50 protein-coding genes and 1 pseudogene (1 of these 51 only partly in view) are annotated in these 56,104 nt (G+C 70.7%); 32 read left to right on the top strand and 19 right to left on the bottom strand.

Translation table 11 applies throughout. The annotated features are described in order from the left end of the window. The 8 genes from ABZ904_RS05405 to ABZ904_RS05370 all read left to right on the top strand — a co-directional run. Positions 1–435, top strand: partial view of an alkaline phosphatase family protein gene (locus tag ABZ904_RS05405; RefSeq protein WP_361821263.1) — the final stretch only. The gene continues 456 nt to the left of window position 1, outside the view; the window shows 435 of its 891 coding nt (coding positions 457–891); its start codon lies beyond the left edge, outside the window; the stop codon is at positions 433–435. A gap of 1 nt (position 436) precedes the next feature. Further along, positions 437–1,726: an MFS transporter gene (locus ABZ904_RS05400; protein WP_360988972.1), complete on the top strand. Its 1,290-nt coding sequence runs from the start codon at positions 437–439 to the stop codon at positions 1,724–1,726. Next, positions 1,723–2,742 carry a TolB-like translocation protein gene (locus ABZ904_RS05395; protein WP_361821260.1) on the top strand — a complete coding sequence of 340 codons (1,020 nt, stop codon included), beginning with the start codon at positions 1,723–1,725 and terminating at the stop codon, positions 2,740–2,742. The genes ABZ904_RS05400 and ABZ904_RS05395 overlap by 4 nt, the downstream gene beginning before the upstream one ends. Positions 2,743–3,114: 372 nt before the next feature. Next, positions 3,115–3,321: a hypothetical protein gene (locus tag ABZ904_RS05390; RefSeq protein ID WP_359406487.1), complete on the top strand. Its 207-nt coding sequence runs from the start codon at positions 3,115–3,117 to the stop codon at positions 3,319–3,321. A 30-nt stretch (positions 3,322–3,351) separates the two neighbouring features. After that, positions 3,352–4,110, top strand: coding sequence for a DUF899 family protein (locus tag ABZ904_RS05385; RefSeq protein ID WP_361821257.1), 759 nt, complete (start codon positions 3,352–3,354; stop codon positions 4,108–4,110). A gap of 475 nt (positions 4,111–4,585) precedes the next feature. Beyond that, complete coding sequence (locus ABZ904_RS05380; RefSeq protein WP_359406492.1) at positions 4,586–5,089, top strand: DinB family protein; 504 nt, start codon at positions 4,586–4,588, stop codon at positions 5,087–5,089. Between the two features lie 727 nt (positions 5,090–5,816). After that, positions 5,817–6,194, top strand: coding sequence for a VOC family protein (locus ABZ904_RS05375; RefSeq protein ID WP_360988964.1), 378 nt, complete (start codon positions 5,817–5,819; stop codon positions 6,192–6,194). A gap of 202 nt (positions 6,195–6,396) precedes the next feature. After that, complete coding sequence (locus ABZ904_RS05370; protein ID WP_359393413.1) at positions 6,397–6,906, top strand: DinB family protein; 510 nt, start codon at positions 6,397–6,399, stop codon at positions 6,904–6,906. A gap of 339 nt (positions 6,907–7,245) precedes the next feature. On the opposite strand, the gene ABZ904_RS05365 is transcribed toward ABZ904_RS05370, so the two are convergent. Further along, positions 7,246–8,607, bottom strand: a complete 1,362-nt coding sequence (locus tag ABZ904_RS05365) for a glutamine synthetase family protein (protein ID WP_359393438.1) — start codon at positions 8,605–8,607, stop codon at positions 7,246–7,248. A 312-nt stretch (positions 8,608–8,919) separates the two neighbouring features. Between ABZ904_RS05365 and ABZ904_RS05360 the strand changes: the two genes are divergently transcribed. Continuing rightward, positions 8,920–10,101 (top strand): globin domain-containing protein, encoded by a 1,182-nt coding sequence (locus tag ABZ904_RS05360; RefSeq protein WP_361821253.1) that lies wholly within the window; start codon positions 8,920–8,922, stop codon positions 10,099–10,101. A gap of 28 nt (positions 10,102–10,129) precedes the next feature. On the opposite strand, the gene ABZ904_RS05355 is transcribed toward ABZ904_RS05360, so the two are convergent. After that, the gene (locus ABZ904_RS05355; RefSeq protein ID WP_361821250.1) at positions 10,130–10,570 is read right to left on the bottom strand and encodes an Rrf2 family transcriptional regulator; all 441 of its coding nucleotides are present in this window, start codon (positions 10,568–10,570) and stop codon (positions 10,130–10,132) included. A gap of 149 nt (positions 10,571–10,719) precedes the next feature. Between ABZ904_RS05355 and ABZ904_RS05350 the strand changes: the two genes are divergently transcribed. The 4 genes from ABZ904_RS05350 to ABZ904_RS05335 all read left to right on the top strand — a co-directional run bounded on the left by ABZ904_RS05350 (position 10,720) and on the right by ABZ904_RS05335 (position 16,230). Beyond that, positions 10,720–11,385 carry a DUF3105 domain-containing protein gene (locus ABZ904_RS05350; protein WP_359393407.1) on the top strand — a complete coding sequence of 222 codons (666 nt, stop codon included), beginning with the start codon at positions 10,720–10,722 and terminating at the stop codon, positions 11,383–11,385. Beyond that, complete coding sequence (locus tag ABZ904_RS05345; protein ID WP_359393405.1) at positions 11,382–12,005, top strand: DUF305 domain-containing protein; 624 nt, start codon at positions 11,382–11,384, stop codon at positions 12,003–12,005. The genes ABZ904_RS05350 and ABZ904_RS05345 overlap by 4 nt, the downstream gene beginning before the upstream one ends. Positions 12,006–12,326: 321 nt before the next feature. Further along, complete coding sequence (locus ABZ904_RS05340) at positions 12,327–14,228, top strand: S53 family peptidase (protein ID WP_359393403.1); 1,902 nt, start codon at positions 12,327–12,329, stop codon at positions 14,226–14,228. A 247-nt stretch (positions 14,229–14,475) separates the two neighbouring features. Next, positions 14,476–16,230, top strand: coding sequence for an NAD+ synthase (locus ABZ904_RS05335; protein ID WP_359393401.1), 1,755 nt, complete (start codon positions 14,476–14,478; stop codon positions 16,228–16,230). Between the two features lie 209 nt (positions 16,231–16,439). Here ABZ904_RS05335 and ABZ904_RS05330 read toward each other — a convergent pair whose 3' ends face one another. The 4 genes from ABZ904_RS05330 to ABZ904_RS05315 all read right to left on the bottom strand — a co-directional run bounded on the left by ABZ904_RS05330 (position 16,440) and on the right by ABZ904_RS05315 (position 21,261). Next, positions 16,440–17,660, bottom strand: coding sequence for an MFS transporter (locus ABZ904_RS05330; protein ID WP_361821245.1), 1,221 nt, complete (start codon positions 17,658–17,660; stop codon positions 16,440–16,442). A gap of 88 nt (positions 17,661–17,748) precedes the next feature. Beyond that, the gene (locus ABZ904_RS05325) at positions 17,749–18,771 is read right to left on the bottom strand and encodes an endonuclease/exonuclease/phosphatase family protein (protein ID WP_360988918.1); all 1,023 of its coding nucleotides are present in this window, start codon (positions 18,769–18,771) and stop codon (positions 17,749–17,751) included. 176 nt (positions 18,772–18,947) lie between these two features. Further along, positions 18,948–19,574 carry a TetR/AcrR family transcriptional regulator gene (locus tag ABZ904_RS05320; RefSeq protein ID WP_359393394.1) on the bottom strand — a complete coding sequence of 209 codons (627 nt, stop codon included), beginning with the start codon at positions 19,572–19,574 and terminating at the stop codon, positions 18,948–18,950. A gap of 94 nt (positions 19,575–19,668) precedes the next feature. Continuing rightward, positions 19,669–21,261 carry an MFS transporter gene (locus ABZ904_RS05315; protein WP_359393392.1) on the bottom strand — a complete coding sequence of 531 codons (1,593 nt, stop codon included), beginning with the start codon at positions 21,259–21,261 and terminating at the stop codon, positions 19,669–19,671. 220 nt (positions 21,262–21,481) lie between these two features. Between ABZ904_RS05315 and panB the strand changes: the two genes are divergently transcribed. The 3 genes from panB (at position 21,482) to ABZ904_RS05300 (ending at position 25,087) form a co-directional block, all read left to right on the top strand. Further along, positions 21,482–22,369, top strand: a complete 888-nt coding sequence (gene panB, locus ABZ904_RS05310) for a 3-methyl-2-oxobutanoate hydroxymethyltransferase (RefSeq protein WP_361821241.1) — start codon at positions 21,482–21,484, stop codon at positions 22,367–22,369. Positions 22,370–23,195: 826 nt separating this feature from the next. Beyond that, entirely contained in the window at positions 23,196–24,221 is a 1,026-nt protein-coding gene (locus ABZ904_RS05305; RefSeq protein WP_359393388.1) for an ATP-binding cassette domain-containing protein, read from the top strand. Next, on the top strand, positions 24,218–25,087 hold the full coding sequence (locus ABZ904_RS05300) for an ABC transporter permease (RefSeq protein ID WP_359393386.1): 870 nt from the start codon (positions 24,218–24,220) through the stop codon (positions 25,085–25,087). Before ABZ904_RS05305 ends, ABZ904_RS05300 begins: the two co-directional genes overlap by 4 nt. 32 nt (positions 25,088–25,119) lie before the next feature. Here the strand turns inward: ABZ904_RS05300 and ABZ904_RS05295 are convergent, their stop codons facing one another. Continuing rightward, positions 25,120–28,419 (bottom strand): BTAD domain-containing putative transcriptional regulator, encoded by a 3,300-nt coding sequence (locus tag ABZ904_RS05295; RefSeq protein ID WP_361821315.1) that lies wholly within the window; start codon positions 28,417–28,419, stop codon positions 25,120–25,122. Positions 28,420–28,716: 297 nt separating this feature from the next. On the opposite strand from ABZ904_RS05295, the gene ABZ904_RS05290 reads away from it, so the two are divergent. Then, positions 28,717–29,517 carry a site-2 protease family protein gene (locus ABZ904_RS05290; RefSeq protein WP_360988911.1) on the top strand — a complete coding sequence of 267 codons (801 nt, stop codon included), beginning with the start codon at positions 28,717–28,719 and terminating at the stop codon, positions 29,515–29,517. Here the strand turns inward: ABZ904_RS05290 and ABZ904_RS05285 are convergent. The 3 genes from ABZ904_RS05285 to ABZ904_RS05275 all read right to left on the bottom strand — a co-directional run bounded on the left by ABZ904_RS05285 (position 29,507) and on the right by ABZ904_RS05275 (position 31,574). Beyond that, positions 29,507–29,692 (bottom strand): hypothetical protein, encoded by a 186-nt coding sequence (locus ABZ904_RS05285; protein WP_359393382.1) that lies wholly within the window; start codon positions 29,690–29,692, stop codon positions 29,507–29,509. The genes ABZ904_RS05290 and ABZ904_RS05285 overlap by 11 nt on opposite strands. A gap of 66 nt (positions 29,693–29,758) precedes the next feature. Continuing rightward, positions 29,759–30,463 (bottom strand): NADPH-dependent F420 reductase, encoded by a 705-nt coding sequence (gene npdG, locus ABZ904_RS05280; RefSeq protein WP_359393380.1) that lies wholly within the window; start codon positions 30,461–30,463, stop codon positions 29,759–29,761. Positions 30,464–30,500: 37 nt separating this feature from the next. After that, on the bottom strand, positions 30,501–31,574 hold the full coding sequence (locus tag ABZ904_RS05275) for a sialidase family protein (protein WP_360988907.1): 1,074 nt from the start codon (positions 31,572–31,574) through the stop codon (positions 30,501–30,503). A gap of 134 nt (positions 31,575–31,708) precedes the next feature. Here ABZ904_RS05275 and ABZ904_RS05270 point away from each other — a divergent pair, with 134 nt between their 5' ends. After that, positions 31,709–32,311, top strand: a complete 603-nt coding sequence (locus tag ABZ904_RS05270; protein ID WP_359393375.1) for a hypothetical protein — start codon at positions 31,709–31,711, stop codon at positions 32,309–32,311. 164 nt (positions 32,312–32,475) lie between these two features. Beyond that, on the top strand, positions 32,476–33,741 hold the full coding sequence (locus tag ABZ904_RS05265) for an MFS transporter (RefSeq protein ID WP_361821312.1): 1,266 nt from the start codon (positions 32,476–32,478) through the stop codon (positions 33,739–33,741). Positions 33,742–33,792: 51 nt separating this feature from the next. Here the strand turns inward: ABZ904_RS05265 and ABZ904_RS05260 are convergent, their stop codons facing one another. After that, on the bottom strand, positions 33,793–34,023 hold the full coding sequence (locus tag ABZ904_RS05260; protein WP_359393373.1) for a hypothetical protein: 231 nt from the start codon (positions 34,021–34,023) through the stop codon (positions 33,793–33,795). 61 nt (positions 34,024–34,084) lie between these two features. On the opposite strand from ABZ904_RS05260, the gene map reads away from it, so the two are divergent. Both map and ABZ904_RS05250 read left to right on the top strand, forming a co-directional pair. Continuing rightward, a complete protein-coding gene (gene map / locus ABZ904_RS05255) occupies positions 34,085–34,942 on the top strand; it encodes a type I methionyl aminopeptidase (RefSeq protein ID WP_359393371.1) in 858 nt (285 codons plus the stop codon). 128 nt (positions 34,943–35,070) lie between these two features. Then, positions 35,071–35,739: a biliverdin-producing heme oxygenase gene (locus ABZ904_RS05250; RefSeq protein WP_359393369.1), complete on the top strand. Its 669-nt coding sequence runs from the start codon at positions 35,071–35,073 to the stop codon at positions 35,737–35,739. Positions 35,740–35,743: 4 nt separating this feature from the next. On the opposite strand, the gene ABZ904_RS05245 is transcribed toward ABZ904_RS05250, so the two are convergent. Next, positions 35,744–36,388, bottom strand: coding sequence for a PhzF family phenazine biosynthesis protein (locus ABZ904_RS05245; protein ID WP_360988902.1), 645 nt, complete (start codon positions 36,386–36,388; stop codon positions 35,744–35,746). A 127-nt stretch (positions 36,389–36,515) separates the two neighbouring features. Here ABZ904_RS05245 and efeO point away from each other — a divergent pair, with 127 nt between their 5' ends. From efeO to ABZ904_RS05225, 4 genes are all read left to right on the top strand, one after another. Beyond that, a complete protein-coding gene (gene efeO / locus ABZ904_RS05240) occupies positions 36,516–37,652 on the top strand; it encodes an iron uptake system protein EfeO (protein ID WP_361821232.1) in 1,137 nt (378 codons plus the stop codon). A gap of 12 nt (positions 37,653–37,664) precedes the next feature. Then, the gene (efeB, locus tag ABZ904_RS05235; RefSeq protein ID WP_359393362.1) at positions 37,665–38,942 is read left to right on the top strand and encodes an iron uptake transporter deferrochelatase/peroxidase subunit; all 1,278 of its coding nucleotides are present in this window, start codon (positions 37,665–37,667) and stop codon (positions 38,940–38,942) included. 3 nt (positions 38,943–38,945) lie between these two features. Then, positions 38,946–39,803, top strand: coding sequence for an iron uptake transporter permease EfeU (gene efeU, locus ABZ904_RS05230; protein WP_361821229.1), 858 nt, complete (start codon positions 38,946–38,948; stop codon positions 39,801–39,803). 109 nt (positions 39,804–39,912) lie between these two features. Continuing rightward, on the top strand, positions 39,913–40,914 hold the full coding sequence (locus ABZ904_RS05225) for a hypothetical protein (RefSeq protein ID WP_361821226.1): 1,002 nt from the start codon (positions 39,913–39,915) through the stop codon (positions 40,912–40,914). Between the two features lie 15 nt (positions 40,915–40,929). Here the strand turns inward: ABZ904_RS05225 and ABZ904_RS05220 are convergent, their stop codons facing one another. The 4 genes from ABZ904_RS05220 to ABZ904_RS05205 all read right to left on the bottom strand — a co-directional run bounded on the left by ABZ904_RS05220 (position 40,930) and on the right by ABZ904_RS05205 (position 45,421). Next, a complete protein-coding gene (locus ABZ904_RS05220) occupies positions 40,930–41,661 on the bottom strand; it encodes a bifunctional DNA primase/polymerase (RefSeq protein WP_359393355.1) in 732 nt (243 codons plus the stop codon). Positions 41,662–41,879: 218 nt separating this feature from the next. Next, positions 41,880–42,875 carry a small ribosomal subunit Rsm22 family protein gene (locus ABZ904_RS05215; protein WP_361821223.1) on the bottom strand — a complete coding sequence of 332 codons (996 nt, stop codon included), beginning with the start codon at positions 42,873–42,875 and terminating at the stop codon, positions 41,880–41,882. 12 nt (positions 42,876–42,887) lie between these two features. Then, entirely contained in the window at positions 42,888–44,069 is a 1,182-nt protein-coding gene (locus tag ABZ904_RS05210) for a serine hydrolase domain-containing protein (protein ID WP_360988887.1), read from the bottom strand. After that, complete coding sequence (locus ABZ904_RS05205; RefSeq protein WP_361821220.1) at positions 44,015–45,421, bottom strand: multidrug effflux MFS transporter; 1,407 nt, start codon at positions 45,419–45,421, stop codon at positions 44,015–44,017. Before ABZ904_RS05205 ends, ABZ904_RS05210 begins: the two co-directional genes overlap by 55 nt. 81 nt (positions 45,422–45,502) lie before the next feature. Between ABZ904_RS05205 and ABZ904_RS05200 the strand changes: the two genes are divergently transcribed. After that, positions 45,503–46,534 (top strand): Gfo/Idh/MocA family oxidoreductase, encoded by a 1,032-nt coding sequence (locus ABZ904_RS05200; protein ID WP_361821217.1) that lies wholly within the window; start codon positions 45,503–45,505, stop codon positions 46,532–46,534. A 98-nt stretch (positions 46,535–46,632) separates the two neighbouring features. Then, entirely contained in the window at positions 46,633–47,394 is a 762-nt protein-coding gene (locus ABZ904_RS05195) for an SDR family oxidoreductase (protein WP_360989447.1), read from the top strand. Between the two features lie 235 nt (positions 47,395–47,629). Here ABZ904_RS05195 and ABZ904_RS05190 read toward each other — a convergent pair whose 3' ends face one another. Then, the gene (locus ABZ904_RS05190; RefSeq protein WP_361821215.1) at positions 47,630–48,847 is read right to left on the bottom strand and encodes a D-alanyl-D-alanine carboxypeptidase; all 1,218 of its coding nucleotides are present in this window, start codon (positions 48,845–48,847) and stop codon (positions 47,630–47,632) included. 387 nt (positions 48,848–49,234) lie between these two features. Between ABZ904_RS05190 and ABZ904_RS05185 the strand changes: the two genes are divergently transcribed. Together ABZ904_RS05185 and ABZ904_RS05180 are read left to right on the top strand one after the other, a co-directional pair. After that, positions 49,235–50,680, top strand: coding sequence for an ABC transporter permease (locus ABZ904_RS05185; protein WP_360988878.1), 1,446 nt, complete (start codon positions 49,235–49,237; stop codon positions 50,678–50,680). A gap of 75 nt (positions 50,681–50,755) precedes the next feature. Next, positions 50,756–51,532 carry an ABC transporter ATP-binding protein gene (locus ABZ904_RS05180; protein ID WP_360988875.1) on the top strand — a complete coding sequence of 259 codons (777 nt, stop codon included), beginning with the start codon at positions 50,756–50,758 and terminating at the stop codon, positions 51,530–51,532. A gap of 31 nt (positions 51,533–51,563) precedes the next feature. On the opposite strand, the gene ABZ904_RS05175 is transcribed toward ABZ904_RS05180, so the two are convergent. Beyond that, the gene (locus ABZ904_RS05175) at positions 51,564–52,559 is read right to left on the bottom strand and encodes an aldo/keto reductase (RefSeq protein WP_360988872.1); all 996 of its coding nucleotides are present in this window, start codon (positions 52,557–52,559) and stop codon (positions 51,564–51,566) included. Between the two features lie 56 nt (positions 52,560–52,615). Further along, on the bottom strand, positions 52,616–52,942 hold the full coding sequence (locus ABZ904_RS05170) for a nuclear transport factor 2 family protein (protein ID WP_359393336.1): 327 nt from the start codon (positions 52,940–52,942) through the stop codon (positions 52,616–52,618). A 164-nt stretch (positions 52,943–53,106) separates the two neighbouring features. Between ABZ904_RS05170 and ABZ904_RS05165 the strand changes: the two genes are divergently transcribed. The 3 genes and pseudogenes from ABZ904_RS05165 to pknB form a co-directional block, all read left to right on the top strand. Beyond that, positions 53,107–53,649: a DoxX family protein gene (locus ABZ904_RS05165; RefSeq protein ID WP_359393334.1), complete on the top strand. Its 543-nt coding sequence runs from the start codon at positions 53,107–53,109 to the stop codon at positions 53,647–53,649. A gap of 23 nt (positions 53,650–53,672) precedes the next feature. Next, positions 53,673–53,999 (top strand): MazG-like family protein, encoded by a 327-nt coding sequence (locus tag ABZ904_RS05160; protein ID WP_359393331.1) that lies wholly within the window; start codon positions 53,673–53,675, stop codon positions 53,997–53,999. A gap of 589 nt (positions 54,000–54,588) precedes the next feature. Beyond that, a pseudogene (pknB, locus tag ABZ904_RS05155) lies at positions 54,589–55,830 on the top strand (Stk1 family PASTA domain-containing Ser/Thr kinase); the annotation flags it as partial. Positions 55,831–56,104: the final 274 nt, after the last annotated feature.

The raw sequence follows: 56,104 nt of genomic DNA, 5'->3' as shown, positions 1-56,104 counted from the left end.
TACGCGCGCAAGCACAACCCCTGGTTCGGATTCAGCAACGTGCCCACGTCGAGCGCGAAGACCTTCGCGCAGTTCCCCACCGACTACTCCACGCTGCCTCAGCTGTCCTTCGTGGTCCCCAACCTGTGCAGCGACATGCACGACTGCTCGGTGTCGACCGGTGACACCTGGCTGAAGAACAACCTGGGCGCATACGCCACGTGGGCCAAGACCCACAACAGCCTGCTCGTCGTCACCTTCGACGAGGACAACCGGCTCAGCGGCAACCGCATCCCGACCGTCCTGTACGGCCAGCAGGTGGCGGCCGGGTCCAGCAGCTCCACCACGTACAACCACTACGACCTGCTGCGCACCCTGGAGGACACGCAGGGCCTGACGACGCACGCGGGCAACGCGGCCTCCGCCAAGGACATCACCGGCATCTGGACGTCCTGAGATGTACGTCGCGGACAGCCGCGCCGGAAACCCGGCGCCGGTGTCCGCGGACGGCGCCGTCCGGTCCTCCACCGGGCGGCGCCTGTCCGCGGTCGCACCGACGGTGCTCGCGCTCGGCACGGTCAGCCTGATCACCGACGTCTCGTCCGAGATGGTCACGGCGGTGCTCCCGCTGTACCTCGTGACGGGCCTCGGCCTCTCCCCGCTGGGCTTCGGGCTCCTGGACGGGATCTACAACGGCTTCTCCGCACTCGTACGGCTGGCCGGAGGCCATCTCGCCGACCGGGGCAACGGCCGGCACAAGTGGGTGGCGGGGTTCGGCTACGGCATCTCGGCGCTGTGCAAACCGCTCCTGCTGCTGACGCACTCCCTGACCCCCATCGGCCTGGTCCTGGCCGCCGACCGCACCGGCAAGGGCCTGCGCACGGCGCCCCGGGACGCGCTGATCTCCCTGTCCAGCACGCCGGAGACCCGCGGCCGTGCCTTCGGAGTGCACCGCGCGATGGACACGGCGGGCGCGCTGCTCGGGCCGCTCGTGGCCTTCCTGATCCTGCGGGCCACGGTGGACGGGTACGACGCGGTGTTCACGGTGAGCTTCTGCGTCGCCGTCGTGGGCGTGCTGGCGCTGGTGCTGTTCGTACCGGGCGGCGGCCGCGACACGGAGCCCGGCGACGGAATCCGGCCGACCCTCCGCGCCGCCCTGGCCCTCCTGCGCCGCCGCGATCTGCGCCGGATCACGGTCTGCGCGCTGTTGCTGGGCCTCGCGACGGTCAGCGACTCCTTCGTCTACCTGCTGCTGCAACGGCGCCTCGGCGTGCCCGACCGCTGGTTCGCGCTGCTGCCGCTGGGCACGGCGGCGGCCTTCCTGCTGCTGGCGATGCCGCTGGGACGACTCGCCGACCGGGTCGGCCGCTGGCGGATCTTCCTCGCGGGCCACGGCGCGCTGCTCCTGGCGTACGCCCTGCTGCTCACCTCCTGGCACTCGACCGCGCTGCCGTATCTCGTGCTCGCCCTGCACGGAGGCTTCTACGCGGCGACCGACGGTGTGCTGATGGCGGCGGCGTCCGACAGCGTCCCGGAAGCCCTTCGCTCGTCCGGTCTCGCTCTTGTGCAGACGGGCCAGGCGCTGGCCCGCTTCTCCTGCTCGCTGGCGTTCGGAGCGGCCTGGACGCTGTGGGGCGACCGTACGGCACTCATGGCGTCGACGGCGGCGCTGGCCGTCTGCGCGGCGTTCGCTCTGTCCCTGCGCCCCCACGGCAGGGCTCCTGTGCGCACGGAAGGCACGGTATGACGGCACGCACCCGCATCCTGGTCCTGCTCACGGCTCTGGTGCTGCTGGCGGGGGTCGCCACGGCCTCGGTGCTGCACGCCTCGGCGCGGGCCGAGCGCAGAAACCAGCCCCAGGCGGGCGGCCCCCGGGTCGCCTCCGGCACGGTCACCCTGACGGAGCCCGGCCGCCTGGTGTTCCGCAACTTGGCGTGGGGCCCGCACCGCGACGAGCTCGCGTCGGTCCCGGCCACCGACCCCGCCGGCCCGCGCACGGCGTCGGGCGTCAAGTGCCTGCGCTTCTACGCCGCTTCGGGCACCGGAGTGTGCCTCCAGGCCGTCCACGGCGCGGTCTCGGACACCTACCGCGCGCTGATCCTCGACGCGGCCCTGCGCGAAAGGGCGCACTACGACGTCCCCGGCATCCCCTCCCGCGCCCGGGTCTCCCCCAGCGGCCATTACGCGGCCTGGACCGCCTTCGTGGGCGGGGACTCGTACGCCGGTACGAACTTCTCGACCCGCACGGCGATCGTGAACACCCGGACCGGAGCGCTGACCCCCTCCCTGGAGGCGTACCGCGTCATCAAGGACGGCAGGACCTACCGGGCGGCGGACGTGAACTTCTGGGGGGTGACCTTCGCGGCCGACGACCGCACGTTCTACGCGACGCTGGCGACGAAGGGCACGACCTACCTGGTCCGCGGCGACCTGCGGGCCCGCACCCTCACCACGCTCCACAGCAACGTGGAGTGCCCCTCCCTGTCCCCCGACGGCACCCGCATCGCCTTCAAGAAACGGGTGAAGGGCCTCCCCAAGGACGCGCCCTGGCACCTGTACGTCCTCGACCTGCGCACACTGCGCGAGACCCCGCTCGCGGAGCCGCGCAGCGTGGACGACCAGGCGGTCTGGCGGGACGGGCACACGATCGTGTACGCCCTGCCCGGCGACTACGGGGCGGACCTCTACGAGCTCCCGGCCGACGGCACGGGCAAGCCGCTGCGCATGGACAGCGCGGCTGTGTCGCCCGCGTACATCTCCTGACGGACGCTCAGGCCCCGCCTTCGAGACATGGGCACCGGGCCGGAGACGCCAGGCCGATCAGGGTGAGCTGGATCCATCCCCCGCACGCCCACATCTGCGCCGGCGGAGCGACGGTGAGAGCGGCGCCGAGTTGGCGAATTCCTCCTCGCATCGCGATGGCCCACCTGGATTCCCGGGAGTCCGTCGTTGTCGGACGGCATTTCGTGGAGTCCGCGTGTGCAAGCGCTGCTCCGTTCCACGCGGCGAACAACACGAACCGTACTGCAGCGTGCATACACGTTGCCGTCAACCGTTGCCGTCAGGCGGCGCTGCATGTGTTGGAGTGCGGGGTGACCAGTTCCACCGCCGGACTCGTACGGCAGGTCCCTCTGCATGGATCAGATATGGGTGGTGCTCATCGGCTCCGTAGCAGCCGGTATCGTCGCCCTCGGCTATGTCTGTATCGGGATTATCGGCGGCCGGCGTCAGACCGCAGGCCAAGCCGACGTTGCGCACGGCCAACGGGCCCTCTCCATCGCGAGGACCGTGTACTCCGGCGAGGTCGTGGTCAGCAGGGCCTGCCTCGGGCTCCACCGATGAGTTCTTGTGTGCGGTCGGGTCAGTACGGGCATGACTGCTGTGAACAAACCACCGGTCGCCTCCCGCCGGGAGTGGCTGACCGCCGTCGACACCGTGCGCGCCCGGGAGAAGGCGCACACCCGGGAGGGCGACGCGATCGCCGCCGCGCGGCGACGGCTGCCCATGACGGAGGTGGACCCATCAACTCCGCTCGTCGGAGGCAACGGAGAGGTCCCCCTGATCGATGTCTTCGAGGGCCGCACCCAACTGTTCGTCTCGTATCACATGTGGCACGACGGCCGCCCCGCAGCCGACCAGTGTGAGGGTTGCACCTTCTTCACCGGGCAGGTCCGCGAACTGTCCTATCTGCACCAGCGTGACGTCACCTTCGCCGTCTTCTGCCAGGGCCCGTTCGACGAGTCCGAACGCTACCGCCGCTTCATGGGCTGGGACATGCCCTGGTACTCCGTACCCGCCGAGTCACGCGAACCACTCCTCGCCGGCCGCCACTTCGGAATGAAAGCGAGCTACCTCAGCGACGGAGAACGCGTCTACGAGACGTACTGGACCACCGGCCGCGGCGTCGAACCCATGGCGCCCTCCTACGGCATCCTCGACATGACCGTCTACGGACGGCAGGAAACCTGGGAGGACTCCCCGCCAGGCTGGCCGCAGCCGTACGAAACCCTCGGTCAGCAGTTCCGCAAGGACGGACGGCCGACCGCGCAATGGGCACGGATCACCGCAGGCCACGACGACGACCTCCACAGCGGACCGCCCATCACGGACGGCTCAGGCTGCTGCTCCTGAACTGGAACCCGACGACGGTCCCGGCTGCACGGTCGAGGCCCCGTATTCCTGCGGACCGCCCCCACCCGGTTGCGGTGTGCGTGCTTCAACGGGCCACATCCCAGCAAGCCCGAAGAGGCCCCGTCTGGGCCAAAAGCGCGGGTGGTAGCCCTTTCGATGTGACGCACTGCCAGTTCTCCGGGCTTAAGAGGTCGTCGCATTTGGTGAAGCGGTGACACTGCGTCGACTGGAGAACGAACCGGCGGGCCCCCCGGGCCTGGCAACACCACAACCGCGGAGAGGAGGATGACCGCTGGGGGTAGTGAAGTCCCAGCTCAAAGCGTTTCCAACTCTGTACACAGGTGGCCCTTCGGGAGAGGAAGCAGCACATGAACTGCACGAGCGAGTACGCAGGCGCGGGTGGCATCACCGCGCTCGCTGCCGCCATCGAGTGCCTGGCAGCAATCAAGCAGTGTGGTATCCGGGAGGTGGCGAAGTGACCGTGGTGGTGGACGCTGAGATCACGGCGCTGCTGAGTGTCTTGCAGGTGCAGCGAGACCACGTGTTGGGGGCAGTGGAAGGGCTCAGCGAGGAGGCGCTGCGGCGCCCGGTGCTGCCCTCTGGGTGGAGTTGCCTGGGGATGGTGCAGCACCTCACGCTGTCGGTGGAGCGTTTGTACTTCCGTGCCGTTGTGGCTGGGGATCCGGTGGTCATCGACCTGGTGAGCAGCCAAGACAGCGCATGGCAGGTGGCTTCGGGGCTGCCGGCCGCCGATGTCCTTGACCGCTATCGCCATGAGGCGTCCCTGGCGGATGCCGTCATCGCCGCCTCATCTGCAGATGCCGACTTGGTCTGGTGGCCCTTTCCGGAGAGTGAGTGGCGCCTGCACAATCTTCGGGATGTCCTGCTCCATGTGATCACTGAGACCGCGTGCCACGCCGGCCACCTTGATGCGGTTCGCGAACTCATCGACGGGCGTCAGTGGCTGGTGAACACCTAGACCAACAGCAGCGCAACTGGGTCAAGGCCGATCCGTCCGAGGTGGATCAACCTTTTTACAACGCCTAACGCAACGGTCACGATGCTCGCGGAGGTCGGCGGAGTCTCAATGGGTGTGGCAAGCGCCGGTAACTGCGATCAGTAGCCGGTGTACTGAACAGTCGCCCGGCTGACCAGCGAGGCAGAACAGGCCCACGGCTCTGACCAGTTCAGGCGCCGTGGGCCTCTGTCATTGTTGGTCACCTTCGGCCGCCCTCGCACGGCCCAGAGACGGCCCAGAGGAGATCATGTCCTGCCCTTGGAGCGGCGGGAGCTTGCGACGAAGCGCGCTGCCACGTTGCTGCTACAAGGGCTCAAGGCAGTCCCCCTGCTACCGCCAAGGTCCCCATGCGTACGGCTCCGTTGCCGTCATCTTCTGCCGTCAGGGTCCGCCACCCCCTTAACGTCCCGGCCAGCAACGAGCCGAGACTTCCGCGACAGCCGCGATCTCATGTCTGACCAGCAAAAGGAGCACACGAGGTTCGGAAAGAGAACGACCTCTAAAGTCGTGGAGCCGACCGCCCCAGCCGCGACGTGTTCTGACCTCATGCTCCGTGTGCCTGCCTCTTGGGCGGGAGCGGAGCGACGACAGGTGCTTGATGAGGTAGAGAAACCTGTAACGCCCTGGGTGGTGTCTCTCTGATCTTTGCTGCTGAGAGTCGGCGGTGAGGTCCGCCTAGGATCGGCCCATGATCGCTGACATGCAGTGTGTGGTGCTGGACTGCCCCGAGCCGATGGAGTTGGCGGCGTTCTACCAGTCGATCCTTGGTGGCACCGTCAACCGGCCAGATCGGCGGTGGGCGTTGAGTGACGACTGGGCGACGTTGCACACGGTGTCCGGTGTCGTCCTGGCCTTCCAGCGGGCAGTGGGCTACCAGCCGCCGCTGTGGCCGGACCCAACCCGTCCACAGCAGTTTCACCTGGACTTGGGCGTTGCGGACCTGGACCAGGCTGAAGAGCAGGTACTGGCCCAGGGCGCGAGGGTGTTGGACGGTGGTGCGGGCGGGCGGAGTTGGCGTATCTATGCCGACCCAGCGGGGCATCCGTTCTGCTTGGTCCGCCGCTGAGGAACGGACCGGATCGAAGAGACACCGCCTATATGATCGATTCCAAGGGGTAGCTGCGGCTGCGGGTGACCGATGAGCCTTGCTGATTCCTGTGACCTGCGACTTCCGTGGTGACAGTCGGGTCCGGTGGCCCTCGTCTGGGGACAGTCGACGGGAGTAGATACTGACCCTGAAATGCATGCGCGGATGAGGGGTGCAGCCAGTGACCGTCGACAATCGCATAGGGCCGCCCAGTTTTGGAAGCGAACGTGACATGCTGCGGACTTTCCTCGACTACCACCGCGCGACCCTTGCCATGAAGTGCGAAGGGCTTACCGACGAGGAGCTGCGGCAGCAGTCGATGCCGCCGTCCACGCTCTCGCTGCTCGGTCTGGTCCGGCACATGGCGGAGGTGGAGCGTGCTTGGTTCCGTCGGGTGTTCGAGGACAACGATGTGCCCATGGTCTGGTCCGACAAGATCGACTTCCAGGCGGCGTACAACGCGAGCGCGTCGACCAGGAACGAGGCGTTCGGGGCCTGGGAGGCCGAGGTGGAGAACTCGCGCCGTATCGAGCGGGAGGCTGAGTCCCTGGACCGGGCCGGGTATCAGCCCAGATGGGGCGAGGAAGTATCGCTGCGGATGGTGATGGTGCACGTGCTCCTGGAGTACGGCCGCCACAACGGGCACGCGGACTTTCTGCGCGAGGGTGTCGACGGGACCGTGGGCGCCTGAGTCCGCAGTCACCAATCTCCAAGTGCTGGTCTGTTCCAGGGACTCGCTAACGCGCCTGGAAGGAGTGAGTCCAACATCGGCGTGTGAAGAAAGAGTTGGACTCCCTCGCCACCGCAAGTACCTCGGGCACACTGACCCAGGGTTCACGCTGAGGGTCTACACGCACCTCATGCCGAGCAGCGAGGGACGGACCCGGAAAGCCGTGGACGGCATGTACGACGCCGCCTCCGCGCCAGACGGCCCGTAGACGGCCCAGAGCCGGAAGAGAGCCCGTGGGGCCTACGACGACTGGTCGTAGGCCCCACGGCTTTTTGTTGGCCTATGGCCTTTGACCTGCGCTTACAGCACCGGCAGGTTCTTCCGCAGCTCGAAGGCCGTGACCTCGCTGCGGTACTCGTGCCACTCGTGCTGCTTGTTGCGCAGGAAGAAGTCGAAGACGTGTTCGCCGAGGGTCTCGGCGACCAGGTCGCTGCGTTGCATCAGGGCGAGCGCTTCGCCGAGGTTCTGCGGCAGCGGCTCGATGCCCATCGCGCGGCGCTCGGCGTCCGTCAGGGCCCACACGTCGTCCTCGGCGCCCGGCGGGAGTTCGTAGCCCTCCTCGATCCCCTTGAGGCCGGCGGCCAGCAGGACGGCATAGGCCAGGTAGGGGTTGGCGCCGGAGTCGAGCGAGCGGACCTCGACCCGCGCCGAACCGGTTTTGCCCGGCTTGTACATCGGGACGCGGACGAGGGCCGAGCGGTTGTTGTGACCCCAGCAGATGTACGACGGCGCCTCGCCGCCCGCGCCCGCGGTGCGCTCGGAGCCGCCCCAGATGCGCTTGTAGGAGTTCACCCACTGGTTGGTGACCGCCGAGGCCTCCGCCGCGTGCCGGAGCAGGCCCGCGATGAAGGAGCGGCCGACCTTGGAGAGCTGGTACTCGGCGCCCGACTCGTAGAACGCGTTGCGGTCGCCCTCGAACAGGGACAGGTGCGTGTGCATGCCGGAGCCCGGATGCTCCGAGAAGGGCTTCGGCATGAAGGTGGCCTGCACGCCCTGCTCCAGCGCCACCTGCTTCATGATCAGGCGGAAGGTCATGACGTTGTCGGCGGTGGACAGCGCGTCCGCATAGCGCAGGTCGATCTCCTGCTGGCCCGGCGCGCCCTCGTGGTGGGAGAACTCGACCGAGATGCCCATGGACTCCAACATGGTGATCGCCTGGCGGCGGAAGTCCATGCCCACGTTCTGCGGGGTGTGGTCGAAGTAACCGGAGTTGTCGGCCGGGGTCGGGCGGGTGCCGTCGAGGGGCCGGTCCTTCAGCAGGAAGAACTCGATCTCCGGGTGGGTGTAGAAGGTGAAGCCGAGGTCGGAGGCGCGGGCGAGGGCGCGCTTGAGCACGTACCTCGGGTCGGCGAAGGACGGGGATCCGTCGGGCATGAGGATGTCGCAGAACATCCGTGCGGTGCCCGGGGCCTCGGCGCGCCACGGCAGGACCTGGAAGGTCGACGGGTCCGGCTTGGCGATCATGTCGGACTCGTACACCCGGGCGAAGCCCTCGATGGCGGAACCGTCGAAGCCGATGCCCTCGTCGAAGGCCTGCTCGAGTTCGGCGGGCGCCACGGCCACGGACTTGAGGAAGCCCAGCACGTCCGTGAACCACAGGCGTACGAACCGGATGTCGCGCTCCTCCAGCGTACGGAGCACGAACTCCTGCTGCTTGTCCATCTTCAGCTTCCCCATCCTTGCTGGTCAGGCCGCCTGTCGCCGGTTCCGCAGGAGGCGGTCGGGCACCTGAGCATCCCACCACAACACCATTTCGTGCGCGTTGCGGACCTTGATCGACCGGCCGGCCTCGGGCTGAACGCCTCGCATGAGCGGATGCCTCGCTCTGCCGCCCATCTTGCCTGCTCGTCGGCCCCTGCGTAATGGCGTGCCTCGTGCGCTCAGCGTCGTTCTTAATTTGCATCTCAGATGCAACTTTTATTACCGTGCTGGAGAGGCCAAGGCGCCGCAACCACCCTTCGCAAAGGAGTCCCGATGCTGTCCGAGCAGTCCGCCGCCACCGTCCGTGCCACCCTCCCCGCGGTCGGCGCCGCACTCCCGGAGATCACCGAGCGCTTCTACGACGGGCTGTTCACCGCCCACCCGGATCTGCTGCGGAACCTCTTCAACCGCGGCAACCAGGCGGCCGGCACCCAGCGGCAGGCCCTGGCGGGCTCGATCGCCGCCTTCGCCGCCTACCTGGTGGACCACCCCGACGAGCGGCCCGACGTGATGCTGAGCCGCATCGCCCACAAGCACGCCTCACTGGGGGTGGCGCCCGAGCAGTACAAGGTCGTCCACCAGCACCTCTTCGCGGCCATCGTGGAGGTGCTCGGCGACGCGGTCACCCCCGAGGTGGCGGCCGCCTGGGACGAGGTCTACTGGCTGATGGCGAACGCACTGATCGCGATCGAGAAGCGGCTGTACGAGGCGAGCGGGCAGACCGGCTGGCGGACCTGGCGGGTCATGGGGCGCGTCGAGGAGACCGCGGACGTCGCCACCTTCCAGCTGCGCCCGGCCGATGACGGCCCCGTCCCGGACTTCCGCCCCGGCCAGTACGTCTCCGTCCGCGTCGAACTGCCGGACGGCGCCCGGCAGATCCGCCAGTACAGCCTCTCCTCCGCGCCCGGCTCACCGCTGCGGCAGATCAGCGTCAAGCGCGTGCAGGGCGACGCGGGCCCCGACGGGGAGGTCTCCAGCCACCTGCACGCACGCGTGGAGGAGGGCGACACCGTGGAGCTGTCCGCTCCGTACGGCGACCTCGTCCTGGACGCGGACGAGGCACCCCTGCTGTTCGCCTCCGCCGGCATCGGCGTGACCCCGATGATCGCCATGCTGGAGGAGCTGGCCCGCACCGGCCACGGCTCCCCGGTCACGGTCGTGCACGCGGACCGCTCCCCCGCCGTGCACGCCCTGCGCGCCGACCACGAAGGCTTCGCGGACAAGCTGGAGGACGCCGCCGTGCACTTCTGGTACGAGCAGGACGCGCCGCAGTCCGCGCAGACCGGCCGTGTCGACCTCTCCCGGGTTGCCGTCGCCTCGGGCACGCGCGCGTACCTGTGCGGTCCGCTGCCCTTCATGCGGGCCGTCCGGACCCAGCTTCTCGAGAAGGGCGTGGCACCCGCCGACATCCACTACGAGGTGTTCGGACCCGACCTCTGGCTGGCCCAGGGCTGACGGAACCTCCGGCCGGTCCGCGAACCGGTCAGGAGGAGGGCATCCGGGAGATGCCCAGCAGCAGCGGTCCCGTCGGTGCCGCGACCATGTCCTCTATCGTCAGCGGGTCCAGTGAGGCGAAGAACGCCTCCTGGGCCCGCCGGAGCGCGCCGCGCAGCCGGCACCCGGTGTGCAGCGGGCAGGGCGTGGCACCCTCGCACTCGACGACGTCGTCGTCCCCCTCGAAGGCGCGCACGATACCGCCGACCGATGCCTCGCGCCCGGCCTCGGTGAGCGTGAGCCCGCCGCCCCGGCCGCGCCGCGCCGCGAGCAGCCCCATGTGCTGGAGTTCGGCGACGACCTTCGCAGCGTGCGTGTAGGGCACGTCCATGGCCGCCGCGACCTCTCGGGTCGTGGGGTGGGCCTCGCCTGCGACGGCGAGCCTCATCAGGACGCGCAGCGCCAGGTCGGTGGAGCGCAACAGTCGCATGCCGCCAGCGTAAATAATGTGCATCCAAGATTCAAATTAATGGCAGGAAAATCACTTGTTCCGCCATTCCCGTGACCTCCCTACATGCGGGCGGCCCCGTTCCCACTACGATCAGCGGTCCCGCCCGTCTCTTTCCCAAAGGACTCGCCATGGGTTCCGCCAACAAGACCGGCTCCAACGAGCGCAAGGCGCGAATAGAGGAGATGCGTCGCGCCGAGCGCGCCCGTGAGCGTCGCAACCGGATCCTCACCATCGCCGCGAGCGTGGTCGTCGTCGCCGGTCTCGTCGTCGGCGGTGTCGTCCTCATCCAGTCGCAGTCCGGTGACAAGGCCTCCGCGGCCGACGACTCCAAGGGGTCGGGCCACTTCGTCGCCGGCGCCGACGGGGTGAACACCTGGAAGGGCACGCTGGGCCGCACCCACACCACCAAGACCGTGAACTACCCGATGGAGCCCCCGGTCGGCGGTGACCACAACCCGGTCTGGCAGAACTGCAACGGCGACGTCTACACCAAGCCCCTCAACAACATGAACGCCGTGCACTCGCTGGAGCACGGGGCGGTCTGGGTGACGTACAACTCCAAGGCGTCCAAGGCCGATGTCGACGCGCTCGCGGCCAAGGTGCACAAGACGCCGTACACGCTGATGAGCCCGGTCGAGGACCAGAAGGACCCGATCATGCTCAGCGCCTGGGCGCACCAGCGCACGGTGAAGAGCGCGAGCGACCCGGACGTCGACAAGTTCTTCGCCCAGTTCGTCCAGGGCTCCCAGACGCCCGAGCCGGGCGCCGCCTGCACCGGCGGGCTGGGCCAATGAGGCACATCGGCTGGATCGCGGGATCGGCCGCGGCGGTGCTCGTCGCGGCCGGAGCGGTCACCTACGCGGTCGCCGAGGACGCCGGGGCCACGGCCAAGGTGCCCACCGCCGAGTCGGCGGACGCGGGTTTCGCCCGGGACATGGCGGTCCACCACCAGCAGGCCGTCGAGATGTCGTACATCGTGCGCGACCGCACGCAGAACGAGGAAGTGCGCCGGCTCGCCTACGACATCGCACAGACGCAGGCCAACCAGCGCGGCATGCTGCTGGGCTGGCTCGACCTGTGGGGACTGCCGAAGGTGTCCGCCGATCCGCCGATGACATGGATGGGCATGGGTGACATGCCCCCCGGCCAGGACGGCGCGCTGATGCCGGGCATGGCGACCAACACCGACCTGAAGAAGCTGGACACGCTTCAGGGCAAGCAGGCCGAGATCCTCTATCTGCAGCTGATGACCGAACACCACAAGGGCGGCATCCACATGGCCGAGGGCTGTGTCGCCAAGTGCACGGTGGGCGTGGAGAAGAAGCTCGCGCAGGGCATGGTCGACGCGCAGCAGTCGGAGATCGAACTGATGGCGACCATGCTCAAGGAACGCGGCGCCGCGCCACAGGACTGACCCCTCGCACACCCAGGCGCCCTGTCGTGCGCTCCGGCCGCCGCAAGGATCTCCGGGTGATCGCAATCAATCCGCAACAGACGGGGTTCGCCGAAACCGTCTCAAATGACCCATACTCACGGTTACTTGAGTTCTTCTTGGCCATTTCATTCCCCTGGCATGAACTGTTCATCGAAAGAGTGGCCCCCATCGTGTGATCCATTCGCCGCGCTTCGGCGCGGCGGTTCTACGCGGATCGCCGACTAACCACCACATGCGACGAACCGCATTGCAGGGGGCTATATGAGATCGAACCGCGCCACGGCGCGCGCCGGAGTGAGCATGGCAGCGACACTGCCGCTGCTCGCCGGTGCACTGGCGCTCGGCATACCGGCGGCGCACGCCGCGAACAACCCCGGCCGGGATGCGCTCGCGGGCACCAAGCCCGCGTGGGCGACGGCCAAGGCGGACAAGGGCGCGACCTCGAACAGTGCCCAGGTCTCGGCCCGCGTCTACCTGGCCGGCCGCAACGCCGCCGGCCTGGCGGCCTACGCCAAGGCCGTCTCCGACCCGGCTTCGCCCTTGTACGGCAAGTACCTCAGCGCCAAGCAGACGCAGCAGCGCTTCGGTGCGACCAAGGCCCAGGTGGCCGCCGTGACGTCGTGGCTGAAGGCCGCGGGTCTGCAGGTCACCGCCGTCACGCAGCACTACGTCGCCGTCACCGGTGACGTGGCCGCCGCCGAGCGGGCGTTCGGGACCCAGCTGCACAACTACGCCAAGGGCTCGAAGACCTACCGCGCGCCGTCCAAGGCGGCCACCGCGCCGGAGAGCCTGAACGGTGCCGTCCTGACCGTGACCGGTCTGGACAACGCCCCGCACAAGTCGAGCCACAGCGACCAGCTGCCGCCGCCGGACGCCGTCTTCAAGAACTCCGGGCCGTTCTCCTCGTACTACGGCTCGGACATCGCGAACACGCTTCCGGACGCGTACGGAACGAAGATCCCGTACGCCGTGCAGGGCTACACCGGCAAGCAGCTGCGGGCCGCGTACGGCGCGGGCACCCGCACGGGCCGTGGCGTGCGCGTCGCCATCACCGACGCCTACGCCTCCCCGACCATCGCCTTCGACGCGGCCACCTACGCGAAGAAGCACGGCGATGCCGGGTACACCGGCGGTCAGCTGCGCCAGGTGCTGCCGAAGAACTACACGAAGACCGAGGAGTGCGGGGCCGCCGGCTGGTACGGCGAGGAGACGCTCGACGTCGAGGCCGTGCACGCGGTCGCCCCCAACGCGAGCATCACCTACGTGGGTGCCGCCTCCTGCTACGACGACGATCTGCTCGACTCGCTCAACAAGATCGTCGACGGGCACCTGGCCGACATCGTCTCCAACTCGTGGGGCGACATCGAGGCCAACGAGACGCCGGACATCGCGGCCGCGTACGACCAGGTCTTCCAGTTCGGCGCGGTCGAGGGCATCGGCTTCTACTTCTCCTCCGGCGACAACGGCGACGAGGTCGCCCACACCGGTACGAAGCAGGTCGACACCCCGGCCAACTCGGCGTGGGTGACCGCGGTCGGCGGCACCTCGCTGGCCGTCGGCAAGGGCGACAAGTACCAGTGGGAGACCGGCTGGGGCACCGAGAAGGCGAACCTGTCGGCCGACGGCAAGAGCTGGACGGGCTTCCCGGGCGCGTACACCTCGGGCGCGGGCGGCGGCACCAGCAAGACGGTGGCGGAGCCCTTCTACCAGAAGGGTGTCGTCCCGAACGCGCTGGCCACGGCCAACAGCGCGGCGGGCAACCGTGTCGTCCCGGACATCGCGGCGATCGCCGACCCGAACACCGGTTTCAAGGTCGGCCAGACGCAGACCTTCCCCGACGGGTCGCAGCAGTACAGCGAGTACCGCATCGGCGGCACCTCGCTGGCCGCGCCGGTCATCGCGGCCGTCCAGGCCCTGGCCCAGGAGGCCCGGGGTGGCAAGGCGATCGGCTTCGCCAACCCGACGATCTACGCCAAGTACGGCTCGAAGCTGTACCACGACGTGGTGGACAAGCCGACCGGCAAGGACCTCGCGGTCGCGCGTGTCGACTTCGTCAACGGGTTCGACGCGGCGGACGGTCTGGCCGTCTCCGTGCGCAGCCTCGGCAAGGACAGCTCGCTGTCGGCCGTGAAGGGCTACGACGACGTGACCGGTGTGGGCTCGCCCGCTCCCGGCTACGTCGAGTCCTACCGTCGCCACTGACACCACTCGGCGGTTCGACGACCGTGCGCCCGCTCCTCGTCCTGAAGGGGGGCGGGCGCACCCGTGTGCCGGGCCGGTCGCCGCGCCGGCACCTCGTCCGTGATGCCCCGGTGCCTCTCCGGCATCGCACGCTGATCGCAGGGCCCCCCGCCGCCGCGGCCCGCTGCCGCAGGGGGCACGCCGGGCGTGGGGCGTCCCACAGCCCCATTGTGTCGCTCTGACGATTACTGGCGTCTAGACTGGGGCCGTGCCTCAACTACGCCTCGCCCTGAATCAGATCGACTCGACCGTCGGTGATCTCGCCGGAAACGCCGAGGCGATCCTCCGCTGGACCCGTCACTCCGCCGAGCAGGGAGCGCACCTGGTGGCGTTCCCGGAGATGGTGCTGACCGGGTACCCCGTCGAGGACCTGGCCCTGCGGTCGTCCTTCGTCGAGGCCTCTCGCGCGGCCCTGCGGGACCTCGCCGCGCGCCTCGCCGGTGAGGGCCTCGGGGAGCTGCCGGTGATCGTCGGCTATCTGGACCGCTGCGAGACCGCCCAGCCGAAGTACGGCCAGCCGGCCGGCGCCCCGCAGGACGCCGCGGCGGTGCTGCACCGCGGCGAAGTCGTCCTCACCTTCGCCAAGCACCACCTGCCCAACTACGGCGTCTTCGACGAGTTCCGCTACTTCGTGCCGGGCGACACCATGCCGGTCGTGCGTCTGCACGGGATCGACGTGGCGCTCGCCATCTGCGAGGACCTGTGGCAGGAGGGCGGCCGGGTGCCGGCCGCGCGGACCGCGAAGGCCGGGCTGCTGGTCTCGATCAACGCCTCCCCGTACGAGCGCGAGAAGGACGACACGCGCCTGGAGCTGGTGCGCAAGCGGGCGCAGGAGGCCGGCTGCACCACCGCCTACGTCGCCATGATGGGCGGCCAGGACGAGCTGGTCTACGACGGGGACTCGATCGTCGTCGGCCCGGACGGCGAAGTGATCGCGCGGGCACCACAGTTCACCGAGGGCTGTGTGGTCCTGGACCTCGACCTGCCCGCGGCGCAGCCCGACGCGCCGGAGGGCGTCGTCGACGACGGACTGCGCATCGACCGACTGGTGCTGTCCGAGGAGCCGCTCCCGGAATACGAGCCCGAGCTGACGGGCGGCTACGCGGAGCGCCTGGAGGACGACGAGGAGGTCTACTCGGCGCTGGTCGTGGGCCTGCGGGCGTATGTGAGGAAGAACGGCTTCAGGTCGGTGCTCATCGGCCTCTCGGGCGGCATCGACTCCGCGCTGGTCGCGTCGATCGCGTGCGACGCGCTGGGCGCGGAGAACGTCTACGGGGTCTCCATGCCGTCCAAGTACTCCTCCGATCACTCCAGGGGAGACGCGGCGGAGCTGGCGCGGCGCACCGGTCTGAACTTCCGCACCGTCTCCATCGAGACGATGTTCACCGCCTACATGGACGCCCTCGGGCTGACCGGTCTGGCGGAGGAGAACCTCCAGTCCCGGCTCCGCGGCACGCTGCTGATGGCGATCTCCAACCAGGAGGGCCACATCGTGCTGGCGCCCGGCAACAAGTCGGAGCTGGCGGTGGGCTACTCGACGCTGTACGGCGACTCGGTGGGCGCGTACGGCCCGATCAAGGACGTGTACAAGACATCGGTCTTCCAGCTGGCGCGGTGGCGCAACCGGGCAGCTGAGGGGCGTGGCCAGACGCCGCCCATCCCGGAGAACTCGATCACGAAGCCGCCGAGCGCGGAGCTGCGTCCCGGGCAGGTCGACACGGACTCGCTGCCCGACTACCCGGTCCTGGACGCGATCCTCGACCTGTACGTCGACCGGGACCAGGGCGCGGACGCCATCGTGGCCGCGGGCTTCGACCGTGACCTGGTCGTGCGGACCCTGCGGATGGTCGACACGGCCGAGTACAAGCGCCGGCAGTACCCGCCGGGCACGAAGATCTCGGCGAAGGGCTTCGGCAAGGACCGCCGGCTGCCGATCACGAACCGCTGGCGCGAGCACGCGTAAGGCTCCGCGGGGGCGCCGTCCGGGCGGCGCCCCCGTTCGGGCCCGTGTCCCTGGGGGCCGCCCCGGTCTCCCGCTTCGGCCTGAACGGCCTCGGTCCCGCACCTTCCGGACTCTCGGCCCCGCGGGGGCACCCAGCTACGGGCCGGCAGCGCTCGGCCCAATCGTGCGAAGAGGGGCCGAGCCACCGGCCCGGCCCCTCGACACCCTTGTCAGCCGCGCACGCTCTCCGCGTGGTCCGGCAGATGCGACGCCACCACACGCTCCCGCCCGGTCTTCGGAGTGCCCTGCCGGCGGTCCACCGCGTACGCGACACCCGCCACCGCGAGGCCCAGCACGGCGAGAGCCGCGCCCGCGACCGCCGGGGAGGTGGCGCCGAAGCCCGCGGCCAGGGCGAGGCCTCCGATCCACGCGCCGCCCGCGTTCGCCAGGTTGAAGGCCGCCTGGTTGGCCGAGGAGGCGAGGGAGGGGGCTGCGGAGGCCTTCTCCATCACCATCAACTGGAGCGGGGAACCGGTGATGAACGCGGCCGTACCCAGCAGGGCCACCGCCAGGGCCGCGCTCCACTGCGCGCTCATGAGCAGCGGGAACAGCGCCAGCACCGCCGCCAGTGCGGTCAGGCCGCCGAACAGCGTGCCCCGCAGCGAGTGGTCCGCCAGACGGCCGCCCACCAGGTTGCCGATCGTCGCGCCCACGCCGAACAGGGCCAGGAGCAGGGTCACGCTGGCGTCCGCGTAGCCGGCAGCGTCCGTCAGCATCGGCGTGATGTAGCTGTAGGCCGAGAACAGGGCGCCGAAGCCCGCCACCGTGGTGCCCAGCGCCAGCCAGACCGGCAGCGAGCGCAGGGCCACGAGTTCGCCCCGCAGTCCGCCGGCCGGGGCGTGGGTGTGGTCGTGCGGGATCAGGAGGAAGAGCGACACGATCGCCGCCACCCCGATCACGCTGACACCGAGGAACGTCGCCCGCCATCCCAGGTGCTGGCCCGTCAAGGTGGCGACGGGCACGCCGGCGATGTTGGCGACCGTGAGACCCAGGAACATCAGTGAGACCGAGCGCGCCTTGCGCTCGGGGGCGACCAGACCGGTCGCGACGACGGCGCCGACGCCGAAGAAGGCACCGTGCGGCAGTCCGCTCAGGAAGCGGGCGGCCAGCAGCCCGTGGTAGCCGGGCGCGAGGCCCGAGAGCGCGTTGCCCACCACGAACAGTCCCATCAGGCCGATGAGGACCTTGCGGCGGGACAGCCGGGCGGTGACCGCGGCGAGCAGCGGCGCTCCGATCACCACGCCCAGTGCGTACGCCGAGACCAGATGCCCGGCGACGGGGATGGATATGTGCAGATCGTCCGCGACCTCGGGCAGCAGGCCCATCATCACGAACTCGGTGGTGCCGATACCGAAGGCGCCTACGGCGAGGGCGAGCAGGGCCAGGGGCATGAGGGGCCTTTCAGAGCGGAGTTCCGTACGGAGCGATCAATATGTTCACGTACGGAACAAAGCCTCTCACGCCGACTATTCCAGCGGGTTACGAGCCCGTGTCCACCTTCACACGCGCCGCGATCGGCAGGTGGTCGCTCCCCGTCCGCGGGAGGGTCCACGAGCTCACCGGCTGGACGCCTTTGACCATGATCTGGTCGATCCGCGCCATCGGGAACGACGCCGGCCAGCTGAACCCGAAGCCGCTGCCCGCCGCACCCTGGGTGGAGCGCATCTGGGAGGTGACGGCCCTGAGCGCGCGGTCGTTCATCGTGCCGTTGAGGTCACCCAGCAGGATCACCTGGCTCAGCCTCTCGCCCGCGATGGCCTCGCCGAGCGCGTCCGCGCTGGTGTCGCGCTGCCGCGCGGTGAACCCGGCCGCCAGCTTCACCCGCACTGAGGGCATATGGGCGACGTAGACGGCGACCTGCCCCTCAGGGGCGTCGACGGTGGCCCGCATCGCCCGCGTCCAGCCCAGCTTGATGTCCACCGCCTTCACCCCGCGCAGCGGGTACTTGCTCCACAGCCCGACCGTGCCCTGCACCGAGTGGTACTTGTACGTCGACGCCAGCGCCCGCTCGTACACCGGGACCGCGGACGCCTTCAGCTCCTCCAGGGCCAGCACGTCCGCGCCGGAGTTCGCCACGTCGCGGGCGGTGCCGGACGGGTCGGGGTTGTCGGCGTTGACATTGTGCGTGGCCACCGTCAGATCGCCGCCGCTCCCGGTCTTGTCACCGAGCAGACCGCCGAACAGGTTCAGCCACACGACCAGCGGCGCCAGCAGAGCGATCAGCGCGGTGGCCGACCTGCGCACCAGCGCGAGGATCAGCAGCAGCGGGATGAACACCACTCCGAGCCACGGCAGAAACGTCTCGGAGAGGCTGCCGAGATTGCCTATGGCGTTGGGGATCTTCGCGTGCAGCACCATCACCAGGGCGAGCACGACCGCGAGAGCGGCCAGCACGATCCCGCGGCGCCAGATGCCGCCGCCGCGCAGGTGCCGGAGCCGGGATCCTCTGCGGTACGGACCCGTGCCGCCGCCGCCCGCCTCCGTCTTGTACGCCTGCGCCATACCGTCGCCTCACCACTTGCCGTGCACACCGTCGCCCCCGCCGTTACGACCCTAGGGGATGATCGGCTCCGTCTCTGCCGCCCCATGGCGGCCGTACGAACACGAGGACGGCGAACGCGGAGCCCGGAGTTCCGAACAACGGCACGAGAGGTGCCGTCTGTGACGAAACCAGCACATTACTCCGGTGAACTGACGGGCCGTAGTCCTTCGAGGACCGTGTCGACGATCTCCTCGGCGAGTCCCTTCTCGAGCCGGGCGTCGGGGCGCAGCAAGGAGCGTACGAGCATGGGGCCGACGAGGAGATCGTTCATCAGGTCGACGTCCACGTCCTTGCGCAGTTCGCCGTTCTCCTGGCCGCGGCGCAGGACTTCCAGCCCGAGCCGGCGCCTCGGGGCGACGACGGTCGTGTGGTAGGCGGCCCAGATCTTGGGGCTGCTCTTCATCTGGGCGTGCACATTGCGCAGGATGGCCGAGGAGCGGTTGGCCAGTCCGCGCTGCCGCAGCGACTCCAGGAGCACGACCAGGTCGTCGCGCATCGAGGTTCCCGGCAGTTCGGGGTCCTCCGGCTCGCCCGCCCGCAGGACGTCGACGAAGAGGTCCTCCTTGTTGCTCCACCGGCGGTAGATGGTGGCCTTGCCGACACCGGCCGTACGGGCGATCCGCTCTATCGACAGGTCCGCGAGGGGGACGCCTTCCTCGATGAGCTTCATCACCCCTTCCAGGATGGCCCGTTCCACGGCCTCGCTACGGGGGCGTCCCCGTACGGGGCAGTCCTGCTGAGGCCGGCTCTGCGCGAGGCTCACGTTCGACTCCGTCCTTGCTGCGCTGGGATGATTCTCCCCCCGTGTACGCCTGAACGGGCACCCGGCGCCCCGAGTGCCCGGCCATGACGTGCCGTCAGTGATCGGCCCCCACCAACTCCTGCTCTTCCTTGCCCTTCTGCGTGGCCGGCGCCTTCCCGGGCAGGAACAGCGCCACGACGACCGCGCCGATCACCGCGACGCCCGCGCCCCACAGCGCCGTGGTGTGCATCGCGTGCAGGAACGCGTCGTTGGCCGGGGAGACGAGGGCCTTGCCGTTCGGGCCGAGTTTCGCGGCCACGCCGAGCGTCGCCTCGATCGACTCGCCCGCCGTGTGGCGGACGCCCGGCGGGAGCAGGGACAGCTTGTCCTGGATGCCGTTGCGGTAGGCCGTCGACAGGACCGAGCCGAGGACCGCGATGCCGAGGGCACCGCCGACCTGGCGGAAGGTGTTGCTGAGCGCGGACGCCGAGCCCGCCTTCTCCCGGGGCAGCGCCTGCATGATGACGACGCTGGTCGGGGTCATGATGTGCGCCATTCCGGTGCCCATCAGGAAGAAGATGACCTCGAGGATCCAGATCGGCGTGTCGGCCTGCAGGGCGGCGAACGCTGCGAGCATCGCCGCGATGACCACCATGCCGGCGGTGGTCGTGGCCTTGTTGCCGAACCGGTCGACCAGCAGCCTGGCGCGCGGCGCGAAGATCATCTGCGCGACGGCCAGCGGCAGCATCAGCAGACCGGTCTGCAGCGGCGAGTAGCCCCGCACGCTCTGGGTGTAGAAGACGGAGAAGAAGGTCACGCCCATCAGTGCGAAGAAGACCAGTGCGATCGCGGCGATGGCGGCGGAGAAGACCTTGTTCTTGAAGTACGTGACGTCGATGGACGGGTGGTCGCTGCGCTTCTCGAACACGACGAACAGCACGAGCACGGCGAGACCCGCGGCGATGGTCGCGAGGACCGTGGCGTCGGTGAAGTCCGCGAGCTGGCCGCCCTTGATGATGCCGTAGACGAGCAGGACCAGGCCGACGACCGACAGGACCACGCCGATGGGGTCGATGCGGCCGGGGTTGGGGTCGCGGGAGTCGGGGACCAGCCAGATCATCAGGGCCAGGGCGACGACCACGATCGGCACGTTGATCAGGAAGACGGAGCCCCACCAGAAGTGGTCGAGCAGCACACCGCCGGTTATCGGGCCGATGGCGATGGCGAGGCCCACACCGCCGGCCCAGATGCCGATGGCCTTGGGCTGCTCGTCACGCTCGAAGACGTTCATGAGGACGGCGAGCGTCGCGGGCATCACGAAGGCCGCACCGAGGCCCATGAGCGCGCGGAAGGCGATGAGCTGCCCCGGAGAACCGGACTCGGCGGCGAGCGCCGACCCGGCGCCGAACACCACGAGGCCGGCCAGCAGCATTTTCTTGCGGCCCAGGCGGTCACCCAGCAGCCCCGCGGTGAACAGCAGTCCGGCGAAGACGAGCGTGTAGGCGTTGATGGCCCACTCCAGCTCGCTCTGGGTGGCGCCCAGGCCGGTCGGCGCCGGCGTGGAGATCGTCTTGATCGCGACGTTCAGGATGGAGTTGTCGAGCACCACGATCAGCAGGCTGAGCATGAGCACGCCGAGGATGGCCCAGCGGCGCTTGTGCACCGCCTCGGGCACCCGCCGCTCGACGGGGACAGCTTGGGTAGTCATGGCAACGAGCCTAGGCAATTTTCGATACGGAACGGTCTCGTATCGGAATACTTTACGGAGACCTTAAGGAAAGACCTAGGTCGCCGCGAAAACCGGCCTAGGTCCTGGGACGCGGGCCCCCTTCTCACCCCGCACTAGCCGCGCTTGGCACGAAGTGCCACCATGGGGGTGGTCCGGGGACGCCGTCAGGGCGCCTCGAGATGACAGAAGGAGCGTTGCGATGACGCAGCTTCCCGCTGCCCAGGGACAGTCCGCTCAGAGTGTGCTCAAGCCGTCCGACAGCAGCAAGGCGCTGTACGGGGGAACGAGCACCCGCCGCATCACGATTCGGGACATCACCGCCGCCAAGGAACGCGGCGAGAAGTGGCCCATGCTCACCGCCTATGACGCGATGACCGCGTCGGTGTTCGACGAGGCCGGTATCCCGGTCATGCTCGTGGGCGACTCCGCGGGCAACTGCCACCTCGGGTACGAGACGACGGTACCCGTCACCCTCGACGAGATGACGATGCTCTCGGCGGCGGTCGTCCGGGGCACACAGCGCGCCCTGATCGTCGGCGACCTGCCCTTCGGGTCCTACCAGGAAGGCCCGGTGCAGGCCCTGCGCTCGGCCACCCGCCTGGTCAAGGAGGCCGGGGTCGGCGCGGTGAAGCTGGAGGGCGGCGAACGCTCGCACGGCCAGATCGAACTGCTGGTGGAGTCCGGCATCCCGGTCATGGCGCACATCGGGCTCACCCCGCAGTCCGTCAACGCGATGGGCTACCGGGTGCAGGGCCGCGGCGAGGAGGCCGCCGCGCAGCTGATGCGGGACGCCAAGGCGGTGCAGGACGCGGGCGCGTTCGCGGTCGTGCTCGAACTGGTCCCGGCGGAGTTGGCCGCGGAGGTCACCCGCGCGCTGCACATCCCGACGGTCGGCATCGGCGCGGGCCCGGACACGGACGCGCAGGTCCTCGTGTGGACCGACATGATGGGGCTGACCGGCGGCCGGGTGCCGAAGTTCGTGAAGAAGTACGCGGACCTGCGCCAGGTGATGGGCGATACGGCGAAGGCCTTCGCCGAGGACGTCGTGGGCGGGACGTTCCCGCTCGAAGAGCACTCGGTGCACTGAGCCCGGGTGCGGTAACCGGCACGCTGCGGACCGTGCCTGGCCGGTCGCGCAGTTCCCCGCGCCCCCATGGAGGGCGCAGCGGCAGCCCGCCGATCTTCCCCCGTCGGCGGGCTGCCGGCTGTTGCGGCGGGGGCCCGTCTGCCGGCGGTCCGTCGGCAACGGTGTCTCGCGGGCCGTAGGCGATCCGCCGGGCTGGTGCTGGTCCGCCGCTGCCGCCGGGCCGGTGCTGGTGCGCCGCTGCCGCTGGACGTGGGGTCCGTCGGGACGGTGGGCGGTCCCTCGGCGTCCGTAGACGCCCCTGTCTGGGCTGACGCCGGTTCCTCGCCGGCCGCAGGCAACCCGTCGGCGGTTGTCGGCGGTCCCCCGGCAACCGCAGGTGCCCCCGTCAACGCTGTCACTGGCCCCAGCCGATCCATCAAGGCTGTCACCGGCCCCTGCCGATCGCAGGCACTCCGTGTCAGGACCGTCACCATCCCTTCGGCAGGTGTAGGCGACCCATCGGCAGGTGTAGACGGCCCCTCCCCGACCGAAGGCGCCCCCCATCAGGGCTGTCCCGGGTCCCTCCCCGCCGCAGGCGACCGGGTAGGGGCTGTCGGCGGCCGAGCCCCAGCCGTATGCGACCCGTCCGGACTGTCGCCAGCCCCCGCCGGCCGTAGGCGTCCCATGGCGACCGTCACCAACCCATCCCCAGCCGTAGGCGTCCCCTCCCGACCGTCACCAGCGCGTCCCCAGCTGTAGCCGATCCGTCGGCAGGTGTCGGTGGTCGGTCGGCAGGTGTAGGCGGGCTGTCGGTGGTTTGTCGGTGGGGGCTGGCACCTTGGTCGGCATGACGCGAATCGACAACGACCCCATCGACGCCGCCCCGGACGCGGCCGTCACCGTACGGGGGCTGGTCAAGCACTACGGCGAGACCAGGGCACTGGACGGTGTCGACCTCGATGTGCGCGAGGGCACCGTCCTCGGCGTGCTCGGCCCGAACGGCGCCGGCAAGACCACCCTGGTCCGCTGCCTGTCCACCCTCATCACCCCGGACGCCGGTCACGCGACCGTCGCCGGCTACGACGTCGTCCGGCAGCCGCGCCAGACGCGGCGCGTGATCGGCCTCACCGGCCAGTACGCCTCGGTCGACGAGAAGCTCTCCGGATTCGAGAACCTGTACATGATCGGCCGGCTCCTCGACCTGCCCCGCAAGGAGGCCCGGGCCCGGGCCGAGGGACTTCTGGAGCGGTTCTCGCTCACGGAGGCCGCGCGGCGCCCGGCGTCCACGTACTCCGGCGGTATGCGGCGCCGGCTGGACCTCGCCGCCTCGATGATCGGCCACCCCGCCGTCCTCTACCTCGACGAGCCCACCACCGGGCTCGACCCGCGCACCCGCAACGAGGTGTGGACCGAGGTCAAGCGGATGGTCGCCGAGGGGGCGACCGTACTGCTCACCACCCAGTACATGGAGGAGGCCGAGCAGCTGGCCTCCGAGCTGACCGTCATCGACCGCGGCAAGGTCATCGCGGGCGGCCGGATCGACGAACTGAAGGCGAAGGTCGGCGGCCGTACGCTGCGCATCCGCCCGGCCGACCCGCGGGAGCTCCACCCGACCGCCGCCGCGCTCGACGAGTTCGGTCTCACCGGCCTCGGCAACGCGACCGTGGACGCCGAGACCGGCACCGTGCTCGTGCCGATCCTCAGCGACGAACAGCTGACCGCCGTCGTCGGCGCGGTCACCGCCCGCGGCATCACGCTCGCCGGCATCGCCACCGAACTGCCCAGCCTGGACGAGGTGTTCCTGTCCCTCACCGGCCACAAGGCCGGTGCCCCGCAGGACGCGTCCGCCGCCCGTGAAGAGGTCGCCGTATGAGCTCCCGCCCGTCGCCCACCGCCACCCTGGACGAGGCGCTCCGCCCCGCCCCTTCGAAGACTCTCACCGCTCCCCTCGCCGACGGTGAAGGCCGCCTCGGCCCCAGGGCCCAGCTGCGCCACATCGGCGCCCTGGTCCGCCGCAACCTCCTGTGGATCCGCCAGGACCCGGAGTCCATGTTCGACGCGATCCTCTTCCCGATCGTGTTCTGCCTGCTGTTCGTGTTCGTCTTCGGCGGTGCGATCGCGGGCAAGGGTCACCAGGACCAGTACGTCAACTACCTGGTGCCCGGCCTGATGGCGATGATGGGCATGAACATCGCCATGGGCGTGGGCACCGGCTTCAACCAGGACTTCCAGACGGGTGTGATGGACCGCTTCCGGTCCCTGCCCATCGCCCGCTCCTCGGTGCTGATCGCCAAGATCACGGTGGAGATCGGGCGGATGCTCGTCGCCACCGCGATCCTGCTCGCCGTCGGTTTCATGCTGGGTCTGTCCGTCACCAGCGTGCCGGGGCTGTTCGCGGCCATCGGTCTGTCGATGGTCTTCGGCTCCGCCATCATGTGGATCTTCCTGACCATGGGTGTGGTGATGAAGAGCGCCCAGGCCATCCAGGGAATGGGGTTCCTCGTGCTGATGCCCCTGCAGTTCGGATCGTCGATCTTCTCTCCGCCGTCCACCATGCCGGGCTGGCTCCAGGCCTTCACCGACTACAACCCGCTGTCGACGCTCGCGGACGCCGCGCGCGGACTGATCAACGGCGGCCAGCCGATCGCCCACGACGTGACGATCACCCTGGTCTGGTCGGTCGCGATCACGGCGATCATGGCACCGGTCGCCATCCGCAAGTTCACGACCAAGACCTGACCGGGCGGCCCGGCTCGACGACCCGGTCCGTGTCACACGAGGGCGACGGCCTCCTCAAGGGAGAGCCCGTCGCCCTCGGCGTACGCGGCTTCGTAGGCCGCGTCGTCCAGTACGGCCCGGGCCCCGGACTCCGCCATGGTGCGGGCCTCGCGCTCCGCCGGAGTCCGGATGTGGCCGGGCGGCAGCACGCGGTCGGCGGCACCGAGGCACACGGCGGCGTCCCGGGCGCGGCGTCCACCGTCCGCGCGGGCAAGGGCGTTCGCGGCGGTGACCAGATGCACGGAGGACATCTGCGGTGCGATCACCCGGGTCATCTGGTCCGCGGCCCGCGCCAGTGCCGTGCGCACCTTGGGCAGGGCCTCCTCATGCCGCTGATCGGCCACGTCCAGCCAGGCCTCCATACCGAGCACAAGGCCGTCGAAGACCACGAAGCCGACCGCCCCGAACTCCTCGCGCAATTGCCGTACCTGCTCGCGCGCCTCGTCCACGCGGTCCGTACGGCTCAGCCACATGGCCAGGAAGATCCGGGCCGCGGGCAACGCGTCGTGCACCGTGCCGTGAGCGTCCTCCAGGACCCGGCGCAGCAGTTGCTCGCCTCGCTCGGTGTCGCCCGCGTCCAGCAGGACGCTGCCGAGGCGGGCATCGAGCACGTTCATCTGGGAGCGGGCGCCGAGCTGTTCGGCGTACTGCCGCGCCTCCTCGTAGTCGGCGGCTGCGAGCAGATAGTCACCGGCGCGTTCGCGGGCCTCGCCGCGGGCGGAGAGGGCCTCGGCGGCGCCCCAGGTGTCGCCGATCCGGCGGAAGATGTCCAGCGCCTCGTCCGCGTCCTGGGTCGCATCCTGCGACCAGTCGCCGCGGTTGGCGAGGATGTTGGCGCGCAACTGCAGGGCCTGGGCCAGCTCCCAGGTGTGACCGAGCTCGCGGCAGGTGCGGACCGACGCGTCGATGACCCCACGGATGCCCTCGAGGTCCGAGGTGAGCAGGACGGCGAAGAACCACAGGAAGCCGGGGACGCGGCAGGTCTGCGGCTGGCCGGGCCGGTAGGTCCCGGCGATGACCCGCAGCTTCTCCTTGGCCTGCGGCGTCTCCCACGCCTGCATGTCCATGTCCATGCAGGCGAGGTAGACCAGATGGGCGCCCCGGCGGGCCTCGTCCAGCATGTCCGCGGACATCGGCGGCGGGTTGTCGGTGCACCTCTCGGGGATGTCCGGCACCGGCCGGGCGGGCGCCGCGAACGGATCGGGGCCGAGGGTCATGACCGCGGCCGACCAGGTACGGGCGTCGCTCCGCAGATCGCGCATCTGCCAGTACCAGCACAGCGAGAGCAGTAGGCAGAGCGCTTCCTGCTCGTCGCGGGCGGCGACGGCTCGGCGCAGCGCGCCACGCAGGTTCTCGTACTCGACCTGGAGCCGCTCGATGGCGGCTCGCTGTCCGCCGGAGCGCAGCAACGGGTCCGTGGTGCGGGCCACTTCGCGGTAGTACGTGAGGTGGGCGCGCTCGGCCCGGGGCCGCTCGCCGGACTCGTCGAGCCGTTCGGACGCGTACTCGGCTACGGTCTCGAGCAGCCGGTAGCGCATCTCCCCGTCGCCCGAAGGGGCGGCCACCACCAGGGACTTGTCGACCAGCGAGCCGACCGCCTCCAGGGCGGCGGGACCGCACACGGCCTCGGCGGCGTGGAGGTCGCAGCCGCCGGAGAAGACGGACAGCCGGCGCAGCACCGCGCGTTCGTCCGCGTCCAGCAGATCCCAGGACCAGTCGACGACGGCCCGCAGGGTCTGCTGGCGGGGCAGTACGGTGCGGCTGCCGGAGGTGAGCAGCCGGAAACGGTCGTCGAGCCGGTCGGCGATCTGCCGCGGCGACAGCATCCGCAGCCGTGCGGCCGCGAGTTCGATGGCGAGCGGCAGCCCGTCGAGGCGGCGGCAGATCTCGGCGGCGGCCCCGGGATCGTCCTCGACGCGGAAGCCGGGCCGTGCGGCGGCCCCTCGGTCGGCGAGCAGCTTCAGCGCGTACGGCTGCGGCAGCGGCTCGACCGGGCGCAGCAACTCCCCCGGCACACCGAGGGGTTCGCGGCTGGTGGCGAGGACCGTCAGCCCCGGGCAGTGCTGAAGGAGATGCTCGACGAGGTGGGCGGCGGCGTCCACGAGGTGCTCGCAGTTGTCGAGGATGAGCACCATGCGCCGCCGCGCGCAGTGCTCGGCGAGCCGGACGAGCGGGTCGTCGTGCCGCTCTGCGACGGCGCGCATCTCCTCGGCTCCGGCACCGCGCAGTACGGTCTCGCGCCCGCCCACGGCGGTCAGCACGGCCTCCGGCACCGCATCGGGCTCGTCGACCGGGGCCAGCTCGGCCAGCCACACCCCGTCCGGCGCCAGGTGGGCCACGGACTCGGCGGCCTCCTGCGACAGCCGGGTCTTCCCGGCGCCGCCGGGCCCGAGCAGGGTGACGAGCCGGGCGCCGGCGAGGTCGGCGCGCAGGGTGTCGATGTCGGCGCCCCGTCCCACGAAGGAGGTGAGGCGGGCGCGGAGGTTCCCGGGGTGTGCGGGCGCGTCGGCGCCCCCGTCGGCGGGTGGCCGGGGGCGGCCCGGGACGTGGGACGCAACCGCTTCCGGGGCTTGGAGCAGTTCCCCGTGCAGTGACCGCAGCTCCGGTCCGGGGTCCGAGCCGAGACGGTCCGCCAGCATCTGCCGTACGTCCTCGTAGGCGGCCAGCGCCTCGGCGGGGCGGCCCGCGTCGCGCAGGGCGCGCAGGCGCAGCGCCTGGAGGGGCTCGTCCAGCGGGTGCAGATCGCACAGGGCGGTCAGCTCGGGCAGATGCTGCTCGCCGTGGCCGAGGGCGACGGCCGCGGTCAGTCGGGCCCGGCGCGCGTCGAGGCGGCGGGTCTCCCAGCGGGCGGCCTCGGCGGTGCGGTCCGGCAGGTCGGCCAGGGCGGGGCCGTGCCACAGGGCGAGGGCGTCGTCGAGGACGACCGCCGCCTTCGCGGGGTCGCCGTCGGCCAGTGCGCGTATGCCCTCTCCGGCGAGCCGCTCGAAGCGGTGCAGGTCGACCTCGTCCGGTGCGGCGGCGAGCCGGTAGCCGCCGTCCACCGACTCGACGGCGTCCGCGCCGAGCGCCCGGCGCAACCGCCCGACCAGCGCCTGGAGGGCACCGGTGGCGTCGGCGGGCGGGTCCCCGTCCCACACCTCGTCCACGAGGAAGGCGGCCGGAACGATCCGTCCGGCCCGCACGGCGAGTACGGTCAGCAGGGCACGCAGCCGGGCCCCGCCGACCGGGACGGGAGTGCCGTCGGCGCGGAGTGCCTGGGTGGTGCCGAGAATCCGGTAGCGCACGGGGCCCATTGTCCCCGGCCGAGCCCCGGCACCGCTCCCGGGTTTCGGACCCGCACGGTGCCTGCCTTCCGGCGAGACCGCCTCGACCACGAAGGGCAGCGGTTCTTCGCCGGCCTCACCCATGTCCGAACGGACGTGCCCCAGCGCAGGGGTGACCGGTGCCAAGGCGAGCCCGTTCCACGTCAGGAACCTGGGACTGGCCGCAGGACGTTCTACCCATGTCACCGATACTCGTCACCTCACCGATACTCATCCCCGATACGGTCGACCCAGCACCGCACCCGTCCCTCAGCACTCAGGAGTCCCATGGCCACCGCCGCCGCCCGCCGTAACGACCGGCGGATCAGTCCCGTCTTCGTCGGGATCCTGGCCGTGACGGCGGTCACGGGATGGGCCACCTGGAGCGGCTTCGCCGAGCGGCCCGGCGTGGCCGTGTTCCTGTTCGTGACCGCCGCCTGGGTCGTGTCGCTGTGTCTGCACGAGTACGCGCACGCGCGCACCGCCCTGCACAGCGGCGACATCACGGTCGGCGCCAAGGGCTATCTCACGCTCAACCCGCTGAAGTACACGCACGCGCTGCTGAGCATCGTCCTGCCGGTGATCTTCGTGATCATGGGCGGGATCGGCCTGCCGGGCGGCGCGGTGTTCATCGAGCGGAGCCGCATCCGGGGGCGCTGGCGGCACAGCCTGATCTCCGCGGCCGGCCCGCTGACGAACGTCCTGTTCGCGGCCGTGTGCACGGCCCCGTTCTGGCTGCACGCGCTGGACGGGGTGCCCCGGGACTTCCGGTTCGCCCTCGCCTTCCTCGCGCTGCTGCAGGTGACGGCCGCGATCCTGAACTTCCTGCCGGTGCCCGGCCTGGACGGATACGGCGTGATCGAGCCCTGGCTCTCCTACAACATCAAGCGCCAGGTGGAGCCGTTCGCGCCGTTCGGCCTGCTCTTCGTGTTCGCGCTGCTGTGGGTGCCGTCGGTCAACACCGCCTTCTTCGACGTGATCGACACGATCCTGCGCGCTCTGGGCATCGACGAGTTCGACCGGTACTGCGGCCAGGAGCTCTACCGCTTCTGGCAGGGCACCAACGAGTTCTGCCAGATCAGCCAGTGACCGACCGGCCCCGGTCGGCCCTGCTGCGCCGCACGTAGTACCAGGTCATGTTGGACGTCAGGCCCGCCAGCAGCACCCAGACGATCCCGAGCCAGCTGCCCTCGGCGAAGGAGACGACGGCCGCCACGACGGCGAGGATGCACACGATGAGGGCGTAGAGGGCTAGGCGGGGCATGAGGGTCGGCTCCTGACGGACGGTGTGGTCGTACGGCGTCCAGTGTCCCCCATGCCCGCGGGCCCGCTACACGTCGGTCACCCGGAGGCCCGCGTGCGCCTTGTACCGCCGGTTGACGGAGATCAGATTGGCCACCAGGGCCTCGACCTGGTGGGCGTTGCGCAGCCGTCCCGCGAAGATGCCGCGCATGCCCGGGACACGTCCGGCCAGCGCCTGCACGATCTCCACGTCGGCACGTTCCTCCCCGAGCACCATGACGTCGGTGTCGACCAGTTCCACCTGCGGGTCCTGGAGGAGCACCGCGGACAGGTGGTGGAAGGCGGCCGTGACCCGTGAGTCGGGGAGCAGAGCCGCGGCCTGCTCGGCGGCGCTGCCCTCCTCCGGCTTGATCGCGTACGCGCCCTTCTTGTCGAAGCCGAGCGGGTTGACGCAGTCGACGACGAGCTTGCCGGCCAGCACCTCGCGCAGCGACTCCAGCGTCTTCCCGTGGCCCTCCCACGGCACGGCGACGATCACGATGTCGCTGCGCCGGGAGGCCTCGGCGTTGTCGGCGCCCTCGACGCCGTGGCCGATCTCCTCGGCGGCGGCCTGTGCGCGCTCCGTGGCACGCGAGCCGATGATCACCTTCTGGCCGGCCCGGGCGAGCCGGTAGGCGAGGCCCTTGCCCTGCGGCCCGGTGCCGCCGAGCACGCCGACGACGAGTCCGGAGACGTCGGGGAGGTCCCAGGGGTCCTTGGCGGGGGCCTTGGCTGCACTGTCGGTAGAGGTCATGGGCCGACTCTACGTGCGCGCGGACCTCGCCCGCCGCTCAGAGCAGAGCCGTCACAGGGATACGGCGGAAGGTGATCGTCTCGTAGGCGCCGAAGTCCCCCGTCTCGTAGAGCAGGCCGACCGTGCGGGCGTCGACGCGGACGAGGTCGGAGTAGGCGGCGGGCAACCCGTCGGCGGTGTACGCGGACCGCCAGGTGGCGCCGGCGTCGGTGGAGACCCGCACGGCCATCATGGCGCGGGCGCCCGGGGCCGCGGGGCCGGCGAAGAGCAGCAGGTCGGGGTCGCGCAGCTGGAGGACACTGCCCTGGCAGACGGGCGCGACGAGCCCGGCCTGCGGGCGGAAGGGCTTCACGAGGCTGCGGCCGCCGTCCTCCGAGTGGGCGTCGGCCCGGGTGCCGGGTGAGCGGGAGTCGGTGCGGGTGTTGAAGTAGACACGTCCGTCGGGGAGTTCGGCCGCCGTCGTCTCGTTGGCGTTGATGTAGTTGTCGCTGGTCTCCTCGACGTAGCCGAGGTACCAGTTCTCGCCGCGGTCGTCGCTGAGCATGCAGTGGCCGTCGTAGTACTTCGCCTCGGCGCCGGTGTCGGTGCCTGTGGGCGGGCGGCTGTGGTTGCCGGGAACCAGGACCCGGCCGTCGCTCAGCTGGAGGGCGTGGCCGGGTGTGGTGGCGTACCAGCGCCAGTCCTCCTTCTTCACCTGCGGGGTGATCTCGCGCGGCCCGGACCAGGTCAGTCCGTCGTCGTCGCTGTGCTGCACCCAGACACGGCGCCCGTCCTCGGGCTTCACCTCTCCGCGCAGGATGGCGTGCTCGGTCGCGTCAGCCGCGGCGCGGACGTGGACGAGCAGGACCCGGCCGGTGTCCAGGACCACCGGGGCCGGGTTGCCGGCGAGGGAGGAGCCGTTGCGGGCGACGGTCTGGAGCGGGCCCCAGGTGCGACCGCCGTCCGTGGACCGCTTGAGCACGATGTCGATGTGCCCGTGGTCGGCGGCGGAGGTCACCCGCCCCTCGCAGAAGGCGAGCAGGGTACCGGCGCCGGTGGCGGCGATCGCGGGGATCCGGTGACTGGCGTAGCCCTCGCCGCCCGCGCGGAAGGGGACGGTGGCTTCGGTCATGGGGGCTCCTGGGACGATCGGCCGTGGTACGTCAACCAACACCAGTGCCCCATGGTTCGGCTCATGCACCGGGTCGGGCGAATTCGGGTTGAACTCCCGGTCAAGAGTGTCCGGTTGCGGCAGGATGTTGCCGCATGGACGCCGTACGGGTCGCGTTGTTGCGGGAAGTGCTCGCCGGGACCGAGTGGCTGGGGGCCACACGGCGGTTCGCGGGGACGCTGCGGGGGTCCGTGGTGTCGTACGGCGGCGGGCTGCTGCTCGTGGGCACCCAGGAGTACGAGCCGTGGCACCTGGCGGCGCATCTGGTCGACGAGGCGGCCTGGTCGGGGACGCCGGAGCTGTCGCCGACGCTGGTGCGGCACGGGGCACGGGCCTCGGATCCGGTGCATCTGGCGGTGGGGCTCGGACGGTTGTCGGCGGCACGTCGGGGCGAGACGCTGCTGGTGGTGTCGCCCGCCGATCCGGGGTCCGGGCTTCTCGAACGGGTCCATGACGCGCGGCGGGCGGGGGCGACGGTGCTGGCGCTGGACGCCGGGGACCGGGACCTGGCCGCCATGGCGCATGAGTCGCTGACGGTCCCGCAGGCCACGGATCTGGATCTGGACACCATCCAGCACCTGGTGAGCGCGGCCGCCGGGGAGAACGCGCTGCCGGCCCCCCGTGGGCGGCGGCGCCTGCGGGACCGGCTGGCACGCCTGGCCGACCATCTGACGTCGCCTCCTCCGCCGCGGTGGTGAACGCCGGGAAAACCAGTTGCCAGGGGTTCCGGACCGGCTGAGCATGGCCCGTCGTGACCGACGACGCCCCCGCCCGTCCCGTAGCAGCACCGGGAGCGGCTCCCGACCTCGCGGACGCGCCCGCATCCGAGGCCGCGGGCCCCTCCGCCGCTCACGGCACGGGACTGCGCGCCCTGCTCCCCGACCTCGCGCCCTGGCACGCCTCGGCGGACTTCCGCAGGCTCTGGCTGGCCGGGCTGATCAGCAACTTCGGCACTTTCCTCAGCTTCGTCGCGGTGCCGGTCCAGCTGAAGGAGCTGACCGGCTCGGCGGCGGCAGTGGGTGCGATCGGGGCCGTCGAACTCGTACCGCTGATCGTCTTCGGTCTGTACGGCGGCGCGCTCGCCGACGCGTACGACAAGCGGAAGCTGATCCTCGCCACCGAGGCCGGGCAGGGTCTGCTGTCCGCCGTGCTCCTGCTGAACGCGCTGCTGCCGGAGCCGGCCGTCTGGCCCCTGTACGTCGTCGCGGCTCTGTCCTCGGCCTTCGGCGCCCTTCAGCGTCCGGCCCTCGACTCCCTCGTGCCGCGCATCGTCGCGCACGACGACCTCCCCGCCGCCGCGTCGCTCAACTCGCTGCGCTGGACGGTGGGCGGGGTGGCGGGCCCGGCGCTGGCGGGTGTGGTGGTCGCGTACGCCGGGCTGGGCGCCGCCTACGGCGCAGACCTGGTGACCTTCGTGGTGTCGGTGCTGCTGGGCCTGGGGCTCGCGGCGTCGCCTGCCTCCCAAGAGGCGGCCAAGCCGTCGCTGCGGTCGATCGCGGAGGGCGCGCGCTACGCCTGGAACCGCAAGGAACTCCTCGGCACCTACGTCGTCGACATCGCCGCGATGCTCTTCGCGATGCCGCTGGCGGTGCTGCCCTTCCTCGCCGACGAACTGCGCGCCGAGTGGTCGCTGGGCCTGATGTACGCGGCGTTCCCGGCCGGGGCGCTGCTGGTGTCACTGACCGGCGGCTGGACGTCACGGATCCACCGGCACGGGCGGATGGTGGTCCTGGCGGCGGCGGGCTGGGGGCTGGCCGTCGCGGCGGCGGGTGTCGTGGGGAACGTCTGGCTGGTGCTGCTCTTCCTGACCCTGGGCGGCGGCTTGGACATGGTCAGCGGGATCTTCCGGGCGGCGATGTGGAACCAGACGATCCCCGACGAGCTGCGCGGCCGCCTGGCCGGCATCGAGCTGCTGTCGTACTCCGTCGGCCCGCAGCTGGGCCAGGTCCGCTCGGGCGGCATGGCGGCCTGGCGGGGAGTCCGTACCTCGGTCTGGTCGGGCGGAGTGCTGTGCACAGGAGCGGTGGCCCTGCTCGCCCTGTGCCTGCCTGGTCTGATGCGCTACGACGCGCGGACGAACGAGCACGCGGTACGGCTGAGGGCACAGCGGGTGGGGACGGCGGGCTGAGGGCCGGACGGGCGGGACGGCACCCGGCCGGCCCCACCCGCCCCGGGCCACTCAGTCGTCCTCACGCTCTCCTGCCGGCGCGTCGTGCCACCGGGGATCCGTCTCCCACTCCTCGTTCCGCTCGCGCGCGATCTCCATCGCGTGCTGCGCCTCCTCGGGCGAGGCGTACGGCCCGAGGCGGTCCTTCGCGGGGCACTCGGGCCCCTCCTCGACCTTCTGGTGCTGCAGGCAGTAGAACCACTCTCCCGGCTTCCCGACCATCCGCTTCTTGAACAGCGCCATCGCAGGAGCTCCTTTCACCAGGGCCCATGTTCCCCCAGGCGCGCTGGATAGACTCGCTGGCATGTCTGGCCAGTCGCTGCTCGTCCCAGGAGAGCTGTCTCCCACCCGTTCCGTACCCGGAAACATCCGGCGCCCCCAGTACGTCGGCAAACCCGCACCGGCCGCGTACACCGGCCCCGAGGTGCAGACGCCCGAGACCGTCGAGGCGATGCGCGTCGCCGGGCGGATCGCGGCGCGGGCCATGGCGGAGGCCGCGAAGCTCATCGCGCCGGGGGTCACCACGGACGAACTGGACCGGGTCGCGCACGAGTACATGTGCGACCACGGCGCCTACCCGTCGACGCTGGGCTACCGCGGCTTCCCCAAGTCGCTGTGCACCTCGGTCAACGAGGTGATCTGCCACGGCATCCCGGACTCCACGGTCCTGCGGGACGGCGACATCATCAACCTGGACGTGACGGCGTACATCGGCGGCGTGCACGGCGACAACAACGCCACGTACCTCGTCGGGGACGTGGACGAGGAGTCCCGGCTGCTGGTGGAGCGCACCCGCGAGTCCCTCAACCGCGCGATCAAGGCCGTCAGGCCGGGCCGCCAGGTCAATGTCATCGGGCGGGTCATCGAGTCGTACGCCAAGCGCTTCGGGTACGGCGTGGTGCGGGACTTCACCGGGCACGGGATCAATTCCTCGTTCCACTCCGGGCTGATCATCCCGCACTACGACAGCCCCCACGCGACCACCGTGATGCAGCCGGGGATGACCTTCACCATCGAGCCCATGCTCACGCTCGGCACACACGAGTACGACATGTGGGACGACGGCTGGACGGTGGTGACGAAGGACCGCAAGCGCACCGCGCAGTTCGAGCACACCCTGGTCGTCACGGAAACGGGTGCGGAGATCCTGACCCTGCCGTAACGCGCCCGCCACGGCCCATGAGCCCGCTCTGTCCCCGGAGCGGGCTCTTTCATGTGGGCCGCCGCGCGATCCCGGGTAGGCTCTTGCCGACAGAGTGTCGGGAAAACCGGGAAGACCGTGGAGGCCTCATGAACGCGCCGGACCCGTCCCGTACGGCGTTCTCGACGCTCATCCGCAGTGCGTCGCTCGATGTGCATCAGGAGGCGAACACCTCGACGTTCATCACGGACCTCCTCGGCGGCGGGCTCGGTGTCGACGCGTACGCGCGGTACACCGAGCAGCTGTGGTTCGTGTACGAGGCCCTGGAGGCCCGAGCCGAACGGCTGGCCGGCGACCCGGTGGCCGGCCCCTTCGTCCGGCCGGAGCTGTTCCGGCTGCCCGCGCTGGGGCGGGACCTGGCCCATCTGCGCGGCCCCGACTGGCGGGCGCACCTGGAGCCGCTGCCCGAGACACGGGAGTACGCGGCCCGGGTGCGGGAGTGCGCCGAGCAGTGGCCCGGCGGGTACGTGGCTCACCACTACACCCGTTATCTCGGGGACCTCGCCGGCGGTCAGATCATCCGTGACACGGCGGAGAAGACCTGGGGGTTCACCCGGAAGGGCGATGGGGTGCGGTTCTATGTGTTCGACGGGATCCCCAACCCGGCGGCGTTCAAGAAGGAGTACCGGACGCTTCTGGACGGGATCGGGGCGGACGAGCTGGAGAGGCAGCGGATCGTCGCCGAGTGCAGGCGCGCATACCGGCTCAACACGGCGGTCTTCCAGGCCCTGGGCGAGGAGTTCCCGCTGAGCGCCTGACCTGTCAGCGCTCCAGGAACACCCGGCCGCCCACCTCCACCCAGCCCTGCGGCTGCGGAGCCGTCAGGATCTGGGAGCCCGCACCCTGGCGTATGTTGAGCGCGCGGCCGAGACGGTCCGTGAGCAGCAGGGCGGCCGCGCCGGTCGCCTCGTCCTCGTCGATGCCGTCGTCCCGGCCGGGGAAGGCCCGGGCGCGTACGCGGCCCGCCGCCTCGTCCTCCCACGCCCAGGCATAGATCCAGTCGCCCGGCGGCGGCACCGCCAGACCGTCCACCTCGGCGGCCGTCGCGTACTGCCGCAGCGTGCGGGGCGGCGCCCACTCCGGGCGGGCCTCGATCCAGCTGAACTCGCCGTCCAGCCGGGCCCCCACGACTCCGGCCGGAGTGACGAGTTCCGGTACGTCCAGCAGCCAGGCCGTGCCCACGCAGGGATGCCCGGCGAACGGCAGGCGCAGGGTGGGCGTGTAGATGTCGATGACACCGCGCTCGGGGTCGTCGACGAACACCGTCTCGCTGAAGCCGAGCTTGCGGGCGAACTCCTGGCGCCGGTCCCGCTCGGGGACCGCCGCACCCTCACGGACGACGCCGAGCTCGTTGCCGTAGCCGCCGCTCGGGCCGCAGAAGACACGCAGCACGTCGTAGTCGGTCACGCGGGCATTCAAACATCCCGTTCCTGTGATCTTCCTTTGGGAGCCGAATCGCCGACCCGGTGGTTACAGGTGAGGTAAGCCTCAGGTAAGTTAGGCCAGCCTCACCACACTGCCTCTTGGAGCAAGCATGCGAGCCGTCCGACTGTCCGTCGCCACTGCCGCCGCCGCGGCGGCTCTCAGCGTCGTCACCGGGTGCACCCAGAAGAGCGCGGCCCAGGACTCCGATCACCTGATCCAGGTCACCGCGACCGACTCCAAGTGCGAGGTCTCGAAGAAGGAGTTCCCGGCCGGGCACGTCGAGTTGACGGTCGAGAACAAGGGCGCCAAGGTGACCGAGGTCTACCTGCTCTTCCCGGACGACCGGATCGTCGCCGAGCGCGAGAACATCGGCCCCGGCACCAAGCAGACCGTCACCGCCGAGGTGAAGGCCGGCGACTACCGGGTCGCGTGCAAGCCGGGCATGAAGGGCAAGGGCATACGCCAGGACCTCACGGCCACCGGCGGCGCCGCCGCCAAGCGGAACCCGAAGCTCGACGCGGCGGTCGCCGCCTACCGCGCGTACGCGCAGGACCAGGCCGACGAGACGCTGCCCCGGGTCGAGACCTTCGCCAAGGCGATCAAGGACGGCGACGTGGAGGCCGCGAAGAAGGCCTACGCCCCCTCCCGCATCGGCTGGGAGCGCACCGAGCCGGTCGCCGAGTCCTTCGGTGACATCGACCCGAAGGTCGACACCCGCGCCGACGGCCTGGAGCAGGGCCAGAAGTGGACCGGCTGGCACCGGCTGGAGAAGGCCCTGTGGCAGGACAAGAAGATCGGCGCCGAGGAGAAGACCCTCGCCGACCAGCTCGTCACCGACCTGAAGGACTGGCAGACCCGGGTCGGCAAGGCCGAGATCACCCCGACCTCCATGGCCAACGGCGCCAAGGAGCTGCTCGACGAGGTCGCCACCGGCAAGGTCACCGGCGAGGAGGACCGCTACTCGCACACCGACCTGGTCGACTTCAAGGCCAACGTCGAGGGCGCGCAGAAGGCGTACGACCTGCTGAAGCCGGCCGCGCAGCAGAACGACGCGGCGCTGACCCAGGAGCTGGAGAAGCAGTTCGGGGCACTGGACACGCTGCTCGACAAGTACCGGTCGGACAAGGCGTCGTACGACTTCGTCTCCTACGAAAAGGTCGGCAAGGACGACCGCAAGGAGCTCTCGGACGCGGTGAACGCCCTCGCCGAGCCGCTGTCCAAGCTCGCCGCCGCCGTCGTGAAGTAGGGGGCCGGGACGATGACGGACGCGACCACGGACACCACCACTTCGCAAGCGACCCCCGCGGCGCCCTCGCGGCGCGCGCTGATCGGCTGGGGCGGCGCGGGGCTCGCGCTCGGTGCCGCCGCGGCCGGCGGTGCGGTGGCCATGACCCGTACGGGCGACGACGTACAGCCCGCCGGCGCCTCGACGGGTGCGGCGATCTCGTTCCACGGCGGACACCAGGCGGGCATCTCGACACCGGTGCAGGACCGGCTGCACTTCGCCGCCTTCGACGTGAAGACCGACGACCGCGCCGAGTTCGTCCAGTTGCTCAAGGACTGGACGGCGGCCGCGCGGCGGCTGACCGCGGGCCAGACGGTCGGTGAGGGCGCCTACGGCGGGCTCGCCGAGGCCCCGCCGGACGACACCGGTGAGGCACTGGGCCTCAAGCCGACGCGGCTGACGCTGACGATCGGCTTCGGACCGTCGCTGTTCGACAAGTTCGGGCTCAAGGGCAAGCGGCCCGAGGCGCTGGTCGACCTTCCCCAGTTCCCCGGTGACAACCTCGACACGTCGCGCACCGGCGGCGATCTGTGCATCCAGGCCTGCGCGGACGACCCGCAGGTCGCCGTGCACGCGATCCGCAACCTGGCCCGCATCGGCTTCGGCAAGGTCGCCATCCGCTGGTCCCAGCTCGGCTTCGGCAAGACGTCGTCGACCACTCCGGACGCCCAGACCCCGCGCAATCTCATGGGGTTCAAGGACGGCACCCGCAACATCGCGGGCACGGAGACGGACCGGCTGAAGAAGTTCGTGTGGGTCGGCGAGGGCGACGGTCCGGGCTGGATGGCCGGCGGCTCGTATCTCGTCGCCCGGCGCATCCGCATGAACATCGAGACCTGGGACCGCACTTCGCTGCAGGAGCAGGAGGACGTCTTCGGCCGCGACAAGGGCGAGGGCGCCCCGGTCGGCAAGGCGAAGGAGCACGACGCGCCGTTCCTGAAGGCGATGAAGCCGGACGCGCATGTCCGGCTCGCCCACCCCGACGCCAACAACGGGATCACGATCCTGCGGCGGGGCTACTCCTTCACCGACGGCACGGACGGACTCGGCCGTCTGGACGCGGGGTTGTTCTTCCTCGCCTACCAGCGCGACGTGCGCAACGGGTTCATCCCTCTGCAGCGCAAGCTGTCGGCGTCCGACGCGCTCAACGAGTACATCCAGCACGTGGGTTCGGCGGTCTTCGCGATCCCGCCCGGCGTCCGTGACAAGGACGACTGGTGGGGCCGGACGCTGCTGACCGAGGAGGCGTAGTCAGTGTTCTCCAACTATCTGATCGGCCTGCGCGAGGGCCTGGAAGCCAGTCTCGTCGTCTGCATCCTGATCGCCTATCTGGTCAAGACGGGCCGCAGGGACGCCCTGAGGCCGATCTGGATCGGCATCGGCATCGCGATCACCATCGCACTGGGCTTCGGCTGCATCCTCGAATTCGGCTCCCAGGAACTGACGTTCCAGGCGCAGGAGGCGCTCGGCGGTTCCCTGTCGATCCTCGCCGTCGGCCTGGTGACCTGGATGGTCTTCTGGATGCGGCGCACGGCCCGGCATCTGAAGTCCGAGCTGCACGGCAAGCTGGACGCGGCCCTGGCGATGGGCACGGGCGCGCTGGTCGCCACCGCGTTCCTGGCCGTCGGCCGGGAGGGCCTGGAGACCGCGCTGTTCGTGTGGGCGTCGGTGCACGCGGCCGGCGACGGCACCCCGCGCCCGCTGATCGGCGTCGCCCTGGGCCTGGCCACGGCGGTCCTCCTGGGCTGGCTGTTCTACCGCGGCGCCCTGAGGATCAACCTCGCCAAGTTCTTCACCTGGACCGGCGGCATGCTGGTCGTCGTCGCCGCGGGCGTGCTCGCCTACGGCTCCCACGACCTGCAGGAGGCCGACTGGGTCCCGGGCCTGTCGAACCTGGCCTTCGACATCAGCGGCACCATCCCGCCGGACAGCTGGTACGGCACGCTCCTGAAGGGCGTCTTCAACTTCCAGCCCGACCCGACGGTCGTCCAGGTCACGGTGTGGCTGCTGTACCTGTTCCCGACCCTTGTGCTCTTCTTCGTCCCGGCCGGCTTCACCTCGAGGAAGGCGAAGCAGCAGGCCGCCTCGACCCCGGTGGGGGAAAAGGCCTGACGATACGTCAGTGGTATAGCGGGGCGGGCGCAAGTGGGCAACCCGGCGCCCGTCCCGCTTCCCGTCCCGGTAGGGTTCGCCTCCGGGAAGGGGAAGGTGAAGGTCACTGATGAGCAGGGATCGCGGGGATCGCAGCCCTCGAACGCGTCGTAGTCTCAACCGGATCGCCCTGGCGACGGTGACGGCGGCGGCCGTCGCCGTGACGGCGAGTGGCTGCGTCGTGGTCCACGGCGAACGCGAGGTCGTCCCGACGGTCAGACGCGCCGAAGCCGCCCGCGCCCTCGGGGACTTCCTCACCGCCTACAACAAGGCGGACAAGGCGTTCGACCGCACCCTGGACGCGGACCGGGTCACCGGCGCGCTGGCCGACATCGACGGCGGCAAGCTGGCGGCCGGCCACAAGAACAACCCCGGCGGCAACCCCGGTCACACGCCGCTGAAGCTGACCGACGCCAGGTTCACCATTCCCGAGAAGGCGGGCTGGCCGCGCTGGTTCGTCGCCGACGCCCACGCCAACAAGGGCAGCGCCGACGCCCGTTGGCTGCTCGTCTTCACCCGTTCCGACCCGGACAAGGTGTGGGCGGTGTCCTATCTGACGATCCTCGCCGCCGGTGACGTACCGGCGTTCAAGAAGGACAAGGACGGCTGGGCCGAACCCGTCACGGCCGGCGACGCGGCGCTCGCCGTGGAGCCGCGCCGGCTGGGCACGCAGTACGCGACGTACCTGAAGTCCGGCGGGAACACGTTCGCACCCGGCGCGCACACCTCGCAGTGGCGCGCCACCCGGTTGAAGAACGCGAGCAGGCCCGGTCTCGCCCGGCAGTACATCGACGAGCCGCTCACGAACGGCGACTACGCCCCGGTGGGGCTGCGCACCACGGACGGCGGCGCGCTGGTGTTCTTCGCCACGCACCACTACGAGAAGCAGACCGCCGCGCCGGGCGTGGACATCAACGTCACCGACTCGAACATCAAGGCCCTGCTGACCGGGGAGGTCAAGCAGTCCCTGACGCTGGAGTTCGTCTCCAACCAGGCGGTGCTGGACCCGTCGAAGGGACCGGTGAAGTTCCTGAGCCGGGTGGAGGGACTGACGGGGGCGAAGGGCGAGTAGGCGGCGCCCCGGGGGTCAGCCCCGGTGAGGCCAGCTCGCGAGCTCGGACTCTTCCCCCACGTACCGCGCGCACGCGTCGGTCAGCGCCTCGAGCAGGCTCAGCGGATCCGGCAGTGCGTGCTCGGGCCCCCGTACCCACTCGACGCTGAGGTCACCGGGCAGCTGGGCCGGCGGCACGAGCACGTACGAGCCCCGGCAGTGCCAGCGCAGTCCCGGGTGCTCGTCCATGGTCTCCGGGTGGCAGTCCAGCTCGCAGGGCCACCACTCGTCCTCGTCCTCGGGCGTACCGCGCGTCAGCGTGAAGAAGAGCATGCGCCCGTCACCGGTGGTGGCGACCGGTCCCACCTCGACGCCGGAGCCGAGCAGCCGCTGAAGGGCCTGCTCACCGGCCTCGCGGGGGACGTCCAGCACGTCGTGCACCATGCCGGTCGCGGTGATGAAGTTCGCCTGCGGCTGGTGCCGGGCCCAGCGCTCGATCTGTGCCCGGTCGGTGGTGGACTGCGTCTGCCAGGCGAAGGAGACCGGGTGGCGGGCGGGCGTGGGGCAGCCGATGCGGTCGCAGGAGCACCGGTAGCCGGCGGGGTGGGCGGCGGGCGCGAGCGGCAGCCCGGCGGCGGCGGCAGCCAGCAGCATCGCCTCACGGCCGCCGTCGCCGGCGTCCTCCTTGAGACGGGCGGGACGTCGTCCACGCAGCCACTGGGAGATCCTGCCCTGCCCGCTCGTGCGGCGGCCGAACTCTGCGCTCATCTATCCCCTCGCCTCACTGTGGTGCGGACTGCATGCCTCATGGTCCCACCATCCTGCGCCCCGGGTGACCTGAGCCCACATCCGGGGTGGGCGGGGCGATGCCAGCCGCGCACCTCGATCAGAGGTAATTGCAGGATTTCACATGACATGTCCGGTGGAGAACTGCGCACAGGAGCGCCGGACCGTGCGCTTCAGCACGTCCGTGGGTGTCACATGCATCACTCGTCCGTGTGAGGCGGCGGCCAGGCATCGCCCCAGTCCGTGTCCCGGGCCGCCCGGTAGAGCGGACCGTGCCGTTTGGTCACCGTCTCCCGGTGCAGGGACTCGTCCGGGCCGCACAGGTCGAGGAGCACCTGCCCCTTGCGGATCTGCGGCTTGCGCACGACCCGGGAGGCGGCGGGAGTCACCGGGAAACGGGCCGCGGCGACATAGCTGAACTTCTCGTCCTCGTACGCCAGCGAGCCGCCCTTGACCTGCCGGTGCAGTGAGGAACGGCTCACCCGGGCCGAGAAATGGCACCAGTCCTCGCCGGGGACGATGGGGCAGGCCGCGCTGTGCGGGCAGGGCGCGGCGACATGGAAACCGGCGCGGATCAGCCGGTCGCGGGCCTCGATCACCCGGGCGTAGCCGTCCGGGGTACCGGGCTCCACGATCACGACGGCCTGCGCGGCGGCGGCCGCGGCATCGACGACACTGGCGCGGTCGGCCTCGGTCAGCTCCCCGAGGACGTACGACACCGTGACGAGATCGGTGCTCTCTATACTGAGCGCTGCTCCGATACGAGAGCGGTGCCACTCCACGGCCTCCAGCGCCGGGTTGGCGGCGGCGATCTCCCGGCCCAGCGCGAGCGCGGGCTCGGCCCAGTCGAGCACGGTGACCGGCCGCTGTCCGTCCCAGGTGGCGCTCACCGCCCAGGTCGCCGCGCCCGTCCCGCCTCCGACGTCCACATGGCTCGCGGGCGCCCACTCGGGCACGGCGTCCGCGAACGCCTCCAGCGCCGCCCGCACCGCCTCGAACGTCGCGGGCATCCGGTACGCGGCATAGGCGACGACGTCCGACCGGTCCCGCAGCACGGGCGCGCGGGTCGGGGTCCGCCCCCGGTAGTTGGCGATCAGCCGGTCCACGGCCTGCGCGGCCTGCCTGGGCGGCAGCCCGTCCAGCAGCCCGGCGAGGGCGGCGCGAAGGGTGTCGGCTGGGGAGACGGGGGCGTTCACCCGCCGATTCTCTCAGCCCCCGCGCACCGCCCGTGCCAGCCGGTCGGCCGCCGCCACCCGCACCCGGTTGTCCGGGGCCCGGCGGCGGGGATGGACGGTGTTCGCCAGCAGGACGAGGAACGTGTCCGTCGCCCGGTCCAGGACCAGCGACGTACCGGTGAAGCCGGTGTGCCCCGCCGCGCCACGGCCCGCCAGCGCCCCCATGAACCACGGCTGGTCGACCGCGAAGCCGAGTCCCGGCGGGGCGAGCATCAGCTCGACGAAGTCGGGGCCCAGGATGCGCGCGGTGCCGTACGAGCCGCCCGCGAGCAGGGTGCGGCAGAAGACGGCCAGGTCGCGCCCCGTCGAGAAGAGGCCCGCGTGACCGGCCACCCCGCCGAGCGCCCAGGCGTTCTCGTCGTGCACCGCACCCCGCAGCATCCCGCGGTCCGCCTTGGCCCACGGCCGCCGCTGGTCCTCCGTCGCCGCCGCGTCCGGGCACGGGCCGAAGCCCGTCGCCGTCATGCCGAGGGGCCCGGTGATCCCCTCGCGTATGACCACGTCCAGCGGGCGCCCGGTGACGCGCTCCAGGGCGTACTGCAGAAGCAGCAGGTTCAGGTCCGAGTAGCAGTAGGTACCGGGCGCGTCCACCGGTGCCTCCGCCCGCAGCAGTTCGAACCGTGCGGTGTGCGACGGGCAGTCGTACAGCGGGAGTTCCGGCCGCAGCCCGGAGGTGTGGGTCAGCAACTGCCTTACGGTGATGCCGTGTTCGGCGGCCGCGCGGAAGTCCGGCAGGTACGTCGCCACCCGCGCGTCGATGCCCAGTCTGCCGCGCTCCAGCTGCTGGACCGCGGCGACCGCGGTGAACAGCTTGGTGAGCGAGGCGAGGTCGAAGGGGGTGGCCGCGGTCATCGGCACCCGGGCCTCGGGCGGCAGTTCGACACCGCGGTCCGCCTCCGCGTCGTAGGAGGCGTACCGGACCGCCCAGCCCGCCGCCTCCTCGACGGCGATCACCGGGCCGCGCCCGGCGACCACGACGGCACCCGCCGCCCAGGGGTTCTCCCGGTCGACGGCATCGCGGACCTCACGGACCAGGAGGCTCAGTTCCTCCGGGTCGAGCCCGGCCCTGACCGGGGTGTCGATGCGCAGTCTCGGCGTGCTCAGCTGTCCTCCCGCAGGCTCTGGGCGCCGGGGCGCCCGCTCCAGGGACGGCACAGTGCCACGAAGCAGGCCACGGCGACCAGAGTCGCGCCCAGTTGGACGACGGCCATCGGGACGGCGGTGTGCTCACCGGCGATCCCGACGAGCGGCGAGGCGACGGCCCCGATGAGGAAGGAGGTGGTCCCGAGGAGCGCGGAGGCGGCACCGGCGTTGTGCCGGGTCCGCATCAGGGCCAGCGCCTGGGTGTTGGGCATCGCGAGGCCCATCGCCGACATGAGGACGAAGAGGGCCGCGGCGACCGGTGCGAGGCCCACCTCGCCGAGGACGCCGGCCGACATCAGCAGCAGCGCGGTCGCGGCGAGCGTGATGACCGCGAGGCCGGTCGCGAGCACCTTGTCCAGGCCGACCCGGCCGACGAGCAGCTTCCCGTTGATCTGACCGGTGACCACCAGGCCGACCGAGTTGAGGCCGAACAGCAGGCTGAACGTCTGCGGGGAGGCACCGTAGATGTCCTGGATCACGTACGGGGAGGCGCTGATGTACGCGAACAGGGCCGCGAAGGCGAAGCCACCCGTGAGCGTGTAGCCGGTGAACACGCGGTCGGCCAGCAGGGCCCGCATGGAACGCAGGGCCGCGGGGACTCCCCCGCCGTGCCTCTCGTCGAGCGGGAGTGTCTCGGGCAGTCTCAGGGCCACGAGCGCGGTGAGCGCGATACCGACGACCGTGAGGACGACGAACACGCCCCGCCAGTCGGTGACGCGCAGGATCTGGCCTCCGAAGAGCGGCGCGACGATCGGTGCGACCCCGGAGATCAGCATGAGGGTGGAGAAGAACCGGGCCATGGCCACGCCGTCGTACAGATCGCGTACGACGGCACGGGCGATCACGATCCCGGCCGCGCCCGCGAGCCCCTGCACCAGCCGGAAGACGACCAGCGACTCCACCGACGGCGCGAGCGCGCACAACACGGTGGCGACGACGTAGACGACGAGGCCCACGAGCAGCGGACGCCGGCGCCCCCACTTGTCGCTCATCGGGCCGACCAGCAACTGGCCGAGCGCCATGCCCGCGAGGCAGCCGGTCAGGGTGAGCTGCACGGTCGCGGCGGGCGCGTGCAGGGACGAGGTGACCTCCGGCAGGGACGGGAGGTACATGTCCATGGCCAGCGGGGGCGTGGCGGTGAGGCCGCCGAGGATGAAGGTGACGAGGAGACCGGTACGGCGGGCGGCGGTACGCCCGGCGAGGGGTACGCCGGGACGAGCCGGGACGGTGTCCTGCGGCTCGGGCGCCGCGGTCCGCGTCCCGGTCGTGGGGGCGTCCTCGATGTGGCCTTCCGGATCCGTAGGGCCCGGTATGTGGCCCTCCGGTTCCGTGCGGTCGTGTGCGCTGCCCCCGCGCTCCGGCATGTGCCCCTCCCTCTGCGTTCTGTCCGCCACTTATGCTCTCAGCTCGTACGAGGTGACCGGGCGGTGTACCGAGGGGCGGACATGGTGGGGACGGCGGACGGACGAGTGCGGTGGGGGATCCTGGCGACCGGCGGGATCGCCGCGGCGTTCGCAGCGGATCTGGTCGACCTGCCGGACGCGGAGATCGTGGCGGTGGCCTCGCGCAGCGAGGAGTCGGCGAAGGGCTTCGCGGAACGCTTCGGGATACCCCGGGCCTACGGGGAGTGGAGCGCCCTCGCCGAGGACGAGGACGTCGACGTGGTGTACGTCGCCACCCCGCACTCGGCGCACCGGGCCGCGGCCGGGCTGTGCCTCGAGGCCGGGCGGAACGTGCTGTGCGAGAAGGCGTTCACGCTGAACGTGCGCGAGGCGCAGGAGCTGGTCGCGCTGGCGAAGGAGCGTGACGCCTTCCTGATGGAGGCCATGTGGATGTACTGCCATCCGCTGGTGAGGCGGCTGAAGGCGCTGGTCGACGACGGGGCCATCGGCGAAGTGCGCAGTATCCAGGCCGACTTCGGGCTGGCCGGCCCCTTTCCGCCCTCGCACCGGCTGCGGGACCCGGCGCTGGGCGGCGGGGCGCTGCTGGACCTGGGCGTGTATCCCGTGTCGTTCGCGCACCTGCTGCTCGGGGAGCCGTCGGACATCGTCGCGAGGGCGGTGCTCTCGGACGAGGGCGTCGACCTCCAGACCGGAGCACTGCTTTCCTGGGAGAGCGGCGCTCTCGCCTCGGTGCACTGCTCCATTCATGGCGGCACCCCCGTCGCCGCCTCGGTGACCGGCTCCCAGGGCCGTATCGACATCCCGCACGGCTTCTTCTTCCCCGACCGCTTCGTGCTCCACCGCGACGGCCGCGATCCGGAGGAGGTCCCCGCCGACCCCGCCGACGGCCCGCGCACCAGCCTCAAGCACGAGGCCGCCGAGGTGATGCGCGCGCTGCGGGCCGGTGAGACCGAGTCGCCGCTCGTCCCGCTGGAGGGCAGCCTCGCGGTCATGCGCACGCTGGACGCGATCCGGGACCGGATCGGCGTCCGCTACCCGGGCGAGGAGGCCGCACAGCAGCTGACTCCGGCGTGACGCCCGGCTCCAGCGGCCCGGCAGGGGCGACAACCGTGTGGCGGACAACGGATTCCGCATGACGGATCCTCCTCGTACGCTGCGGCCCCATGGATGCCATGGAATCTGCCGAGCGGCCGAGGATCGCGATGGTGACCGGCGCGGGCTCGGGGATCGGCCGCGCGGTCGCGGTGGAACTGCTGCGCGCGGGCTGGTCGGTGGCGCTCGCTGGACGGCGCGCCGGGACGCTGGAGGAGACGGCTGCGCTCGTGCCCAGGGGCGCCTGCCTCGCCGTACGCACCGACGTCTCGCAACCCGCTGATGTGACAGCCCTGTTCGAGGCCGTGCGCGGCCGGTTCGGACGGCTGGACCTGCTCTTCAACAACGCGGGCACGTTCGGCCCGGGCGGGGTGCCGGTCGAGGACCTGTCGTACGAGGCCTGGCGGCACGTCGTGGACACCAATCTGAACGGCGCGTTCCTGTGCGCGCAGGCGGCGTACCGGCAGATGAAGGAGCAGGATCCCCAGGGCGGCCGGATCATCAACAACGGCTCGATCTCGGCACACGCGCCCCGTCCGCATTCGGCGGCGTACACCGCCACCAAGCACGCGCTGACCGGACTGACCAAGTCGCTGTCCCTGGACGGACGCCCCTACCGCATCGCGGTCGGACAGATCGACATCGGCAATGCGGCCACCGCCATGACCGAGCGCATGCAGCACGGAGTCCCGCAGGCGAACGGGGAACTCGCCGTCGAACCCGTGATGGATGTGGCCGATGTGGCGCGCACCGTACGGCACATGGCCGAGCTGCCACTGGAGGCGAACATGCTGTTCGCGACGGTGCTGGCGACGGCGATGCCGTACGTGGGCCGCGGTTGAGCGGGCCCGCTGCTGTTCCGTGATTCAACCTATACAAACGGAGTTGGATCCTCCGCAGCATCTCGGCACGTGGCGGGCTTATGCTCAAGACTCCTCCACCAGAGCTTCACACTTGGAGCACTCTGGTTCCGTGGACCACACCGAGGGGGGCGGCAGCCGTCCCGGATCCGGCAGGGGGTGGACCTCGCGTGGGACCGCGAGGTACGCGCCGGATCACGGGACGGCTGCCGACGACTCAGCGCCGGTGCCGGCCCGCCTCCGCCGTCTCCCGCCGCCGGCGCCCCCGCAGCGCAAAGGCCCCGCCGGCCAGCAGTGCCACCGCTCCCCCAGCCTCGCCGAGCAGTCTCCACGACGAGCCGCCGCGCGCGGCGTCGGCCTCCGCACCCGACGCCCCCTGCGCCGTACCCGCCGGGGAGGGCGTCGCCGGCGCCCCGCCCTCGCTCAGCGGATCGACCAGCGAGCCCACGGCACGGGCGGTACCGGCGTGTGCGAAGCCCCAGTCGAGCAGGGCGGCGGTCTCCTCGTAGACACCGTTGCCGCCGGGCTCCGGATGCATGACGGTCACGAGCAGGGTGCGGCCGCCGCGGGTGGCCGCACCGGTGAAGGTGTTGCCCGCGTCACTGGTGTAGCCGTTCTTGACGCCGATGAGTCCCTTGTAGGTGCCAAGGCCCCACGCGCCGGTCAGCAGGCGGTCGGTGTTCTGGATCTGGAACGACTTCCTGCCGCCCGCCGGGAAGTCGGCGGTCCTGGTCGAGCAGTAGCCGCGGAATGCGGCGTCCTTCAGACCGTGCCGGGCGAACAGCGTGAGGTCGTACGCGGAGGAGAGCTGGCCCTTGTGGTCGAACCCGTCGGGACTGATCACATGGGTGTCGAGGGCCTGCAGATCGCGCGCCTTGGCCTGCATCTCGGCGACGGTCTTCGCGACCCCGCCGTTCATATGGCTGAGCACATGGACCGCGTCGTTGCCGGAGCGGAGGAAGACCCCGAGCCACAACTGCTCGACAGTATAGGTGATTCCGGGCTTGACGCCGACCATGCTGGAGCCGGCCGGGACGTCCGCGAGATCGGCGTCGGTCACCTTGTACCTGCGGTCGCGCTCGAACTTCGGCAGCACGGTGTCCGCGAACAGCATCTTCAGCGTGGAGGCCGGCGCGAGCCGCTGGTGCGCGTTGTACGCGGCGAGCACCGCGCCACTGTGGTGATCAGCGACGAGCCAGGAGCGTGCGGTGAGCTTCTTCGGCAGGCCTGCCGCCCCGAGCAACTGAACACCGGAGCGGGCCAGGCGTCCACCGCCGATGACCGACGAGGCGCTCGCCTCCTCGATCCGGTCCGGGAGGACGGACGACGCGGACGCGGGTCCGGCAAGGGTCAGCGGCGCCGCGGCGGCGAGCCCGAGAACGGCACGACGGGACATCCGTGCGGCACGTGGGGCGGGCGAAGAGGAATCACGCATTCGGGGACCGTACAAAGAGAGTCCGACGCGGCACACTGCGGGGTGACAAAAGGGGGGCAAAGGCCCGGTCATCAGGGGGTCAGCACGGTAGCGAGGATATCGGCGGGTGGCGCGCGCATTACGCGGACCCGCCCTTGTGCGCCCCTCCACCGTCCCACCGGGAGAAGCACACCGGGCGGGCCCGCCTCTCTTCACCGCGGGGTCACTCAACAGGGGTTTCCTGGCAATACACCCTGTGCAGCCAAGGAATGGACTGTCTGATGGAAAACTGATCCCGGACCGCACATTCTCAGCCCTCGCACATCCCTTGCTCAGGGCCACGCAAAGGTTTCTCCCTAGCGTGTGGCCGCGCCCACGGCGGGCGCCGAGAACCTTTCGAGGAATGGGATGTTTGGCATCTATCTCAGGCGCGAACTGGGCCGCCGCAAGAAGGCCGCTCTGGTCATCGCGATGGGTCTGGCGCTCGGTATCGCTCTGGTCATCACCGTCAACTCGGTGTCGGCCGGTATGCAGCAGGCTCAGGACAAGGTCCTCACCTCGCTGTACGGACTGGGCACCGACATGACGGTCACCAAGGCCCAGTCGGCACCCTCCGCGAGCAGTGGGCAGAAACCCAATTTCCGGTTCGACGCCAAGTCGGACAGCGGCACCAAGCAGAGTTCCGACCGGGTGATGACGCAGGGCGGTCAGGCCCTGAGCTCCTCACTCGTGGAGAAGGTCGCCGCACAGCAGGGCGTTGCGAACGCGGTCGGCGCGCTGAGCCTGAACGTCGTCAAGGTCGACGGCTCCTTCACCCAGGGCAAGGCGAAGTCGTCCACGTCCGGCGGTGCGCAGGGCGGTCCCGGCGGCGGCACCGGCGGGCAGCCCCAGGTCCAGGGCGGCGGCGCCTCCTTCGACGTGAACAACTACTCCGTGGCCGGCGTCGACGTGACCGACCAGGGTCTCGGACCGCTCGCCGCGATGAAGATCACCTCGGGCAGGACGTTCACGGTCTCGCAGACCGACGCGAAGGTCGCCGTGGTCGGCACGTCCTACGCCAAGGAGAAGAGCTACAAGGTCGGCTCGACCTTCAAGATCTCCGGCACCACGTACACGGTGATCGGCATCGCGACACCCGACAGCAGCCAGTCCACCACCGACGTCTATCTGCCGCTGAAGCAGGCGCAGACGCTCGCCGACGCCAAGAACAAGGTCACCACGATCTACGTCAAGGCGACCGACTCCCAGCAGATCGCGGCCGTCAAGAAGACCATCCAGAAGAACATCTCCGGCACGACGGTCACCACCTCCTCCGACCTCGCCTCGACCGTCTCCGGCTCGCTGTCCACCGCCTCCGACCTGGCGACCAGCGTCGGCAAATGGCTGTCGATCGCGGTTCTGGCCGCCGCCTTCCTGGTGGCCGCGCTGCTGACCTCGTCCGCGGTCTCCCGCCGGGTCCGCGAGTTCGGCACCCTGAAGGCACTCGGCTGGCCGAGCCGCAACGTCACCCGCCAGGTCGTCGGCGAGTCCGTCGTGAACGGTCTGCTCGGCGGCGCCCTCGGCATCGCCCTGGGTCTCGCGGCCGCGTACACGGTGACCGCGATCGGTCCGAAGCTGACCGCCCAGCTCGGCTCCTCCGGCGGCGGCACGGGCGGCCCCGGCGGTGGTCCGGGCGGCCCCGGCCGTCAGGCGGCCACCAACACCCTCGAGATCGCGCTGTCCGCGCCGGTCTCGGTGACGACCATCGTGCTCGCGGTCGCCCTGGCCGTCACCGGTGGGCTGATCGCCGGCGCCATGGGCGGCTGGCGCGCCTCCCGGATGCGCCCGGCGGACGCCCTGCGCAGCGTCCAGTAACCCTCCCCGAACCGGGGCGCCGTGTCCGTTCCCCCCGGGTCACGGCGCCCCACCCCCATCTGTCACGGAGAACCCATGTACAAGCTCACCGGCGTCACCAAGCGCTACACGCGGGGCAAGGAGACGGTGGAGGCGCTGTGCGGCGTCGACCTCACCATCGAGGACGGCGACCAACTCGTCATCCAGGGCCCCACCGGCGGCGGCAAGTCGACCCTGCTGCAGATGATCGGCGGCCTGGACCGCCCCACCACGGGCGGTGTCGAGCTGGACGGAGTGGACCTCGCCACGATCAGCGAGGCCAGGCTCACCCGGCTGCGCGCCGAGAAGATCGGCATCATCTTCCAGGCGTTCAACCTCATCCCGACCCTGACCGCTCAGGAGAACGTCGAGACCGCGCTCGTCCCGCTCGGCGTGAAACCCGCCGCCAGACGGGAGCGGGCGGCCGAGGCGCTGCGCTCGGTCGGCCTCGGCGAACGCCTCGGCCATGTCCCCTCGGAGATGTCCGGCGGCCAGCAGCAGCGTGTCGCCATCGCCCGCGCCCTGGTCAAGCGGCCCAAGGTGCTGCTCGCCGACGAGCCCACCGGCAACCTCGACGAGGGGACCCGCGACGACATCATGGCGCTGCTCGAGGGGCTGTGGCACGAGTACGGGCTGACCTTCGTCATGGTCACCCACGACTCCTCGATCGCCCGCCGCGCCCCGCGCCTGGCCACCATCGACGCCGGCCGGCTCACGCTGACCGAGCAGGGTGCCGCGCGGAGCGCCCCGCAGTACGCACAGCAGGGCGCGCCGCAGTACGGACAGCAGTACGGGCAGCCGTACGACCACCCGGGCCACGGCCTGGCCTACTGAACCGCATCCCCGGCGGTCTCCCGAGGGCCGCTCACCGCCCGAGTACCCGGTCGACCTCGGCCAGTTGCCCGGCGGTGAGCGGCCCTTTCGCGATCGCGCCCGCGTTCTCCTCGGCCTGGGCGACCGAACGGAAGCCCGGGATGGGGACGGTGCGCGGGCTGCGGGCCCAGATCCAGGCGAGGGCGCCCTGGGCGAGCGTACGGCCGTCGCTGGTGAGGACGTCCCGCAGGGCCTCCACCCGGCGCAGCCACTCGGCGTCCGCGCCCTTGCCCTCGGAGAAGCCCGGCAGCCAGGCTGGCGGCGCGTTGCGGATGTCGCCGGGGGCGAGGGAGCGTCCGGGGGTGTGCTTGCCGGTGAGCAGTCCCATGGCGAGAGGGCTGCGGTTGATGCTCGCGAGGCCGGACTCCTCGCACAGCGCCAGGAGTTCGGGTGCGTCCTGAAGGATGTTGAGACGATGCTGCACGGCAGCGCAGTGCGGACCCTCGGCGAAGACCGCGGCCCGCGCGGGGTCGTCGGTGCTCCAGGCGTACGCACGCACAAGCCCCTCGCGGACGAACTCCTCGCAGCTGTCTCGGAGTTCGGCCGCCCGTGCCGGGTCGGCGTCGGACAGGTGCAGTTGGTAGAGGTCGACGTGGTCCGTGCCGAGCCGGCGCAGGGAGGCGGTCAGCGCGCGCCGGGCGTATGCCGGGGAGTCGTCGCTGCCGATGAGCAGCCGGCGCTCCTCGTCGATGACGTTGCCCCACTTGGTGGCGAGGACCACGTCGTCGCGCCGCTTGCCGAGGGCACGCGCGAGGACGCGCTCGCTGTGGCCGGTGCCGTAGGCGTCGGCCGTGTCGAAGAAGGTGACGCCGAGGTCGAGAGCCCGCCGTACCGCCCGTACGGATTCCTCGTCGTCGACCTTGCCCCAGCCGAGGGGCTGCCCGTCCGGAGTGCTCCACTCACCGCCGATGGCCCAGCACCCGAACCCGAGTGCGCTGACCTCGATACCGCTGCGGCCCAGCGTCCTGGTGTGCTCGATGGTCTCCATGCCCGGTGAGGCTAGGAGTTGGAGCGCACTTCAAGGCAAGAGCCCTGCGGCCGCGATCAGGCCTGCCCGGTCTCGAAGCGGGAGATCCTGCCGTCGTCGTCCACGTCGAAGGTCCACCGGGTGCGCATCTCGCCCCAGGTGTCGTTGCTGTAGCGGGCGAGGAGGGAGCGACCGCCGTTGGACTCGCTGTCGACGTCCATATGACCGTGGGTGGAGAAGATCTCCCGGTCGATCCAGTCGGCGAGGACCCGGTCCGAGCCGTCGTCGGCCATGGTGGCGTCCGGTGAGAGCAGTGCCATGAACCCGTCGCGGTCATGGGAGTTGACGGCCGAGACGAAGGCCCGGACCGCGGGGTCGGTGAGTCTGGCTGTCTGAATCGTCATGGCTGCCAGGGTCACACCGGTGCCGGACGCCCGCCACCGGAGCCCCGTCCTCGCCGCCCGGGCCTACCACCCGAACGGCACCGTGGACAGGCCGGGCGGTGGCGGCGGTGCGACGGTGGGGCTGCGGAGGAAACCCTTTCCTGTTGCCTGCCCCGGGAGTGATCGTGGCCTGTTCCGACCGACGCGATGTGGGACTTCTCCTGCTCAGGCTGGGCATCGGCGGGATGCTCGCGGCACACGGCTCACAGAAGCTGCTCGGCTGGTTCGGCGGTGGCGGGATCGAGGGCACCGGCCAGTTCATGGAGTCCGTGGGATACCGGCCGGGCAAGGTGTACGCGGTGGCCTCGGGGCTCGCGGAGGCGGGCGGCGGCACGCTGATGGCGCTCGGCCTCGCGTCCCCGGCGGCGGGTGCCGCGGCAGCAGGCGGAATGGCGGGTGCGATGGCCGTGCACGCACCGAACGGGTTCTTCAACCAGAGCGGCGGCTACGAGTACCCCCTGTCCGTCGGACTGACGGCGGCCAGCCTGGCGGTCGCGGGCCCCGGCCGGTTCTCTTTGGACGAACTGCTCGGCAACGCCGTCAACCGCGACTGGATGGTCCCGGCGGCGTTCGTGGTGACGGCGGCGGTCACGGCGATGGTGGTGTGTGCGCGGAGCAAGCGGCTGCGGCAGGCGCAGGGCGAGCAGGAGGCGCTGTTCGAGGAATAGCCGCCGCGTGGCAGGCTGCGTGCATGAGCGAGCACCACGCCTCCGCGGACCTGTGGAAGTCGATCGACCGGCTGCACGCATGGCTGGACGCGAACCGGACGCACGACGGCGCGGAGGGACTGCTGCTGCGCATTCTGAAACTGTCGGAGGAGGTCGGCGAGGTCGCCCAGGCGGTCATCGGGGCGACGGGCCAGAACCCGCGCAAGGGCACCACACACGACTGGGACGACGTCCAGGCGGAACTCTGCGACGTGGTGATCACGGCCCTGGTGGCCCTGCGCACCCTGACCCCGGACGCCCGCGAGGTCTTCACGGCCCACCTGGAACGGGTGACGCGACGCTCGCTGTGAGCCGGACCGAGGCCCCGGGACGGTGGTCCCGGGGGCCTTGGACGGCACCGAGTTCGCTGTCGCGGAAAGGGCGTTGCAAACCGTCACGACGGCGCGCAACAGGAGCCGCCACTGCACCGCGGCAGGCCGGGCTTTCGCCGACGGTCACGAGACCGTCGTACTCTTCGGGGCGAGGGCGCCACCCTCGTTTCTTCCGGTGACGCACCACTTCGGCGGAGGGTGGTGTCGTCCGCCCGGCCATGTGCGAGAGGTACTTGCTTCGGCGGTGGGCGTCTCGTAGCGGGTGCCGCAGACTGGTGACTCCACCTACGTGGCGACCACCAGCCCTTTGAGACGGCCCGTCATAGCGTCACCTCCTGGAGCGCCAACGGCGACCTCTACGAGGCACTTCGCGGCCTGCAACCCAAGCTGCGGCTAAAGCGACGTCGGACCACGCCGAACGGTGGATCCCGGGCTAAGATCGCGCAGTCGCCGTTGTGGTCACCGCACGTCGAAGCGGTTAGCGAGGGCTTCATCGCCTCCCCGAACCCAGTGGTCGAGGTTCGGGCTCCGGGAGGCTCCGACAAGGGGAGAGGCAGGGGGACTCACTATGGAAGAGCCGCGTCGCCAAGGCGGCCGGTACGAGGTGGGCACGATACTCGGCCGTGGCGGTATGGCCGAGGTCCATCTCGCCCATGACATCCGCCTGGGCCGCACCGTCGCGGTGAAGACGTTGCGGGTGGACCTCGCCCACGATCCGTCGTCCCAGGCCCGGTTCCGCAGGGAGGCCCAGTCAGCCGCCTCGCTCAATCATCCCGCGATCTGCGCGGTCCACGACACCGGCGAGGACTTCGTCGACGGCGTCTTGATCCCGTACATCGTCATGGAATACGTGGACGGCTCGACCCTGCGCGAGCTGCTGCACAGCGGTCGCGAGCTGCTGCCCGAGCGCGCCATGGAGATGACCGTCGGCGTCCTCCAGGCGCTGGAGTACTCGCACCGCAACGGCATCGTCCACCGGGACATCAAGCCCGCCAACGTGATGCTCACCCGCACCGGCCAGGTGAAGGTGATGGACTTCGGCATCGCGCGCGCGATGGGCTCCGGCATGACGATGACGCAGACGGCCGCAGTGATCGGCACGGCGCAGTACCTCTCGCCGGAACAGGCGATGGGCGAGACCGTTGATGCCCGCTCCGACCTGTACTCCACCGGCTGCCTGCTCTACGAACTGCTCACCGTTCGGCCGCCCTTCATCGGCGACTCCCCGGTCGCCGTCGCCTACCAGCACGTACGCGAGGCCCCGCAACCGCCGAGCGTCTTCCGCCCTGAGATCCCACCCGAGGTGGACGCGATCGTCCTGAAGGCGCTGGCCAAGGACCCTGGCTACCGCTACCAGTCCGCCGACGAGATGCGCGCGGACATCGAGGCGCACCTTGACGGACAGCCGGTCGCCGCGACGGCCGCGCTCGGCGTCGTCGGATACGGGTACGGCGGATACACGGACAGCGCACCGACCACCGCCCTGCCGGCGCTGCAGCAGTCGCGTCCCGCGTTTGCCCAGCAGCCCCCGCAACAGTCTGGCTACAGCGACGACGGCGGCCGCCCGGGCGGCGCCGGCTTCGACTCCGGGTACCCTGATCCGGCTCGCGCCGCAGGTCGGCGTCTGTCGCTGGGTGCGCTCATCGGCATCGTGGCCGGTCTCGCTCTGATCGGCATAGTCGTGGGCACCGCGCTGGACGTCGGCGGCAACAACGGCAACGACCAGCAGCCGGCCGCCAACACCTCCGCCGCCTCGGGCAGCGGCCAGTCCGGGACGGACACCGCGCAGGCCCAGGCGAAGTCGCTCGACGCGCTGCTGCAGTCGAGCAACAGCAGCCGCACGGCGGTGATCGACGCGGTCGCCTCCATCAAACAGTGCAGCAACCTGGCTGGTTCGGCGACCGACCTGCGCACCGCCGCAAGTCGGCGCGACGACCTGGTCACCAAGCTCTCCCAGCTCACCTTCGACAAACTACCCAACCACGGCGACCTGGTGGCCCAGCTCACCACGGCCTGGAAGGCGTCCGCCGCCGCCGACAACCACTACGCCGCCTGGGCCGACCAGGCGGCCGGCGCCAAGGGCT

The organism is Streptomyces sp. NPDC046900, from assembly GCF_040644975.1.
Lineage (GTDB): Bacteria > Actinomycetota > Actinomycetes > Streptomycetales > Streptomycetaceae > Streptomyces.
The sequence above is the reverse complement of the archived record's forward strand: the minus strand, read 5'-3'. Positions and strand labels throughout refer to the sequence as shown.

What these genes read in the sequence shown, in the direction of transcription:
- efeB (WP_359393362.1), top strand. Translation starts at nt 37,665, where the DNA reads ATGACGGACGCGACCACGGACACCACCACTTCGCAAGCGACCCCCGCG.
- ABZ904_RS05375 (WP_360988964.1), top strand. Translation starts at nt 5,817, where the DNA reads ATGATCGCTGACATGCAGTGTGTGGTGCTGGACTGCCCCGAGCCGATG.
- ABZ904_RS05290 (WP_360988911.1), top strand. Translation starts at nt 28,717, where the DNA reads ATGGCCACCGCCGCCGCCCGCCGTAACGACCGGCGGATCAGTCCCGTC.
- ABZ904_RS05250 (WP_359393369.1), top strand. Translation starts at nt 35,071, where the DNA reads ATGAACGCGCCGGACCCGTCCCGTACGGCGTTCTCGACGCTCATCCGC.
- ABZ904_RS05180 (WP_360988875.1), top strand. Translation starts at nt 50,756, where the DNA reads ATGTACAAGCTCACCGGCGTCACCAAGCGCTACACGCGGGGCAAGGAG.
- ABZ904_RS05360 (WP_361821253.1), top strand. Translation starts at nt 8,920, where the DNA reads ATGCTGTCCGAGCAGTCCGCCGCCACCGTCCGTGCCACCCTCCCCGCG.
- ABZ904_RS05270 (WP_359393375.1), top strand. Translation starts at nt 31,709, where the DNA reads ATGGACGCCGTACGGGTCGCGTTGTTGCGGGAAGTGCTCGCCGGGACC.
- map (WP_359393371.1), top strand. Translation starts at nt 34,085, where the DNA reads ATGTCTGGCCAGTCGCTGCTCGTCCCAGGAGAGCTGTCTCCCACCCGT.
- ABZ904_RS05285 (WP_359393382.1), bottom strand. Translation starts at nt 29,692, where the DNA reads ATGCCCCGCCTAGCCCTCTACGCCCTCATCGTGTGCATCCTCGCCGTC.
- ABZ904_RS05390 (WP_359406487.1), top strand. Translation starts at nt 3,115, where the DNA reads ATGGATCAGATATGGGTGGTGCTCATCGGCTCCGTAGCAGCCGGTATC.
- ABZ904_RS05350 (WP_359393407.1), top strand. Translation starts at nt 10,720, where the DNA reads ATGGGTTCCGCCAACAAGACCGGCTCCAACGAGCGCAAGGCGCGAATA.
- ABZ904_RS05190 (WP_361821215.1), bottom strand. Translation starts at nt 48,847, where the DNA reads ATGCGTGATTCCTCTTCGCCCGCCCCACGTGCCGCACGGATGTCCCGT.
- ABZ904_RS05295 (WP_361821315.1), bottom strand. Translation starts at nt 28,419, where the DNA reads ATGGGCCCCGTGCGCTACCGGATTCTCGGCACCACCCAGGCACTCCGC.
- efeO (WP_361821232.1), top strand. Translation starts at nt 36,516, where the DNA reads ATGCGAGCCGTCCGACTGTCCGTCGCCACTGCCGCCGCCGCGGCGGCT.
- ABZ904_RS05225 (WP_361821226.1), top strand. Translation starts at nt 39,913, where the DNA reads ATGAGCAGGGATCGCGGGGATCGCAGCCCTCGAACGCGTCGTAGTCTC.
- ABZ904_RS05160 (WP_359393331.1), top strand. Translation starts at nt 53,673, where the DNA reads ATGAGCGAGCACCACGCCTCCGCGGACCTGTGGAAGTCGATCGACCGG.
- ABZ904_RS05340 (WP_359393403.1), top strand. Translation starts at nt 12,327, where the DNA reads ATGGCAGCGACACTGCCGCTGCTCGCCGGTGCACTGGCGCTCGGCATA.
- panB (WP_361821241.1), top strand. Translation starts at nt 21,482, where the DNA reads ATGACGCAGCTTCCCGCTGCCCAGGGACAGTCCGCTCAGAGTGTGCTC.
- ABZ904_RS05365 (WP_359393438.1), bottom strand. Translation starts at nt 8,607, where the DNA reads ATGGACAAGCAGCAGGAGTTCGTGCTCCGTACGCTGGAGGAGCGCGAC.
- ABZ904_RS05325 (WP_360988918.1), bottom strand. Translation starts at nt 18,771, where the DNA reads ATGGCGCAGGCGTACAAGACGGAGGCGGGCGGCGGCGGCACGGGTCCG.
- ABZ904_RS05260 (WP_359393373.1), bottom strand. Translation starts at nt 34,023, where the DNA reads ATGGCGCTGTTCAAGAAGCGGATGGTCGGGAAGCCGGGAGAGTGGTTC.
- ABZ904_RS05345 (WP_359393405.1), top strand. Translation starts at nt 11,382, where the DNA reads ATGAGGCACATCGGCTGGATCGCGGGATCGGCCGCGGCGGTGCTCGTC.
- ABZ904_RS05220 (WP_359393355.1), bottom strand. Translation starts at nt 41,661, where the DNA reads ATGAGCGCAGAGTTCGGCCGCCGCACGAGCGGGCAGGGCAGGATCTCC.
- ABZ904_RS05330 (WP_361821245.1), bottom strand. Translation starts at nt 17,660, where the DNA reads ATGCCCCTGGCCCTGCTCGCCCTCGCCGTAGGCGCCTTCGGTATCGGC.
- npdG (WP_359393380.1), bottom strand. Translation starts at nt 30,463, where the DNA reads ATGACCTCTACCGACAGTGCAGCCAAGGCCCCCGCCAAGGACCCCTGG.
- ABZ904_RS05200 (WP_361821217.1), top strand. Translation starts at nt 45,503, where the DNA reads ATGGTGGGGACGGCGGACGGACGAGTGCGGTGGGGGATCCTGGCGACC.
- ABZ904_RS05395 (WP_361821260.1), top strand. Translation starts at nt 1,723, where the DNA reads ATGACGGCACGCACCCGCATCCTGGTCCTGCTCACGGCTCTGGTGCTG.
- ABZ904_RS05275 (WP_360988907.1), bottom strand. Translation starts at nt 31,574, where the DNA reads ATGACCGAAGCCACCGTCCCCTTCCGCGCGGGCGGCGAGGGCTACGCC.
- ABZ904_RS05315 (WP_359393392.1), bottom strand. Translation starts at nt 21,261, where the DNA reads ATGACTACCCAAGCTGTCCCCGTCGAGCGGCGGGTGCCCGAGGCGGTG.
- ABZ904_RS05195 (WP_360989447.1), top strand. Translation starts at nt 46,633, where the DNA reads ATGGAATCTGCCGAGCGGCCGAGGATCGCGATGGTGACCGGCGCGGGC.
- ABZ904_RS05205 (WP_361821220.1), bottom strand. Translation starts at nt 45,421, where the DNA reads ATGCCGGAGCGCGGGGGCAGCGCACACGACCGCACGGAACCGGAGGGC.
- ABZ904_RS05305 (WP_359393388.1), top strand. Translation starts at nt 23,196, where the DNA reads ATGACGCGAATCGACAACGACCCCATCGACGCCGCCCCGGACGCGGCC.
- ABZ904_RS05175 (WP_360988872.1), bottom strand. Translation starts at nt 52,559, where the DNA reads ATGGAGACCATCGAGCACACCAGGACGCTGGGCCGCAGCGGTATCGAG.
- ABZ904_RS05185 (WP_360988878.1), top strand. Translation starts at nt 49,235, where the DNA reads ATGTTTGGCATCTATCTCAGGCGCGAACTGGGCCGCCGCAAGAAGGCC.
- ABZ904_RS05385 (WP_361821257.1), top strand. Translation starts at nt 3,352, where the DNA reads ATGACTGCTGTGAACAAACCACCGGTCGCCTCCCGCCGGGAGTGGCTG.
- ABZ904_RS05400 (WP_360988972.1), top strand. Translation starts at nt 437, where the DNA reads ATGTACGTCGCGGACAGCCGCGCCGGAAACCCGGCGCCGGTGTCCGCG.
- ABZ904_RS05355 (WP_361821250.1), bottom strand. Translation starts at nt 10,570, where the DNA reads ATGCGACTGTTGCGCTCCACCGACCTGGCGCTGCGCGTCCTGATGAGG.
- ABZ904_RS05300 (WP_359393386.1), top strand. Translation starts at nt 24,218, where the DNA reads ATGAGCTCCCGCCCGTCGCCCACCGCCACCCTGGACGAGGCGCTCCGC.
- ABZ904_RS05170 (WP_359393336.1), bottom strand. Translation starts at nt 52,942, where the DNA reads ATGACGATTCAGACAGCCAGACTCACCGACCCCGCGGTCCGGGCCTTC.